This window comes from Streptomyces sp. H27-H1 (assembly GCF_026627445.1).
Taxonomy (GTDB): Bacteria; Actinomycetota; Actinomycetes; order Streptomycetales; family Streptomycetaceae; genus Streptomyces.
The window spans coordinates 1-56,788 of the sequence record NZ_JAPNLJ010000026.1 but is presented as its reverse complement, the minus strand read 5'-3'; the positions used below and the strand labels follow the sequence as shown (position 1 = coordinate 56,788).

At 72.0% G+C, this 56,788-nt stretch carries 47 protein-coding genes and 3 pseudogenes (1 of these 50 cut by a window edge); 24 read left to right on the top strand and 26 right to left on the bottom strand.

The features are described from left to right. Positions 1–269 carry the 3' portion of an excinuclease ABC subunit UvrA gene (locus OTB20_RS25830; protein ID WP_267820939.1) on the top strand. The gene continues 2,122 nt to the left of window position 1, outside the view, so the window shows 269 of its 2,391 coding nt (coding positions 2,123–2,391); its start codon lies beyond the left edge, outside the window; it ends in the stop codon at positions 267–269. Between the two features lie 104 nt (positions 270–373). Here OTB20_RS25830 and OTB20_RS25825 read toward each other — a convergent pair whose 3' ends face one another. The 3 genes from OTB20_RS25825 to OTB20_RS25815 form a co-directional block, all read right to left on the bottom strand. After that, complete coding sequence (locus tag OTB20_RS25825; protein WP_267820938.1) at positions 374–2,347, bottom strand: ABC transporter permease; 1,974 nt, start codon at positions 2,345–2,347, stop codon at positions 374–376. Between the two features lie 131 nt (positions 2,348–2,478). Further along, positions 2,479–3,297, bottom strand: a complete 819-nt coding sequence (gene modA / locus OTB20_RS25820) for a molybdate ABC transporter substrate-binding protein (RefSeq protein ID WP_267820936.1) — start codon at positions 3,295–3,297, stop codon at positions 2,479–2,481. Positions 3,298–3,443: 146 nt separating this feature from the next. Then, entirely contained in the window at positions 3,444–3,839 is a 396-nt protein-coding gene (locus OTB20_RS25815; protein WP_267820934.1) for a TOBE domain-containing protein, read from the bottom strand. Between the two features lie 139 nt (positions 3,840–3,978). Between OTB20_RS25815 and OTB20_RS25810 the strand changes: the two genes are divergently transcribed. The 3 genes from OTB20_RS25810 (at position 3,979) to OTB20_RS25800 (ending at position 8,578) form a co-directional block, all read left to right on the top strand. Beyond that, positions 3,979–4,365 (top strand): RNA-binding S4 domain-containing protein, encoded by a 387-nt coding sequence (locus OTB20_RS25810; RefSeq protein WP_267758346.1) that lies wholly within the window; start codon positions 3,979–3,981, stop codon positions 4,363–4,365. Between the two features lie 439 nt (positions 4,366–4,804). Continuing rightward, the gene (locus tag OTB20_RS25805; RefSeq protein ID WP_267820931.1) at positions 4,805–7,780 is read left to right on the top strand and encodes a carbohydrate binding domain-containing protein; all 2,976 of its coding nucleotides are present in this window, start codon (positions 4,805–4,807) and stop codon (positions 7,778–7,780) included. Between the two features lie 171 nt (positions 7,781–7,951). Beyond that, positions 7,952–8,578 carry an alpha-ketoglutarate-dependent dioxygenase AlkB gene (locus tag OTB20_RS25800; protein ID WP_267820928.1) on the top strand — a complete coding sequence of 209 codons (627 nt, stop codon included), beginning with the start codon at positions 7,952–7,954 and terminating at the stop codon, positions 8,576–8,578. A gap of 81 nt (positions 8,579–8,659) precedes the next feature. Here OTB20_RS25800 and OTB20_RS25795 read toward each other — a convergent pair whose 3' ends face one another. Both OTB20_RS25795 and OTB20_RS25790 read right to left on the bottom strand, forming a co-directional pair. After that, positions 8,660–8,956: a YkvA family protein gene (locus tag OTB20_RS25795; protein ID WP_267820927.1), complete on the bottom strand. Its 297-nt coding sequence runs from the start codon at positions 8,954–8,956 to the stop codon at positions 8,660–8,662. Then, entirely contained in the window at positions 8,956–9,420 is a 465-nt protein-coding gene (locus tag OTB20_RS25790) for a MarR family winged helix-turn-helix transcriptional regulator (protein WP_267820925.1), read from the bottom strand. Before OTB20_RS25790 ends, OTB20_RS25795 begins: the two co-directional genes overlap by 1 nt. 121 nt (positions 9,421–9,541) lie before the next feature. Here OTB20_RS25790 and OTB20_RS25785 point away from each other — a divergent pair, with 121 nt between their 5' ends. Beyond that, the gene (locus OTB20_RS25785) at positions 9,542–10,114 is read left to right on the top strand and encodes a DoxX family protein (RefSeq protein ID WP_267820923.1); all 573 of its coding nucleotides are present in this window, start codon (positions 9,542–9,544) and stop codon (positions 10,112–10,114) included. Positions 10,115–10,190: 76 nt separating this feature from the next. Continuing rightward, positions 10,191–12,008 (top strand): glycoside hydrolase family 15 protein, encoded by a 1,818-nt coding sequence (locus OTB20_RS25780; protein WP_267820921.1) that lies wholly within the window; start codon positions 10,191–10,193, stop codon positions 12,006–12,008. A gap of 100 nt (positions 12,009–12,108) precedes the next feature. On the opposite strand, the gene OTB20_RS25775 is transcribed toward OTB20_RS25780, so the two are convergent. After that, positions 12,109–12,645 (bottom strand): rhodanese-like domain-containing protein, encoded by a 537-nt coding sequence (locus OTB20_RS25775; protein WP_267820919.1) that lies wholly within the window; start codon positions 12,643–12,645, stop codon positions 12,109–12,111. A 315-nt stretch (positions 12,646–12,960) separates the two neighbouring features. Then, positions 12,961–13,863, bottom strand: coding sequence for a helix-turn-helix domain-containing protein (locus tag OTB20_RS25770; RefSeq protein WP_267820916.1), 903 nt, complete (start codon positions 13,861–13,863; stop codon positions 12,961–12,963). Between the two features lie 116 nt (positions 13,864–13,979). Between OTB20_RS25770 and OTB20_RS25765 the strand changes: the two genes are divergently transcribed. Beyond that, on the top strand, positions 13,980–15,011 hold the full coding sequence (locus OTB20_RS25765) for a zinc-dependent alcohol dehydrogenase family protein (RefSeq protein WP_267820914.1): 1,032 nt from the start codon (positions 13,980–13,982) through the stop codon (positions 15,009–15,011). A 79-nt stretch (positions 15,012–15,090) separates the two neighbouring features. Here the strand turns inward: OTB20_RS25765 and OTB20_RS25760 are convergent, their stop codons facing one another. From OTB20_RS25760 to dhaK, 9 genes and pseudogenes are all read right to left on the bottom strand, one after another. Further along, on the bottom strand, positions 15,091–16,521 hold the full coding sequence (locus tag OTB20_RS25760; protein ID WP_267820912.1) for an APC family permease: 1,431 nt from the start codon (positions 16,519–16,521) through the stop codon (positions 15,091–15,093). A 351-nt stretch (positions 16,522–16,872) separates the two neighbouring features. Continuing rightward, positions 16,873–17,766 (bottom strand): STM4011 family radical SAM protein, encoded by an 894-nt coding sequence (locus OTB20_RS25755; RefSeq protein ID WP_267820910.1) that lies wholly within the window; start codon positions 17,764–17,766, stop codon positions 16,873–16,875. Between the two features lie 47 nt (positions 17,767–17,813). Further along, positions 17,814–19,142, bottom strand: coding sequence for an STM4012 family radical SAM protein (locus OTB20_RS25750; RefSeq protein WP_267820908.1), 1,329 nt, complete (start codon positions 19,140–19,142; stop codon positions 17,814–17,816). Further along, the gene (locus OTB20_RS25745; RefSeq protein ID WP_267821025.1) at positions 19,139–19,957 is read right to left on the bottom strand and encodes an STM4013/SEN3800 family hydrolase; all 819 of its coding nucleotides are present in this window, start codon (positions 19,955–19,957) and stop codon (positions 19,139–19,141) included. The genes OTB20_RS25750 and OTB20_RS25745 overlap by 4 nt, the downstream gene beginning before the upstream one ends. Position 19,958: 1 nt before the next feature. Further along, positions 19,959–21,098 (bottom strand): STM4014 family protein, encoded by a 1,140-nt coding sequence (locus tag OTB20_RS25740; protein WP_267820906.1) that lies wholly within the window; start codon positions 21,096–21,098, stop codon positions 19,959–19,961. Then, positions 21,095–22,045 (bottom strand): STM4015 family protein, encoded by a 951-nt coding sequence (locus OTB20_RS25735; RefSeq protein WP_267820905.1) that lies wholly within the window; start codon positions 22,043–22,045, stop codon positions 21,095–21,097. Before OTB20_RS25735 ends, OTB20_RS25740 begins: the two co-directional genes overlap by 4 nt. A 230-nt stretch (positions 22,046–22,275) precedes the next feature. Then, a complete protein-coding gene (locus tag OTB20_RS25730; protein WP_267821023.1) occupies positions 22,276–22,785 on the bottom strand; it encodes a PTS-dependent dihydroxyacetone kinase phosphotransferase subunit DhaM in 510 nt (169 codons plus the stop codon). Further along, positions 22,759–23,499 (bottom strand): annotated as a pseudogene (dhaL, locus tag OTB20_RS25725) (dihydroxyacetone kinase subunit DhaL); the annotation flags it as partial. The pseudogene dhaL and the gene OTB20_RS25730, both read right to left, overlap by 27 nt. Positions 23,500–23,543: 44 nt before the next feature. Next, positions 23,544–24,551 (bottom strand): dihydroxyacetone kinase subunit DhaK, encoded by a 1,008-nt coding sequence (dhaK, locus tag OTB20_RS25720; RefSeq protein WP_267820903.1) that lies wholly within the window; start codon positions 24,549–24,551, stop codon positions 23,544–23,546. 310 nt (positions 24,552–24,861) lie between these two features. Between dhaK and OTB20_RS25715 the strand changes: the two genes are divergently transcribed. Then, entirely contained in the window at positions 24,862–25,974 is a 1,113-nt protein-coding gene (locus OTB20_RS25715; protein ID WP_267820902.1) for a glycerol dehydrogenase, read from the top strand. A 119-nt stretch (positions 25,975–26,093) separates the two neighbouring features. On the opposite strand, the gene OTB20_RS25710 is transcribed toward OTB20_RS25715, so the two are convergent. Beyond that, the gene (locus OTB20_RS25710) at positions 26,094–27,578 is read right to left on the bottom strand and encodes an alpha/beta hydrolase (protein ID WP_267820900.1); all 1,485 of its coding nucleotides are present in this window, start codon (positions 27,576–27,578) and stop codon (positions 26,094–26,096) included. 5 nt (positions 27,579–27,583) lie between these two features. Beyond that, positions 27,584–27,988 carry a DUF4190 domain-containing protein gene (locus tag OTB20_RS25705; protein ID WP_267820898.1) on the bottom strand — a complete coding sequence of 135 codons (405 nt, stop codon included), beginning with the start codon at positions 27,986–27,988 and terminating at the stop codon, positions 27,584–27,586. Between the two features lie 139 nt (positions 27,989–28,127). On the opposite strand from OTB20_RS25705, the gene OTB20_RS25700 reads away from it, so the two are divergent. Together OTB20_RS25700 and OTB20_RS25695 are read left to right on the top strand one after the other, a co-directional pair. Continuing rightward, on the top strand, positions 28,128–29,357 hold the full coding sequence (locus OTB20_RS25700) for a sensor histidine kinase (protein WP_267820896.1): 1,230 nt from the start codon (positions 28,128–28,130) through the stop codon (positions 29,355–29,357). Next, the gene (locus OTB20_RS25695) at positions 29,354–30,070 is read left to right on the top strand and encodes a response regulator transcription factor (RefSeq protein WP_267820894.1); all 717 of its coding nucleotides are present in this window, start codon (positions 29,354–29,356) and stop codon (positions 30,068–30,070) included. The genes OTB20_RS25700 and OTB20_RS25695 overlap by 4 nt, the downstream gene beginning before the upstream one ends. A 596-nt stretch (positions 30,071–30,666) precedes the next feature. On the opposite strand, the gene OTB20_RS25690 is transcribed toward OTB20_RS25695, so the two are convergent. From OTB20_RS25690 to OTB20_RS25680, 3 genes are read right to left on the bottom strand one after another with little or no spacing between them, the layout of a single operon-like run. Beyond that, positions 30,667–32,211: a GMC family oxidoreductase gene (locus OTB20_RS25690; RefSeq protein WP_267820893.1), complete on the bottom strand. Its 1,545-nt coding sequence runs from the start codon at positions 32,209–32,211 to the stop codon at positions 30,667–30,669. Between the two features lie 57 nt (positions 32,212–32,268). Further along, positions 32,269–33,834: an APC family permease gene (locus OTB20_RS25685; protein WP_267820892.1), complete on the bottom strand. Its 1,566-nt coding sequence runs from the start codon at positions 33,832–33,834 to the stop codon at positions 32,269–32,271. Beyond that, positions 33,831–35,300, bottom strand: coding sequence for an aldehyde dehydrogenase family protein (locus tag OTB20_RS25680; protein ID WP_267820891.1), 1,470 nt, complete (start codon positions 35,298–35,300; stop codon positions 33,831–33,833). The genes OTB20_RS25685 and OTB20_RS25680 overlap by 4 nt, the downstream gene beginning before the upstream one ends. A gap of 214 nt (positions 35,301–35,514) precedes the next feature. Between OTB20_RS25680 and OTB20_RS25675 the strand changes: the two are divergent. Further along, positions 35,515–35,751: pseudogene (locus OTB20_RS25675) on the top strand (IS30 family transposase); the annotation flags it as partial. 286 nt (positions 35,752–36,037) lie between these two features. On the opposite strand, the gene OTB20_RS25665 reads toward OTB20_RS25675, so the two are convergent. After that, positions 36,038–38,461 carry a SpoIIE family protein phosphatase gene (locus OTB20_RS25665; protein ID WP_420716486.1) on the bottom strand — a complete coding sequence of 808 codons (2,424 nt, stop codon included), beginning with the start codon at positions 38,459–38,461 and terminating at the stop codon, positions 36,038–36,040. Positions 38,462–38,573: 112 nt separating this feature from the next. On the opposite strand from OTB20_RS25665, the gene OTB20_RS42865 reads away from it, so the two are divergent. The 5 genes from OTB20_RS42865 to OTB20_RS25645 all read left to right on the top strand — a co-directional run bounded on the left by OTB20_RS42865 (position 38,574) and on the right by OTB20_RS25645 (position 42,944). Next, positions 38,574–39,113: a methylglyoxal synthase gene (locus tag OTB20_RS42865; protein WP_420716485.1), complete on the top strand. Its 540-nt coding sequence runs from the start codon at positions 38,574–38,576 to the stop codon at positions 39,111–39,113. A gap of 140 nt (positions 39,114–39,253) precedes the next feature. Further along, positions 39,254–39,481: a FeoA family protein gene (locus tag OTB20_RS25660; protein WP_267820889.1), complete on the top strand. Its 228-nt coding sequence runs from the start codon at positions 39,254–39,256 to the stop codon at positions 39,479–39,481. Continuing rightward, on the top strand, positions 39,478–41,673 hold the full coding sequence (feoB, locus tag OTB20_RS25655) for a ferrous iron transport protein B (RefSeq protein ID WP_267820887.1): 2,196 nt from the start codon (positions 39,478–39,480) through the stop codon (positions 41,671–41,673). Before OTB20_RS25660 ends, feoB begins: the two co-directional genes overlap by 4 nt. Continuing rightward, entirely contained in the window at positions 41,670–42,107 is a 438-nt protein-coding gene (locus OTB20_RS25650; RefSeq protein WP_267820885.1) for a helix-turn-helix domain-containing protein, read from the top strand. The genes feoB and OTB20_RS25650 overlap by 4 nt, the downstream gene beginning before the upstream one ends. A 117-nt stretch (positions 42,108–42,224) precedes the next feature. Then, positions 42,225–42,944, top strand: a complete 720-nt coding sequence (locus OTB20_RS25645) for a class I SAM-dependent methyltransferase (protein ID WP_267820884.1) — start codon at positions 42,225–42,227, stop codon at positions 42,942–42,944. A gap of 136 nt (positions 42,945–43,080) precedes the next feature. Here OTB20_RS25645 and OTB20_RS25640 read toward each other — a convergent pair whose 3' ends face one another. Next, on the bottom strand, positions 43,081–43,992 hold the full coding sequence (locus tag OTB20_RS25640; RefSeq protein ID WP_267820882.1) for an alpha/beta hydrolase fold domain-containing protein: 912 nt from the start codon (positions 43,990–43,992) through the stop codon (positions 43,081–43,083). 208 nt (positions 43,993–44,200) lie between these two features. On the opposite strand from OTB20_RS25640, the gene tdh reads away from it, so the two are divergent. The 3 genes from tdh (at position 44,201) to OTB20_RS25625 (ending at position 47,691) form a co-directional block, all read left to right on the top strand. Then, positions 44,201–45,232 (top strand): L-threonine 3-dehydrogenase, encoded by a 1,032-nt coding sequence (gene tdh / locus OTB20_RS25635; RefSeq protein ID WP_267755534.1) that lies wholly within the window; start codon positions 44,201–44,203, stop codon positions 45,230–45,232. A gap of 157 nt (positions 45,233–45,389) precedes the next feature. Then, positions 45,390–46,610, top strand: coding sequence for a glycine C-acetyltransferase (locus OTB20_RS25630; RefSeq protein WP_267820880.1), 1,221 nt, complete (start codon positions 45,390–45,392; stop codon positions 46,608–46,610). Positions 46,611–46,776: 166 nt separating this feature from the next. Next, on the top strand, positions 46,777–47,691 hold the full coding sequence (locus OTB20_RS25625) for a LysR family transcriptional regulator (RefSeq protein ID WP_267820878.1): 915 nt from the start codon (positions 46,777–46,779) through the stop codon (positions 47,689–47,691). Between the two features lie 24 nt (positions 47,692–47,715). Here OTB20_RS25625 and OTB20_RS25620 read toward each other — a convergent pair whose 3' ends face one another. Together OTB20_RS25620 and OTB20_RS25615 are read right to left on the bottom strand one after the other, a co-directional pair. Next, positions 47,716–48,486 (bottom strand): MBL fold metallo-hydrolase, encoded by a 771-nt coding sequence (locus OTB20_RS25620; RefSeq protein WP_267820876.1) that lies wholly within the window; start codon positions 48,484–48,486, stop codon positions 47,716–47,718. 268 nt (positions 48,487–48,754) lie between these two features. Beyond that, on the bottom strand, positions 48,755–49,534 hold the full coding sequence (locus OTB20_RS25615) for a DeoR/GlpR family DNA-binding transcription regulator (protein ID WP_267820874.1): 780 nt from the start codon (positions 49,532–49,534) through the stop codon (positions 48,755–48,757). A 193-nt stretch (positions 49,535–49,727) separates the two neighbouring features. Between OTB20_RS25615 and OTB20_RS25610 the strand changes: the two genes are divergently transcribed. From OTB20_RS25610 to OTB20_RS25595, 4 genes are all read left to right on the top strand, one after another. Beyond that, positions 49,728–50,630 (top strand): SIS domain-containing protein, encoded by a 903-nt coding sequence (locus OTB20_RS25610; RefSeq protein WP_267820873.1) that lies wholly within the window; start codon positions 49,728–49,730, stop codon positions 50,628–50,630. Continuing rightward, complete coding sequence (locus OTB20_RS25605; protein WP_267820871.1) at positions 50,627–51,463, top strand: class II fructose-bisphosphate aldolase; 837 nt, start codon at positions 50,627–50,629, stop codon at positions 51,461–51,463. Before OTB20_RS25610 ends, OTB20_RS25605 begins: the two co-directional genes overlap by 4 nt. Before the next feature lie 23 nt (positions 51,464–51,486). After that, positions 51,487–52,008, top strand: coding sequence for a hypothetical protein (locus OTB20_RS25600; RefSeq protein ID WP_267820869.1), 522 nt, complete (start codon positions 51,487–51,489; stop codon positions 52,006–52,008). Between the two features lie 332 nt (positions 52,009–52,340). Next, a complete protein-coding gene (locus tag OTB20_RS25595) occupies positions 52,341–53,531 on the top strand; it encodes an acyl-CoA dehydrogenase family protein (RefSeq protein ID WP_267755555.1) in 1,191 nt (396 codons plus the stop codon). Between the two features lie 276 nt (positions 53,532–53,807). Here the strand turns inward: OTB20_RS25595 and OTB20_RS25590 are convergent. After that, positions 53,808–54,589: pseudogene (locus OTB20_RS25590) on the bottom strand (transposase family protein). Positions 54,590–55,064: 475 nt separating this feature from the next. On the opposite strand from OTB20_RS25590, the gene OTB20_RS25585 reads away from it, so the two are divergent. After that, positions 55,065–56,501 (top strand): non-reducing end alpha-L-arabinofuranosidase family hydrolase, encoded by a 1,437-nt coding sequence (locus OTB20_RS25585; protein ID WP_267820867.1) that lies wholly within the window; start codon positions 55,065–55,067, stop codon positions 56,499–56,501. Positions 56,502–56,788 lie beyond the last annotated feature (287 nt).

The window sequence follows — 56,788 nt, the reverse complement described above, 5'->3', positions numbered from 1 at the left end:
ACGTACTCGACGAGCCGACCGCCGGCCTGCACCTCGCCGACGTGGAGCAGTTGCTCGGCCTGCTCGACCGCCTCGTCGACTCCGGCAAATCGGTGATCGTGGTCGAACACCACCAGGCGGTCATGGCGCACGCCGACTGGATCATCGACCTCGGCCCGGGCGCCGGGCACGACGGCGGCCGGATCGTCTTCGAGGGCACCCCGGCCGCTCTCGTCGAAGGCCGCGCCACCCTCACCGGCGAGCACCTGGCGGCCTACGTCGGCGCCTGACCGGCCGGCCCCCTGCGGGGCGGGTTCCCACCCACCCGGGCCGGGAACCCGCCCCGCGCGCCGGCAGCGGGCCCGGCCGGCCCGATCCGGAGACAAGAGACGGTCTACAGCCGTACGAGCGTGACCTCGGTCGCCTTCACGCTGGTCCACACCGCGGCGCCGTCCACGAGACCCAGCTCGGCGGCGGCCTGCGGGGTGATCTCCGCGACCAGGTCGGGTGCCCGGTCCGAGCCGACCAGCACGCGCAGCCTGCTGCCGACCGCGGTGATCTCCCGTACGGTGCCGGGCCATACGTTACGAGGGCTGCCGCCCGGCCGGTCCCGGTGCACGGACACCGCCTCGGGGGCGATGATCGCGAGCGCCCGCGTCCCCTCGGGCAGCGCCTCGGCCACCACCAGGCGGCCCCCGGCGGCGAGTTCCAGCCCGTCGGCCGAGGCCGTACCGGGCCAGGCGTTGCGCCCCAGCATCCGCGCCACCCACGGGGACCGCGGATGCCGGGTCACCTCGGCGGGCGGAGCGTCCTGCAGGGTCCGCCCGTCGGAGAGTACGAGGACCCGGTCGGCCAGGGACACCGCCTCCACGGGATCGTGCGTGACGATGAGGCAGACCCCGCCGAAGCCGGCCAGGTGCGTGCGCAAGGTGTGCCGGACATGGGCGCGGGTCGTCTGGTCCAGGGCGGCGAGCGGCTCGTCGAGCAGCAGCAGCCGGGGCCGTGCGGCCAGCGCCCGGGCCAGCGCCACCCGCTGGGCCTGACCGCCGGAGAGCTGGGCGGGCTTGCGGTGGGCGAGGTGCCCGACCCCGAGCCGGTCCAGCCACGCCTGGGCCTCGGCCCGGGCCGCGGCGCGGGGGACACGGCGGGCGCGCAGCCCGTAGGCGGTGTTGGCGAGCGCGCTCAGGTGCGGGAACAGCGCCCCGTCCTGGGGGACCCAGGCGACCTGCCGCCGGTGCGGGGGCAGCCCGGTCACATCGGTGTCGCCCAGGCGGAGCTCGGCGTGGGCGCGGGGCGTCAGGCCGAGCAGGGCGCGCAGCAGGGTGGTCTTGCCGGCGCCGTTCTCACCGACGACGGCGATCGTGGTGCCCGGTTCCGCGTCGAGGACGAGCTCGTTGAAACCGGAGACAGTGGCGTGCAGCGGCCAGCGCCCGCCGTCGGCCGGGGCCCCGGCCGGGGGTTCCGCCGTGTCCGCGGGCGACAGCGGAGCCCCGGGCGGTACGGGGCCCAGGGGAGCCGGGCCGGTGGAGTCCTCGGAGACCGGCGCCGCACCGGCGTCCTTGCGGGCGGCGGGGGTTCCCGTCCACCTCCCGCGCAGGGCGACGAGTACGGCCATGGCGATCGCGAGCAGCAGCAGGGACACGGAAGTGGCCGCTTCGGGCTGGTCCTGGAGCAGCAGGTAGACCTGGAGCGGCAGGGTCTGGGTGGTGCCCGGGAGGTTGCCCGCGAAGGTGATGGTCGCGCCGAACTCGCCGAGCGCCCGGGCCCAGGTCAGCGCGGCTCCGGCGATCAGGCCCGGTGCCACCATCGGCAGGGTCACGGTGAAGAAGACGCGCAGCGGCGTGGAACCCAGCGAGGCGGCGGTCTCCTCGTAGCTCGGCTTGAGGCCGCCGAGCGCGCCCTCCAGGCTGATCACGAGGAAGGGCATCGCCACGAAGGTGGCCGCGACGACCGCGCCGGAGGTGTGGAAGGGCAGCGTGATGCCGAAAGTGCCCTCCAGCCAGGGACCGAGCAGCCCGCGCCGGCCGAAACCGAGCAGCAGGGCCACCCCGCCCACCGTGGGCGGCAGCACCATGGGGAGCAGGACCAGCGAGCGGACGAGCGCCTTGCCCTTGAACTCGACGCGGGCCAGCAGCCAGGCGAGCGGCACCCCGAGGACGAGCGAGAGGCCGAGCGCCCACAGGGACACCACCAGCGAGAGCCGGAGGGCCTCGAGGACTTCCGGGCTGGTGAGGTGTGAGCCGACGTCGCGCCAGCGGGTGCGGCTGAGGATGCCGACGAGCGGCATCAGCAGGAACGCCACGGCGAGCAGCGCGGGGAGCGCCAGGGCCACGGGGGGCCGGGTGCGGCGGGTACGAAGTCTGCTCATGTGGGTTCCTGGCCGGGGATGTCGGGACGCCTGGGGCGTGTGAAGCGTAATGCGCGAGCGGCGAACGCAGAGGGACCGCCCGTCCCCCCGGACCGGGCGGCCCCTCCGCGTTCGCCGGACCCGGCAGGCGGTTACGCCTTCTGGAAGCCGGCGTCCTGGAGGATCTTCTGCGCCTCAGGGGTGCTCAGCCAGGCGACGAACGCGGCTGCGGCCTCGGCGTTCTTGGAGCCCTTGAGCGAGGCGGCGGGGTAGGAGGCCACGGCGTTCTCGGCGTCCGGGATCTCCACGACGGCGACCTTGTCACCGGACTTGAGGGTGTCCGTCTTGTAGACGAGACCGGCGTCGGCCTCGCCCAGCTCGACCTTGCTCAGTACGGCGCGGACGTTGGGCTCCTGGGAGACCGGCTTCACCTCGATCTTCTGGGCGTCGAGGATCTGTTTGCTGTAGCGGCCCACGGGGACCCCGGGCGCGGCCAGCACGACCTTGATCTTGGTGTCGGCGAGGCCCTTGAGGCCGGCGACCTTGAACGGGTTGCCCTTGCCCGTCGCGATGACCAGGCGGTTCTTGGCGATGATCGCCGGGTCGTTGGTCTCGGCCTTGAGACCGTCCATCGTCTTGGTGTCGGCGGTGACCAGCGCGTCGGCCGGGGCGCCCTGCTTGACCTGGGCCGCGAGCTCCTGCGAACCGGCGAAGGAGAAGGTGATCTCGGTGCCCGGGTGCGTCTTCTCGTACGCGGGGCCGGCGGCCTTGAAGACGTCGGTGAGGGAGGACGCGGCGAGCACCGTCAGGTTCGCGGCCTTGGGCTCGGCGGACGCGGAGGCGCTCGGGGTGGCGGCGGCCGCGTCCTTCGTGTCGTCACCGCTGCCGCAGGCGGCGAGCGCCGGCACGAGTAGGGCGGCGCAGAGGGCGAGCGCGGCCGTACGGCGGTTCAGGGGCGGGATCGGGGACATGAGCTGGTGCTCCTGGGTCGGGTCGGCGGCCGGCCTGGCGCCGGGTCGCGCGGTGGTGACCCGCGCCGGGGACGGGCGGAGCGGGTGGGGCGCGTCGTACTGAGAGCGGTACTGGGGGAGCGGTACTGGCGAGCGGGGGGGCGGGGTCAGGCGCGGTCGATGTGCACGCTGGTGGACTTCACGCGGGCGGTGGCCCGCATGCCGACCTTCAGCCCGAGCTCGTCGACGGCCTCCCGGGTGAGCAGGGAGACCAGGCGGTGGGGACCGGCCTGGATCTCGACCTGCGCGGACACCTCGCCGAGTTTCACGGCGGTGACGATGCCGGGGAAGGCGTTGCGTGCCGAGGTGGAGGTCTCGCCGTCCTCGGTGTGGGCGCCTTGCGCCACTTCGACGGAGAAGGCGGCCAGGGCGCGGCCGTCGATCAGACGGCGACCGCCCTCGTCGCGATGGGTCGCGACACGGCCGGCGTCGGCCCAGCGGCGTGCGGTATCCGGGCTGACGCCCAGAAGGCGCGCTGCCTGACCGATGGTGTAGGTCTGCATGTGCGACAAGGTAGGGGCACGTGCGCCGCATTTGCAATTCCATTGGGTTGATCTACATGGTAGACGCCGCCATGGTTGTCGTAACCGCCAAAAGTCATTCCGCTTCTACTGGCACAGTTCGGCTCGCTAAAGTCGGGGCATGGCTGAAGAGGGAACCGCGGGTACGGGGTCGGCGCGGGTCGACGTGTGGATCTGGTCGGTCCGGCTGACGAAGACGCGGGCGATCGCCGCCACGGCGTGCCGGGCGGGACACGTGCGGGTCAACGGGGAGCGCGCGAAGCCGGCGCAGTCGGTGCGGGCCGGGGACGAGGTGCGCCTCTTCCACGCGGGGCGGGAGCGCATCGTCGTGGTCCGGCGTCCGGTGTCCAAGCGGGTCGGCGCCCCGGCCGCCGCGGAATGCCTGACCGACAACAGCCCGCCGCCGCCGACCGCGGTGGAGGCGGCGGTGGTCGGTACCCGCGACCGTGGCGCGGGCCGCCCGACGAAGCGCGAACGCCGGGAGATCGAAACCCTGCGCGGCCGGTAGCCGCCCCGCCTGGCCCCGTCCGGGCGGGCCCCGGACGCTCCGCCTCCCCCGACGCCTGGTCCTGAATGCCGGGCGTCGGGTTCTTCGCGCCGGATGCCCGCGCGGGCACGCGGTCATCGGTGTCGACTTGTCGATTCGCCCGTGCGCCGCTGTGGTACGGGTCCGCCGTCGTGCCGGGCCGCCCCGCATCCATCGCCAGAAATTTTCAGCAAGCGATTGCGGCAGTTCTGCCCCCAAAGGGTCCTTTCGGGCCACTCGGGCGCGGCCGGTGGCGAGATTTCCGGTTCACGAGGGGTTCACGTACTGGTGACGCGTCGATAACCTCCCCGCAAAACCTTGCGGCAAATTTTCAATGCCGTGGGGCCGGAGGGCTGTTGGGCCCCGCTTCGAGGAGTAGACCTTGAGATCAGGTACGAGATCACGTCGCAGAGGGCGGACCGTGGCCCTGAGTCTGGCCGTCGCAGGATGTCTGTCGGCGGCGCTGCCGGCCGCCGGAGCCTCCCTCGACGGGGCGGCCCCCGCCGCCGCGACGGCGGCCGGGGACAACACGGCGACGGTCTTCTACTACACGAAGACCCGCAACTGGGCTGCGTACAACCTGCATTGGGCGCCCGACGGCGGTAGCTGGACGACCGCGCCCGGCACCGGGATGGAAGCCGCCTGTACCGACTGGGTGAAGAAGACCGTCAGCCTCGGCTCCGCCGCCGGCCTCCAGGCGACCTTCAACACCGGCCAGGGCACCTGGGACAACAACGGGGGCAAGAACTACGCCCTGGGCACCGGGGTCGTCACCGTCAAGGACGGGGTCGTGGCGCACAGCGATCCCTGCGCCACGGACCCGGGCACCGGCACGGGAACCGGTGCGAGCGCCACCGTCTACTACTCGACGACGACGGTCGGCTGGCCGACCGTCAACCTGCACTGGGCCCCGACCGGCGGCGCCTGGACCACCGCCCCCGGCGCCGGCATGGACCCGGCCTGTACGGGCTGGGTGAAGAAGACGGTCGCGCTCGGCTCGGCCGCCGGGCTTGCCGCCACCTTCAACAACGGCAATGGCACCTGGGACAACAACAACGGCAGGAACTACGCGCTGGGCAGCGGCCTGAGCACGGTGAAGGACACCAAGGTCACCGCGAACGCCGCCGACCCGTGCGCCGCCGTCGTCCCCGACACCACCGCCCCCACCGTGCCCGCCGGCCTGCGCGCCTCCGCCACCGACGTGTCCACCGTCGTGACCTGGGACGCCGCCACGGACGACCGGGGAGTGACCGGCTACCAGGTCACCCGCTCGGGCGGCGCCAAGGGCACGGTCGTCACCTCCGTCACCTCCACGGTCCTCACCGAATCCGCGCTGGAGGAGCGCACCGCCTACACCTACACGGTCAAGGCGGTGGACGCCGCAGGGAACCTCTCCGCCGCCTCCGCCGCGGCCCTCGCGACCACGGGCACCCGGCCCCCGGCCCCGGCCGGATCCGCGCCGCTGGGCGGCGACCCGCGCAAGGACCCGATCTACTTCGTCCTCACGGCCCGCTTCAACGACGGGGACAGCGCCAACAACCGGGGCGGCGGCCAGGACGTGAAGTCCGGGAACGCCGCCAACAACGACCCCATGTTCCGGGGGGACTTCAAGGGCCTCGTCGAGAAGCTGGACTACGTCAAAGCCCTCGGCTTCTCCGCGATCTGGATCACCCCGGTCGTACTGAACCGCTCCGACTACGACTACCACGGCTACCACGGCTACGACTTCTACAAGGTCGACCCCCGCCTGGAATCGGCGGGAGCCTCCTACCAGGACCTCATCAACGCCGCCCACGCCAAGGGCGTCAAGATCTATCAGGACGTGGTGTACAACCACAGCTCCCGCTGGGGAGCCAAGGGCCTGTTCACCCCCACCGTCTACGGCGTACGCGACGTGCAGTGGTCCTGGTACTACGACGAGAAGCAGGCCGGATTCGAGTACGACGGCCTCACCGTCGACCCCAAGAGCGGAAAGTCCTACTACAACGGCGACATGTGGTCGACCGCCGAGCCGGCGGGCAACACCTGCGTCAACTGGGGCGCGGCCACCCAGTACAAGAGCGCCGAGGGCTACACGATCTACAACTGCCAATGGCCGAACCCGACCTCGGGCATGTTCCCCAAGGCCCTGTTCCATCAGTGCTGGATCGGCAACTGGGAGGGCGAGGAGGCCCGTTCCTGCTGGATCCACGAGGACCTCGCGGACTTCAACACCGAGAACCCGGCCGTTCAGAACTACCTCATCGGCGCCTACAACAAGTACATCGACATGGGCGTCGACGGCTTCCGCGTCGACACGGCCGTACACATCCCCCGCGTCACCTGGAACCGGCGCTTCCTGCCCGCCATTCAGCAGCGCGTGGCCCAGCAGTTCGGTGCCCAGAAGGCCGACGACTTCTACGTCTTCGGCGAGGTCGGCTCCTTCGTCAACGACAAGTGGAACCGCGGCTCGGCCAACCAGTCCGCCCAGTACTACACCTGGAAGGAGTCCGCGACGTACAGCGCGGACGACGCGACCGCCGCGGTCCAGCAGTACACGACCGACAACGATCCGGCCAAGCAGCCGACCAGCACCAACGCCTTCCTCAACGGCAACCTCTACCACGCCCCGGACCGCAGCAGGTTCTCCGGCATGAACGTGATCGACATGCGCATGCACATGAACTTCGGGGACGCGAACAACGCCTTCCAGAACGGCAAGGACTCCGACGACAGCTACAACGACGCCACCTACAACGTCGTCTACGTCGACAGCCACGACTTCGGCCCCGGCAAGTCCTCCACCCGCTACGCGGGCGGCACCGACGCCTGGGCCGAGAACATGGCCCTGATGTGGACCTTCCGCGGCATTCCGACCCTGTACTACGGCTCCGAGATCGAGTTCCAGGCCGGCAAGCAGATCGACTGCGGCCCGACCTGCCCGCTTGCCGGCACCGGCCGCGCCTACTACGGGGACAAGATCGCGGGATCCGTAACCGCTTCCGACTTCTCCAAGGCCGCCACCGCCACCGGCCCCGTCGCGGCCACCCTCGACTCGCCTCTGGTCAAGCACCTCCAGCGGCTGAACGAGATCCGTCGCGCCGTGCCCGCGCTGCAGATGGGCCAGTACTCCACCGAGGGGGTCTCGGGGGGCATGGCCTTCAAGCGCCGATACACCGACACCGCCACTGGAGTGGACAGCTTCGCCCTGGTGGCCGTCACCGGCGCCGCCACGTACGCGGGCATACCCAACGGCATGTACAAGGACGCGGTCACCGGCGAGGTGAAGACCGTCACCAACGGCCAACTGCCCGTCCCGGCCCCCGGAAAGGGCAACATGCGGGTCTACGTGCTGGACCTGGGCGGCAGCAACGCCGCCCCCGGCAAGGTGGGCGCCGCCGGGCCCTACCTGAAGTAGCGGACCGGCCCGCTCGGAGCGGGAGGCCGATCCCGTCGGGGCCGGGCAGGGCCGCGGTGTCATGCCGCGTCCTGCCAGGCCCCTCGCGCCGTCCGGGGCCGTTTCGTCAGCGGGAGCGAGCGGGACGCGTCGATTCGTGCAGGTGTTCGAATGGCGCGTTACGCTGGACCCATGCACGCACTCCAAGGCTCGCTCTTCGACCAGGGCGACGAGATCCGGTTCGACCCGCCGGCGGGCGCGCGGCGCACGGAACTGGGCGCCGGTGCCTGGGTGGACCACCTGCCCTCCTGGCTGACGGGCGCCGACGGGCTGTTCGAACGGCTCGCGGCGGACGTCCCGTGGCACGCCGAGCGTCGGCGGATGTACGAGCGGGAGGTGGCGGTCCCGCGCCTGCTGGCCTTCTACGGTGAGGCCGACCCGCTGCCGCACCCCGCCCTCGCCGGGGCCCGCGACCTGCTGAGCCGCCACTACGCCCCCGAGCTGGGCGAGCCCTTCACCACGGCCGGCCTCTGCCTCTATCGCGACGGCCGCGACAGCGTCGCCTGGCACGGCGACCGCACCGGCCGCTCCGCCACCGAGGACACGATGGTCGCGATCCTCTCGGTGGGCGACCCCCGCGACCTGGTCCTGCGCCCCCGCGACGGCGGCCCCACCCTGCTCCGCCTCCCCTTGGGCCACGGCGACCTCGTGGTGATGGGCGGCTCCTGCCAGCGCACGATGGAGCACGCCATCCCCAAAACGGCCCGCCCGGTGGGCCCCCGCATCAGCGTCCAGTTCCGCACGCGCGGGGTGCGGTGAGTCGATGGGTGCGGTGAGCCGGCGAGCGTGGTGAGCCGGCAGGTCCGGTGAACGGCGGCCGGCCGCCGAGTTCCGGCCTGTCTATGCCGTGTCGGGTTCCTTGGGCGGGCGGGCCGTCGAGGCCGCCGCGTGGAGCGAGCGCAGGGCCAGGAGCAGGATGCCGATGTCGTCCAGGTAGACCGGGTCCGGGATCAGGTCTACCGGTGACACGGTGTACACCACGGCCGCCCAGAACAGGGCCTTGTCGCGCAGCGGGATGCCCGCGTCGCGCAGGAGCCGGCGGGCCGCGAAGATCCGTACGAGGAGCACGGCCGCGGTGACCGCCAGGCCCGCCGCGATCACCGCCGCCACGACGAGCCAGATGCTCGTCGTGTCCATCAGGCGCCCCGCGCGCGGAGCCGGCGGCCGACCTCGCCGAGCCCGTCCGCGAGCACGTCGAGCTGCTCCGGGGTGAGTACGTCCACCAGGACCTCCCGGACCGTGGTCACGTGCCCCGGCGCGGCCTCCGCCAGCCTGGCGCGGCCGGCCTCGGTGAGGACGGCGTAGATCCCGCGGACGTCGGAAGGGCAGGTGCGGCGGCGGACGAGGCCCGCCTTCTCCATCTGGGTGACCTGGTAGGTCAGGCCGCTCTTGGAGTTGATCAGCCCGTTGGCGAGCTCCGTCATGCGCAGCTCGCCGTCCGGCGCCCGGGCGAGTCGGACGAGGATCTCGTACTGCGGGTGGGAAAGTCCGGAGTCGTCCTTGAGCTGCTGATCGAGGCGGCGGTTGACCAGGGCGGAAGCGGCCAGGAACCCCTGCCAGGCGCGCATTTCGCGGTCGTCCAGCCATTTCGTTTCAGCCATGCGTCCAGGCTACACGCGCCGTTCCAATTTGAATCAGCGGCGGATGCGGGGCTAGAGTCCGGGGAGTGGTTCGAATTTGAACAACCCACTCCTCGGGCCACCCGACCGGAAGGACCCCCCCATGAACAGCCCCTCCGTCACCACGCCGAAGCCGCGCACCGGCGACGCACCGGCCGCGCCCCTCGCGGCGCTCTCCGCCGCACCGTCCACCCCCGCCCACGACGCCGGCCTGCTGCTCCTGCGCGTCGTCCTCGGCCTGACGATGGCCGGCCACGGCACCCAGAAGCTCTTCGGCTGGTTCGGCGGCGGTGGCCTCGACGGCACCGGGCAGTTCTTCACCGCCAGCGGATACCCGGCGGGCGACGCCATGGCCGTCCTCGCGGGCCTGACCGAAACCCTCGGCGGACTCGGCCTCGTCCTCGGACTGCTCACCCCGCTCGCCGGGGCGGCCCTCGTCGGCACGATGATCAACGCGATCGCCGTGCACGGCGCCGGCTCCTTCTTCGCCCCGAAGGGCATCGAGTACGAGCTCCTGCTCACCGCCGGCGCCGCCGCCCTCGCGCTCACCGGCCCCGGCCGGTACGCCGCCGACCGCTTCCTGCCCGTCCTGCGGGGCCACCGCCTCGCCCACGGCGCCCTCGCGGTCGGCCTCGGCGTGGTGAGCGCCGCCGTGCTGCTCCTCGTACGGAACTGAGCCGTCCCGGGGGCGGCTCAGCGCGCGGACCCGTACGGGCCGATTGGGCCCGCGCATTCGAGGGAAAGGGGTCTAAATGACACAACCCATCGAAGACTACGCACTCATCGGCGACCTGATGACCAGCGGACTGGTCGGCCGTGACGGGTCCATCGACTGGCTGTGCCTGCCGCGCTTCGATTCGGCCGCTTGCTTCGCCGCCCTCCTCGGCGACGAGGAGAACGGCCACTGGCGCGTCGCCCCGGCCGGGGCCCCCGATTCGGCCCGCTGCGCCCGCCGTTCCTACGTCGACGGCACGCTCGTCCTGGAATCCGTCTGGGAGACCGAGGACGGCGCCTCGTTCAAGGTCATCGACTTCATGCCGCAGCGCGACACCGCCCCCGACCTGATGCGGATCGTCGAGGGGCTCACCGGCGATTCGACCGTGAACAGCACCCTGCGCCTGCGCTTCGACTACGGGCACGTCGTCCCCTGGGTCCGCCGCTGCGACGGCGACCGAGACAGCGACCGCGTCGCCGTCGCCGGCCCCGACTCCGTGTGGCTGCGCAGCGAACCGCCCGTGCCCACCTGGGGCGAAGACCTGAGCACCCGCTCCGAGTTCACCGTCGGCCCCGGCGAGCGCGTGGCCCTCGTCCTCACCTGGCACCCCTCGCACGAACCGCGCCCCGAGCCCCTGGACCCGTACGCCGCCCTGGAACAGAGCCTCGTGGACTGGCGGCAGTGGAGCGCCCAGTGCCGGTACGAAGGCCCCTACCGGGACGAGGTGATCCGTTCCCTGATCACCCTCAAGGCACTCACCTACGCCCCGACCGGCGGAATCGCCGCCGCCGCGACCACCTCCCTGCCCGAGGAGATCGGCGGCGTCCGCAACTGGGACTACCGTTACTGCTGGCTCCGCGACTCCACCCTCACCCTCGGCTCCCTGGTGGCCACCGGCTACCTCGACGAGGCCCGCGCCTGGCGGGCCTGGCTGCTCCGGGCCGTCGCGGGCGACCCGGCCGACCTGCAGATCATGTACGGAATCGGCGGCGAGCGGCGCATCCCGGAGTGCGAGCTGCCCTGGCTGAAGGGGTACGCGTCCTCCGCGCCGGTGCGGGTCGGCAACGCGGCCGTCGACCAGCTCCAGCTCGACGTGTACGGCGAGGTCCTCGACTCCCTGTACCTGGCCCGCTCCGCCGGGCTCCCCGCCGAGTGGCACTCCTGGAAGATCCAGCTCGCACTCCTCGACTTCCTGGAGCAGAACTGGCACCGCCCCGACGAGGGGCTGTGGGAGGTGCGCGGCCCGCGCCGGCACTTCACGCACTCCAAGGTGATGGCGTGGGTCGCCGCCGACCGGGCCGTGCGCACCATGGAGCTCAACCCCTCGCTGCCGGGCGACGTGGAGCGCTGGCGCACCATGCGGGACGAGGTGCACCGGGACGTCTGCGAGAAGGGCTACGACCCGGAGCGGCGCACCTTCACCCAGTACTACGGCTCCCGCGAGCTGGACGCCGCCACCCTCCTCATCCCGCGCGTCGGCTTCCTGCCGCCCGACGACCCCCGCGTCATCGGCACGGTCGACGCGGTCCGCGAGGAACTGGGCCGCAGCGGTCTGGTCCGCCGCTACAGCACCGAGGGGCTGTCGGTGGACGGCCTGCCCGGCGACGAAGGAGCCTTCCTCGCCTGCTCGTTCTGGCTGACCGACGCCCTGTACCTGACCGGACGGGAGAAGGAAGCGCGGGAGCTCTTCGAGCGGCTGCTGTCCGTCCGCAACGACGTGGGACTGCTCGCCGAGGAGTGCGACCCCGTCTCCGGCCGCCAACTAGGCAACTTCCCGCAGGCGTTCAGCCACGTCGGCCTGGTGAACACGGCACTCACCCTGGGCGGTCGGAGTCCGGTGGTCGTCCTGGGGTGAGGGGCGCCGGACCGGCGGCCGACCGCGCAGAGTCCGAATGTTGGACGAAATCGTCCCAGATCGCGGTCGCGTGGAAGAGGACGCCGGATATCGGGGGAAGTTACCGGCGACGGTTGAACGGCAGCCGGCCGAGGACCACGGCCATTCCACAGGTGTCGGTGAGGGCGGAGAAGACCAGCCCGGCCGCGATGGCGGCACTGAGCAGCTCGAACGCCGGGTGCACCAGCAGCCCGAGGAGCAGGCCGAGGAGGACGAGCGCACCGGCGGTCAGCCGGACCTGCCGCTCCATGGCCCAGACCCGCCGGGGGCCCTGGGCGGGGTAGTCGAGCGGGTGCCCCTGGGCCGACCAGGAGCTGGTGCCGCAGGTCAGGCTGGTGGCCTCGATGTCGTGCCGGGCGAGGGTGCGGGCCGCGTTCTCCGAGCGGGCGCCCGAGGCGCAGACCAGGAGGAGCGGCTTCTCCTCGGCGGCCCGGCGCAGCTCGGTCAGGGAGCGGGCGATCCGGTCGAGCGGAACGTTCAGGGCGCCGGGGAGATGGCCGGAGGCGTACTCGCCCGCCGTGCGGACGTCGATGATCGCGAACTCGGCATGTCGGGAGTGGGCCTGGTGGACGTCGAGGAGGGCGGGGCTGCTGCTCATGACGGACGGGCTCCTTCGAAGGGGTGGGGGGCCGCCGGGGCGGGGTGGGGGGCGGCTGCACGGCGCCAAGCGGGCTACGGGCGGTACGGGAAGGCGGCGCGGCGGCATGCGGGGATACGGGGGCTACGGCGGGGCAGCGGCGTGCACCGGGGCGATGCGGCGCCGGGTGCGGGAGGGTTTCGGCGCAGGCGGGCGTCAGCGGGGACAACAGGAGCGCGACAGGAGGCGCTGGGTGACGGCCATGGCGCGGAGCATAGACGAATGGCGACCGAGGGCAAGACATCCGTTCCACCATTCGGGACGGCGCGGTGGCCCTCAGCGGCGGGGGCCGGTCGCCGTCCGGGCCTCCTCGCGGCGTCGCAGCAGCTCGGCGGTCGCCTCGTCGGCGGGCAGGAACGCCTCGAGGTGCAGCTCGGCGAGGGTCACGTCCACGGCGGTGGCGAAGGAGGTCAGCGTGGTCAGCAGCCGCAGCTCCCCCTCGGGAGTGCGCAGTCGCAGCGGTACCGCGAAGCCCAGGTGCTCGTCGGGAGCGGGAGCGGGAGTGGGAGCGGGGCCAGGGGTCGAGGCGGAGACCGGCGTCGCAGACGAGGCCGCCGCCGGGGTGGGGGCCGGCAGGTAGCCGGTCAGCTCCTCGATCAGCGGGTCGAGTCCGGGGTCGGGGTGGGCCGCGGCCCGTGCCCGCAGGCTCTCGGTGATGTGCCGGCCCCACGCCGCCAGGTTCACCACCCGTGGGCCCATGCCCTCCGGATGCAGGGCGAGCCGCAATACGTTCACGGGCGGCTCCAGCAGGCGCGCGGCCGCGCCCTGCGTGAGCACGCCGAACGCGGCGTTCGCCAGGACGAGTTCACCGCGGGGCCCGGCCACGACCGCCGGGTAGGGGAGGTGGCCGGTCAGGATGGAGCGCAGCGCCTCCATGGCGGGCCCGATGCTCGTCGCGTCCCGCGCCGACTCCGCGTAGACGGGCGCGTAACCAGCGCTGAGCAGCAGGGAGTTGCGTTCCCGGAGGGTCAGCCCCAGGGATTCGGCCAGCCGGACCACCATCGCCCGGCCCGGCATCGACCGGCCGCTCTCGATGAAGCTGAGGTGGCGCTGCGTGGTCCCGGCGAGGTTGGCCAGCTCAAGCTGGCTCATCCGCCGAAGCGACCGCCGCCGGCGCATCTCGCGGGCGAACGGGGGCGGTTCGGCGGAAGAGGGGGATGCGGCAGCGGTGGTGGCCATGCCCCCTTTCTAACGGCCGACCCGGCGGAGTCCGCCATTCCCCGGAGGGAATTGCCGCGCGTGTCCCGGCCCCGGAGCATCGGCGTCATCGGACACGGGACCCACCGGAGGCGAAGATGCGCGCGTACCACCTGGAGACGTTCGGCAAGATCGAGGGCATCGTCCTGCGGGACGGCGGCGGGCCGCGCCCGGCCCCGGCCGGGCCGACCGGGATCGTGGTCCGCGTCCGGGCCGCTTCTCTGAACAGGCGGGACCTGCTGATCCTGCACGAGCGCTACCCGCTGTCCGCCGCGCCCGGCGTGATCCCGCTGAGCGACGGCGCGGGCGAGGTGGTCGCCGTGGGGGAGGCGGTGACCCGGTTCGCGATCGGCGACCGCGTCTCCTGCGCCTACTTCCCGCACTGGCGCGACGGAAGGATCACCCCCGAGCTGGTCGCCCAGCCCGGCTGCACCTTCGACGGCATGCTCGCGGAGTACGCCGTACTCGACGAGCAGTGGGCGGTCCGCGTCCCGGACCACTTGACCTGGGAGGAAGCGGCGACCCTGCCGTGCGCGGCGGTCACCGCCTGGAACGCGCTGACCGGTGGGGAGGGCGGAGCGCCACCGGCGGGCCGGAGCGTGCTCACCCTCGGCACCGGTCCGGTCGCGCTCTTCGCGGTGCAGTTCGCGAAACTACTGGGCTGCCGGGTCGTCTCCACGACATCGGGCGAGGAGAAGGAGGAGCGGCTGAGGGCGCTGGGAGCCGACGCGGTGGTGAACTACGTACGGACACCCCAATGGGGCTCCACCGTAAGGGAGCTGACCGGTGGCGGCGCCGACCTGGTGGTGGAGACGGGCGGGCCCGACACCATCGAGGAGTCGGTGCGGGCCAGTTCGCTGTACGGGCAGATCGCCCTGCTGATCACTGCCAGTGCGGCGAAGTCCGGGATCGAGATCTCGCACGAGGCGTACGCGTCGAGCCTCGCGACCATCCGGCGCGTGTTCGCCGGCAGCCGGACGCAGTTCGAGTCGATGAACACGGCGATCGCGGCGCACGGACTGCGGCCGGTGCTGGACCGGGTGCTCCCCTTCGAGGAAGCCCACGAGGCCTACCGCGGCTACGCCGAGGACGCACCCTTCGGCAAGGTGGTGATCCGCGTGGGGGACTGACCCCGCACGCGGCGGGAGCGCGCGGGAGCGGGGGCCACGGGTTCGAACCCGTGGCCCCCGCTCGCGCTCCCCGGCGGTGCTACAGGGCGGGAGCCGCGGCCGGAGACGCGTCGTCCTCGTCCTCGTCCACCGGGATGGTGACCAGCCAGCGGGTGTCCTTGCGGGGGCGCAGGTACAGCGCCCAGTACAGGGTGGCGACGGCGGTGATCCCGCCGGTCCACAGCAGGTACTGGGTCTCCTGCTGGATCAGGATGTACGCGAACACCAGGATCAGCACGACCGGGACGGCCGGCCACAGCGGCATCCGCCAGGCGGCCGTGTCACGGTGCGCCCCGCGGCGGCTGAACAGCGAGGCCACCGCGACCAGCAGGTACATGCCGGTCACGGAGACCCCGGTGACCCCGTAGAGGGTGTCCAGATTGACGAAGCACATCGCCGCGCCGGGGATGCCGACGAGCAGGGTGGCCACCCACGGGGAGCCGAACCGGCCGAGCCGCGAGAGCGCGGAGTTGACCGGCCCGGGCCAGGCCTTGTCCCGGGCGGAGGCGAACAGCACCCGGGAGTTCTGGATGACCATGACGATGCCCGCGTTGACGATGGCGAGGGCCACGCAGAGGCTGACGAAGGTGCCGACGGCCGAGTTGGACCAGGCGGTCACCATGGCGCCGAGATCGCCGGAGGTCAGGGCCGCCAGGTCGGGGGCACCCATGGTGATGGCGATGACGGGGAGCAGGATGACGGCGGTGGAGATGGCGAGGGTGGCCAGCACGGTCCGCGGGACGTTGCGGCGCGGGTTCTCCAGCTCCTCCGAGAGGTAGACGGCGGTCGAGAACCCCTGGGTGATGAACAGTGCGACGGCGAGCCCGGAGACGACCATCATCGCGGTGACGGTGGACGTACCGCCGGCCTCCGCCGCCACGGAGCCGTGGACGAGGGCGTCCGCGCCCCGCTCGCTGTGGGCGAAGCCGAGTACGGCGACGAGCCCGGCCGCCATGACCTCCAGGACGAGGAAGACGCCGGTGATCCAGGCGTTGGCCCGCAGGTCGAGGAGACCGGCGAGGGTCGCGAGCAGCATCACCCCGGCACCGGCGGCCGGGGCCGGTACATCGATGACGGGGGCGAGGTAGTCGGCGGTGCCCATGGCGATCACGGGCGGCACGATCATCACGACCAGCAGGGACAGGACGAACACCAGCCAGCCCGCGAGCCGGCCGGACATGGTGGACACCATCGCGTACTCGCCGCCGGCGCTGGGGATGAGGGTGCCCAGCTCCGAGTAGCAGAACGCGACACCGATGCAGAGCAGGGAGCCGATCGCGATGGTGAACGCGGTCCAGGTGCCGAGGCTGGAGAACAGGTCGGGGACCACGACGAAGAGGGTCGAGGCCGGTGTCACGCACGAGAGGGTCAGCAGGGTTCCACCGACAACGCCGATGGAACGCTTGAGCTTCTGGGGCACAGGCCCGGTGGCGGGGGACAGGGCCTGAGGGGCGCTGATCGTGTCAGTCATCGGTGCGGTGTTCCGATCGGCAGATGCGGTGAGTGAGCGCGGGAGCGGTATCGCCTCCGAGGCGGTGGTGAGCAAATCTGGTTCGGTGGCTCCCGGGCCGAATGGAATCCCTGCGAGATCCGCAGGTCAAGAGCTGTTCACCTGCGGATTCCATCGTCTGGAGCCGCGCCGACCACCGTTTGCGTCGTTAACTCCGTGTGAACACTGCGCGATCGCCATGTGCGAGAACCGCAGGTGACCGCCGGTAAATTTCCTTACGCTTTGCCCGCCCACAGACCCGGCCGCCCGCCTGTCCGCTCTCCCAGCCGCCCACCCGACCGTCCGCCGTGGTCCCGGCTCACCGCTTTTGGCTCACCTGCGGACCGGCCGTCCCAGGGGGACGGCCGTGGGGAAGCCGCCCGGGACGCTCGCCGGGACGCGCTCGAGGACCCCGCCCGCGAAGACGTCGTAGAGCGGGAGCGTCTCCAGATGGACGTAGCCGATGTGGCAGTCGCAGACCGCCAGGGGGCAGCCGCGCGGGCGTAGTGCGGCCCGGTAGGAGCCGTCGTAGAGGTTGCCCAGCTCCGCCTTGACGAAATGGCAGCGGCGGACCGTGCCGGCCCCGTCCACGGAGATCACCGAAGCGCCCGTGCGGCACGGCAGGCCCGCCGAGCGGTGCGGGTGCCGGCTGAACGGGAAGAGCGGGTCCAGGCCGGTCCAGTCGGCCGCCTCCGGATCGGTGTACGCGTGGCCCTCCGCCGCGTTGACCCACAGGTACACCTCGGGCGGCAGCGCGGCACGCAGCCGGCGGGCCTCCGCGAGGTGTTCGGGCAGGCCGACCACGCCCACGCTGAACCGCACCCCGGCGGCGGCCAGCTCCCGGCACTTGCCCAGGAAGCGGTCGTACGGGGTCTGCCCCGGGTGGTACGTGCACCAGAGCGCGAGCGTGTCCCGGTCGGCCTCGGCGGTCCAGCCGGTACGGCCGCTCAGGTTGGTCTGGATCGCGACCCGGCGCACGTGCGGCAGGTGCGACAGCTCCACCAGCGCGCGCCGGTACCAGGAGCGGACCAGGCCCTCGCCCCACGGGGTGAACAGGACGGACAGCCGGTCGCCGGTGTTCCCGGCCGCCCAGGCGGCGAAGCGTTCCAGGGCGGCCCGGTCGGCCGTCAGCAGCTCCCGGCTGTCCCGCCGCTTGGCGAACGGGCAGTAGGGACAGTCGTAGTCGCACGAGGACAGGGGGCCCCGGTAGAGCACGGTCAGATCCATCGGGGCCTGCGGCTGCGGCCCTGCCCCCGCCCCCGCCCCGGGCCCCGTCACTTGCGCTCGTACGCGGCCATCGTGGCCCGTACGTCCGCCGAGAACAGCGCCGGGCCGGCCGCGTCCGAGTGCGCCAGCCCCTCCGGGGTCAGCCGCAGCAGCTCCGCGTCGTCCACGAGCCAGCCGCGCTCCGCGAAGGCCGCCAGCTCTGCCGGGAAGTCCTCCCGAGGACCGCTCCCGAACCGCTCCCGGTACTCGCTCACGGGCATGCCGCACGCCTGCAGCAGGGACTGCAGCAGGTGCCGGCGCCGGGCCTCCCGCGCGTCGATCCACCGGCCGTGCTCGGCCCGCGCGAAGTCCGCCTCCGGGCGCCGCACGTAGTCGTCGACGATCGTGCGGATCTGCCGCATGTCGACCGCGTAGTCGAAGGAGTAGTGCAGCTCGGCCGTGTAGGAGCGGGCGCCGCAGCCGAGGCCGATCATGCCGTCGGTCTGGCAGGCGTAGTCGTCGGCGCCCTCCTCGGGGGCCCCGGTGCGGCGGAACATCCGCATCGACACCTGCTCGTACCCGGCGGCCAGCAGGTGGTCCCGCCCGGCCCGGTACAGCCGCAGCCGCTGCTCGTCCCACCCGGCGGACGAGGCATCGGCCGGCCGCCGGCCCAGACCGGTCAGGGGGCGCACGTACAGCGGGTACAGGTACAGCTCCTCCGGCCGCCAGGCGAGCGCCGCGTCCAGGGAGTACCGCCAGCTCTCCTCCGTCTGCCCGTCTATGCCGTAGATCAGGTCGATGTTGAGCACCGGTATCGCCGCGTCCCGGATCCGCGACAGGGCCGCCTCCACCTCCGCCCGCTTCTGCGGACGCACGGCGGAGCGGGCCTCGTCGGCCACGAAGCTCTGCACGCCCAGGCTGAGCCGGGTCGTGCCCCGGTCGGCCAGGACGGCGAGCCGGTCCGCGGTGGCCGTGGCCGGCGAGGCCTCCACCGACAGCGGCGCCGCCCGCAGATCGGCGCCCGCGGCCTTCTCCGCGATATCGCAGAGCCGTTCCAGCTCGGACGCCGTCAGGAAGGTCGGCGTCCCGCCGCCGAAGGCCGCCGCCGCGAACCGCACGGGCTCCTCTTCGCCCAGGGCGCCCCGGACCGCCTTCGCCTGCCGTTCCAGCGCGTCGAGGTAGGCCGTGGTCAGCCCCTCCGGCGCGCCGATCCGGGTGAACAGGTTGCAGAACCCGCAGCGCACCTCGCAGAAGGGGATGTGGAGGTAGAGCGAGAGGGCGTCCTTGGGCCGGCCCGCCCACAGCCCGCGCAGCTCCGGCCGCTCGGGCAGCGGCCGGTACGCCGTCTTGTGCGGATAGGCGTACACGTAACTCTCGTACGGGGTGTCGAAGTTCATCGGGGGTGGGGCTCCTTGTGGTTCAACGGGAACTGCGCGTAGGGGACCGTCCAGACCGCCTCGTGGGCGAGGCGGTGCCCGGTGTACCCGTCGTCCCCGTACGTGGTTCCGTGGTCGGAGCAGACGATCGCGAAGCAGCGGCGGCGCGCGCGCATCGCGTCGAAGAGCCGCCCGATGTGCCGGTCGACATACTCCAGCGCCGCCGCGTGCGTCTCCCACGAGTCCCCGTCCCGCGCCGTGGCGCCGGGCGAGTGGAACCAGTTGGGCTGGTGCATCGCCGATACGTTCAGGAAGAGGAACAGCCGCCGGTCGTGCGGCAACCCGGCCACGACCTGCTCGGCGCGGGACACCTGGGCCTCGAAGGAGGTAGCCGACGCCACCCCGAACTCCGTTTCCCAGTGCGACTCCTGGAACATCCCGGGCAGTACGGAGCCCAGCGCGGCCGCCTTGTTGAAGAAGCCGACGCCCCCCACGCACACCGTCCGATAGCCCGCCCCGGCCAGCCCCGACACCAGGTCCGGGGTGTCGAACACCCAGGTGCGCCCGGCGGTGGTCTCACTGCCCGGGAACCGGGCGGCGAACAGCCGCGGATGCGGGCCCGGCCCGTCGGGGGTGGGCAGGAAGCCCGCGAACATGGCCTGGTGGGAGGCGTAGGTGAAACTCCCGGGCGCGTGCCGCCGCTCCCATACCCCGCCGGGCAGCCGCGCCGCCAGGTTGGGGATCCGCCCCTCGGCGGCCAGCCGTGCGGCCACGTCGTAGCGCAGCGTGTCGAGGGTGACGAGCAGCAGGTCGTCGCGGCCGACGACCTCGTTCATGTCAGGGTCGGGCGGGGGCACGGACATGCTGATCCCGTCGTACGGCGGCCACTTGGGCCGCATAGGTGTCCAGGCCCTCGGCGGGCGAGCCGGGCAGTCCTGTCAGCCGGGGCAGCAGGTCACCGAAGGCGTTGACCTCGCCCACGGCGAAACTCCGCCAGCCGAGCGCGGGGAGCAGGTCGACCCCGACGCACAGCGTGCGCGGGAAGGAGGACGCCGCCCGCTCGCAGACGGCGAGCGCGTCCCTCTCCCAGTGGCCCCCCGCCGCGGTCACGGCGGCGACGGTGGCCGCGAGATCGCCGCGGGTACCGCCGAGGTGCAGGTTGGTCAGCGGACCGGCGGCGGTGCGGACCACGGCGTGGGTGGCCCGGCCGCCGACGACCACCACCCGCAGATCGGCCACGCGCCCCTGCTGGGAAGCCTTCGCCAGCCACCGCTCGATGTGCAGGCCGTCGGGGGCCAGGGCGTCGACGATGGCGCCGATCACCCGCTCGTCCTCGTACCGCCGCAGGCGCAGCGAGTTGTGCAGCGCCCCCGAGGAGGTCCGCTCCACGGAGGTGGTGGCGCGGATCCGGCCGCCCGCGCCCGTCTCCACCGCGAGCACCCCGGAAGCCGAGGAGCCGTGCGCGAGCTTCACGAACGCCCGCCGGAAGCCGGGGAGCGTGAGCACCGCCCGGACGTCCTCCCAGCCGCGCACCGGGTCGCGGACCGCGTCCGGGCCCGAGGTCGGGGAGGCCGGTACGGGCGTCCCGGCAGCCGCCAGCACCCCGTGGCAGAGCCGCTTGTCGAACAGCACCCCGAGCTCGTCCGGATCGCTCCACAGCGTGCCGCCGGCCGACCGCACCGCCTGCGCCACTTCGTGCACGGCCGCGGTGAACCGGCGGTACCAGCGTCCGGTGCCCTCGACCCTGGTGGTGTCGGCGGCCCCGCGCAGCAGCCGCTCCACCTCGGGGTCCTCTCCGGGCGAGTCGATCCGTACGCTCTCGCCCGGACGGAAGACGGCCCGGCCGTCCAGCACGTCCAGCCACGGAACCACCCGCGCCCCGGGCAGCCCGGCGGCGCGCACGGCGTCCTGGAAGAGGGCGACCCGGCGGTTGCCGGGATTGCCGACGACGGCGAAGGCGGGAGCCGAAGGGCTCATTCCGCCACCGCGACGTAGCGGTACTCGTCCTCGTTGTGCACGTCCGGGCTCTGCACGTCGCCCAGGTCGACCTCCACGCCGTGCGGGGCGAGCGCCGCGCAGAGCCGCTCCCGGAGCGGCGCACTCACGTAGTGGTGGTGCAGGTCGAGTTTGGTGAGGTGGGTGAGAGGGCGACCGGCCAGCAACGCTTCGACGCCCTTGTCGTCCAGGATCCCCATGGAGAGGTCCAGTACCTCCAGCCGGTCCACGACCGGAGCGGTGGCGAGCGCGGCGGCGACCTCGTTCTGCATCTCGCTGTTGCGCAGCGCGAGGCGGCGCAGCGACGGCAGCCGCTCGCCGCTCAGGAACGGCGCCAGGTCGCCGGCCTCCGCGTCCCCGCCGTACTCGGAGGTGCCCAGCCACAGGTCGAGTTCGGTGAGCGCGGGCAGTTCGCTCACGGCGACCCCGCGCACCACCTCCCTGGGCAGACCGCCGCTCTCCATGCGCAGGACGCGCAGCGCGTCGTGCACCACGGGCGGGAAGACCAGGCCGTCGCCGCCGCGCACCCCGAACTCCTCCAGCGCGGGATAGGCCCGCAGCAGCGGGCTCACGTCCGACTGCTGGATCCAGGAGATCTCGCACTCCTCGAAGGTGATGTCACCGACGAACAGCGCCCGCAGTGCCGGGAGTTGTCCGGCAGCACCGGCGAGCACGTCGACGATCCCGGCGCTGGAGGCCTCGTACGGATCGGGCCAGCCGCCCACGATCAGGGCGCGCACCTGCCGGGTGTCCACGGACTCGGTGAACCGGGCGAAGGCCTGCGGCCACTCCTCCTCGGAGTCGTACGTGTCCACCGAGACCCGCCAGGCCACGGCGTCGGGCTCGGGCAGCGCGCGGGTGTCCCCGGGCCCCGGGAAGTCGAAGGCGGGCAGGCCGCCCAGCTCGCTCAGGTGATTCCCGATGGTCATGTGCGTTGCTCCTGACGGTGCGGCGGGGGCCCTGTGCGGGGTGCGACAACAGTTCTACCAAGCCCCACCGACATCCCCGACGGCCAGGGGCGCGGGACCGCCTTCCGCCAGTCCCGCTCGACACCGACGGGTCGCGCCGGACCGTGCGCCACCGGGGTCGGGACGCGCCACCGCACGCGGCCGGTGGGCGCCCTCCCACCGGAGGGCGCCCACCGGCATCGGGGGTGCGGTCAGCGCTTGCGGTAGCCGCGGGCGTCCTCGGCGGCTGCCAGTACGGCGTCGAGGTCCCCGCCGATCGCCGAGGTGAGCATGATGGCCACGGCGCCCTCCAGGAACGGCGCGTCCACGATCCGGGCGCCGTCGGGCAGTTGTGAGGGCTCCTCGCCGAGCAGGGACTTCACCGTCAGCACCGCGCTGCCCATGTCACACAGCACCGCCACGCCCTGGCCCTCGTCCACCGCCAGGGCAGCCGCCGTGATCAGCTCCGCGCTGGTGCCGATCCCCCCGTCGGGGGTGCCGCCCGCGACCGCCAGCGGAGCCGGGTCGACCGAGCCGAGCAGCGCGCCAGCCAGCGCCGCCACCGACTCCGCGACCGCCTTGCTGTGCGAGACGAGCACCACGCCGACCCGGCCGGTACGGGTCTTCGCCGCCTGCCGCTCCACCGGAGCATCGGCGACGGCCGGCTCCGTGGCGGCGAGTTCGGTCTCGGGGGCGTCCACCGCGGTGCGCAGCGCCTCCATCAGCAGGGCCACGGAGTTGGCCCCGGCGTCCTGGTGGCCGATGCTGCGCTCACCGAGGTAACTGGCCCGGCCCTTGCGGGCTTCGAGCGGTTCGGTGGCGTCGGCGCCCGTCCGGGCCGCCCGTACGGCTTCGTCCAGGGCCTCGCGCAGCGGCCGGCCCGCCCCGGCGGCTTCGGTCAGTGCCTCCACCGCGGGAGCCAGGGCGTCCACCAGCGTGGCGTCGCCGAGTTCGGCGCCGCCCAGCTTCCGCACCGACTTCAGCCCGGCGCCGAGCGCGGCCCCCAGCTCCGCCGCGGTCGGCGCCCCGGTGTCGCCGAGAGCCTTGCCCGTGCGGCGCAGGGCGGTGCCGAACAGCGGTCCGGAGGCGCCGCCCACAGTGTTCGTCAGGGTGGTGCCGGCCAGTGTCAGGAGCGCCCCCGGGGTGGTGGGCCGCTGCTCGGCCACGGCCGCGCCGACGGCGCCGAAGCCCCGTACCAGATTGGCCCCGTGGTCCCCGTCGCCGATGACCGCGTCCAGTTCGGTGAGGCGGGCGCTGTCCCGCCGTACGAGCCGGTTGGTCTCGGCGATCCAGCGGCGGAAGTAGGCGGTGTCCAGCGCGGGCGCCTGCGCCGACGTCTGCGCCGACGTCTGCGCCGACGTCTGGACCGCCGTCTCAACGGGGCTCTGTGCGGCCGGGGTCGTGGGGGTCGTCGGGGTGGCGGGCGTGGCGGTCATGGAGATGGCTCCTGAAGAGTGTCGAGAAGGGAAGCGCGGGCGGGTCAGCAGCCCCAGCGCAGGGACGGGGTGTTCACCGGGGCGTCCCACAGGCGCAGCAGTTCCTCGTCGGCGCGGCACAGGGTGAGGGTGCAGCCGGCCATGTCCAGGCTGGTGACGTAGTTGCCGACCAGGGAGCGGGCCACGGTGATCCCGCGCTCGCCGAGCACCCGCTCGACCTCCGCGCGCATGATGTACAGCTCCACGGGCGGGGTCCCGCCCAGGCCGTTGACGAGGAGGATGACGGGGGCGCCGGCCGCCTCCGGGAGGTCGGCGAGGATGGCGTCGAGCATCGCCTCGGCGGTCTCGGCGGCGCTCATGAGCGTGCGGCGCTCGCGGCCGGGCTCGCCGTGGATACCGATGCCCAGCTCGATCTCGTCCTCGCCGAGCGCGAAGTTGGGGCTGCCCTTGGCAGGGGTGGTGCAGGAAGTCAGGGCGACGCCGTAACTGCGCGCGTTCTCATTGACCTTGCGGGCGACGGCGGCCACCTCGGCGAGCGTGGCGCCCTCTTCGGCGAGGGCGCCCGCGATCTTCTCCACGAACAGGGTGGCGCCGGTGCCGCGGCGGCCCGGTCCGTGCTGCGTCCTGGCGACGGCCACGTCGTCGTCCACGACGACCTGCTCGACCTCGACGCCCTCGTCCTCGCAGTCCTCCGCCGCCATCGTGAAGTTGAGGATGTCGCCCGTGTAGTTCTTCACGATGTGCAGCACGCCCGCACCCGCGTCGACCGCGCAGGTGGCGCGCGCGATGTTGTCCGGCACCGGGGAGGTGAAGACCGGGCCGGCCACGGCCGCCGCCAGCATCCCGCGTCCGACGAACCCGGCGTGCAGCGGCTCGTGCCCGCTGCCGCCGCCCGACAGCAGGGCCACCTTCCCCGCCGGATCCCCGGCCGCCCCGGCGGCCCGCGTGACGATGCCCTTCTCCGCCTCGACGCAGAGCCCCGGGTGAGCGGCGGCCATTCCGCGCAGCGCGTCGGAGACGACACTCTCGGGGGAATTGATGAGCTTCTTCACGGTGGCCTCTTTCCTCAAAATTCCTCAAAAACGGCACGCGGAACGCGGAACTCGTTACGCCGCTCCGGAGCGGAAATAGGAATTGCGGGACGGTATTAACTCGGCACCGTCGCCGATCCGCCGCCGCTTCCGGGGCACTTGGCTGGAACTTTACTCCGGTGAACCCTGCGGGCAGCTGGGGTCCTTGGTCCCGGATCCGGGCGCAGAAGGGCCCGTCCGCAGGGGGACCGTGCATATCTCGGTCGAGGCCGGAATCCGTGATAGGGATGAATGAGCAAGCGGAAATGAATTCACAATGAGGAGGATTCACGTGAAGACCGTCGGTACGCGCATGATGATCAGCCCGCCCAAGTACGTGCAGGGCGCCGGAGCGATGAACGACCTGGGTGAGCACACCGCCCGGCTCGGGACGAACGCCGTGGTGCTCGCCGACAAGGGCGTCTGGGGCTTCGTGGACGCGGCCGTCACCGCTTCCCTCACCGGAGCCGGGGTCAAGCTGACCAAGGAGGTCTTCGGCAGGCTCTGTACCCAGAAGGAGATCGACCGGGTAACCGCCGCGGCCAAGGCCGCCGGAGCGGACGTCATCATCGGTATCGGCGGCGGCACCGCCATCGACACGGCGAAGGCCGTCGGCCACGCGCTCGGGGACATCGCCGTCGTGTCGGCGCCCACGGTGGCCTCCACCGACGCGCCGACCAGCGCGCTCGCCGTGATCTACACCGAGGGGGGCGCCTTCGAGCGCTACTCCTTCTTCCAGCGCAACCCCAACCTGGTCCTCGTCGACACCGCGCTCGTCGCGGCCGCGCCGAGCCGTTTCATCGTCTCCGGAATGGGCGACGCCCTCGCCACCTGGTACGAGGCCCGCGTCTGCGTGGCCGCCAACCGGGTCGCCATGGCCGGCGGTCTCGCCACCGAAGCCTCCCTGGCACTCGCCCGGCTGTGCTGGGAGACCCTCATGGAGTACGGCCCCCAGGCCCGGCTGGCCGCCGAGGCGCACGTGGTCACCCCGGCCCTGGAGAAGATCACGGAGGCCAACACGCTCCTGTCCGGCCTAGGTTTCGAGTCCTGCGGCCTCGCCGCCGCGCACGGCATCCACAACGGCCTGACCGTCTCGCACAAGGTGCACGGCATGATGCACGGCGAGAAGGTCAACATCGGCACCCTCGCCCAGCTGATCCTGGAAGGCGCCCCCACCGACGAGCTGGACACCTACCTGCGCTTCAGCCGCGCCGTGGGCCTGCCCACCACCCTCGCCGAGGTCGGCCTCGGCGACCCGGACCGCGAGGAGCTCCTCGCCATCGGTCGCGCGGCCACCGCGGAGGGCGAGACCACGCACAACATGCCCTTCCCAGTGACCCCGGAGATGGTCGCCGACGCCCTGATCGCGGGCGACGCGTACGCCCGCGCCGGCGCCGGGAAGTAGCGCGAGCGAGGGAGTCGGTCCTCAGGGGCCGCTCTGCCGGGCCGTCCTGCGGGGCTCCGCGCGCGTGGGGGATCTCAATGGTGGCTTCATGACACGACGTTCGTCGCCGCCAACGAGGTTCAGTCGGCCCGGCAGGTCAGATCCTTGCCCGGGAGCCTGCCCGTGGCCAGGTAGGCCATGGCACTCGTGTCCGCGCAGGAATTGCCGCCGTTGACGATGTGCCCCTCCCCGCCGGCGACGGTGACCATCCGGGAGCCGTGCAGTGCCCGGTGCATGGCCCGGCCTCCGGCCAGGGGCGTCAGGGGGTCCCATTCGTTCTGCACGATGAGCGCGGGAACCTTGTTGTTCACCGCCGTTCTGGGCTCGCTGCCCGGCTTCCAGAAGGCACACGGCTTGATGTTGGCGTCGAAATCGCCGGACAGCGGATACCGGGTCCTGTCGCGGATCGCGTCGTGGCGGTACTGCTGCGGATCGCTCGGCCATGACGCCCGGGTGTCGGCGCACAGCACGGCCCAGGCGCTCGCGTCATCGTTGTCCGGGGGAACGTCGCGGGCGGACGCCGGAGGGACGGGGCCCGTTGCCTGCCCGGAGGTCCTGGGGTTCTTGCCGTCGGCCGTCTTCTTCAGCCCGGCGACCCAGGAGGCGGCCTGCTGGACGCGGGCGAACACGGCGCGCTGAGCGCGGATGCCGTCACCGGTCAACAGCGCCCCGCCGTCCTCGAATGGGGTGCGGTCGGCCCTGGTGACGAGGTCCCAGAAGGTCTTGCGGACCGCGGCCGGTGTGCGGCCCAGACCGTACGCCGTGTGCCGCCGGGCCGTCCACCGGGTCCACCGTGTGAAGGCGAGTTCGGCCCTCTTGGCCTTCGCGGTGAACATGCCGCGCCCGTAGCCCGCGGGGTCGGCGGCGCTGTCCAGCACGAACCGGTCGGTCCGCCGGGGGAACAGCTGCGTGTAGACGGCTCCGAGATAGGTGCCGTAGGACATCCCCAGGTACGAGATCTTCTTCTCGCCCAGAGCGGCGCGGATCGCGTCCATGTCGCGCGCGGTGTTGCGGGTGGTGAGGTGGCGCAGTGTGCCGCCCGCCGCGGCCTGGCACTTGGCGGCCACGGTACGGGCCCGCTCCACATCCCTCGCGAAGGTCCCGGCCTTGTACGGGCGTTCGGTGTCCCGGTCGTCGTCGGTCAGCCCGCAGCTGACGGGAGAGCTGTGCCCGACGCCCCTGGGGTCGAACCCGATGAGGTCGTACTGTCTCCTCACCGCCGGCGAGAGGCGCAGTGCCGGCTCCACGGGCAGGTCCAGGCCGGGTCCGCCGGGTCCGCCGGGGTTGAGCAGCAGAACTCCGCGCCGTTCCTTCGCACTGCCCGCCTTGATCCGGGAGATCGCGATGCCGATCGTCCTGCCGCCGGAATCGCCGTAGTCCAGCGGTACTTGGACAGTCGCGCACTGAAAGGAGGCGGGGCTGCCCGCATCGCACCGCTGCCATCGGATCCTGTGGTGCGCTGCGGTCGGCTCGGATGCGCTGAAGGCCGTTTCGGGAATCGACACCGAAAGAAGAACAGCCGCGGCACCGGAAGCCAGGACAGACGCTACTCGTGGATTCCGCATCAGGATCAGTTCCCCGTGAGCTGCTGGCGGACGCACTGCTCGTACTGCTGGAAACTGTCGGGCCGGTAGCACTCCTGCGTCTCGTTCGCGTACCAGGCCATGAAGAAGGCAACCAGGACGGCCACCACGATCGCGACGGCTGACGTCACCACGCCGGTGATGGCCTTGCCCCGGCCGCTCCGTGTCGGACCGCTTCTCACCAGGGCGATGATGCCGAGGACCAGGCCGACGAGGCCGAGCAGGCCGCCGAAGAAGAAGACCGAGGTGCCCAGGCCGGTGACGCCCAGCACCATGGCGGCTCCGGCCGGCCGGTTCTTGGGGCCCTGAGGGTGGGGGCGGTGCGGGACCGTCCCACCGGTCCGGGCCGGTGCCGTGTCGTACGGCGGCATCTGGGTCCCCTGCGTGTTCATCAGCCATCCTCCGGTCGAGTGTTCAGGGGGCTGATTCTGGTTCCGGGAGACGTGAGCGCACATCGCGGGAAAGCGGGAGGATTTCCTCCCCCGATCGGGGGAGGGCCCCGGCCGGCCGGCCGGTCATACTGGTCGGATCATGATCTGGGGAATCAGGCCGCTGCTGCGCGGCTCCACGTACACGGGAATGTTCTTCGCCTATTGCGGCGCTCTGGCGAGCGTTCCGCTGCTGCCTTTCGCCATGCTGCCGACGCTGGTGTGGCCAGACGCTCCCTATGGCATGCAGGCCCTTCTGACCCTCCTGGTCTGGGCGGTGCTGATCGGTACGGTTGGTCTGGCCCGCACCACGCGGCGGGCGCTGATCGCGTGCGCCCGCAGGCTGCTGGGGGTGCCGTTGCCGGACCCTGCGGCGTCGGGCGGCGACCGCTGGCGGACTCCGCTGTGGCTGCTGCTGCACGTGACGCTGGGGTGGACGGGGGCACTGACCAGTGGGGTGCTGCTGCTCATGGGGGTGACCCTTCCGTCCGGCTGGCTCGGTGCTGAGGCGGAGCTGAGCCTGTTCGGCTGGTCACTGCGGGCGGACGGTGGCTGGCAGAGCTGGGCGCTGGGGCTGTGCTGCCTGCTGCTGGCCGCGGTGGCGTGCGTGGTCGTGACGGGAGCCCTGTGCCGACTGGCGCCCAGGCTGCTGGGGCCTTCGTCGGCCGAGCGGCTCGCGCTGGCGGCCGAGCGGGAACGGGCGCTGGCCGAACGCAACCGGCTGGCCCACGAGTTGCACGACTCGATCGGTCACACACTGACGGCGACCACGATCCAGGCGGCGGTGGCGAGCGAGGTGCTCACCGCCGACCCGGCGACGGCGCGGGCCGCCCTGCGCAGCATCGAGGAGTCGTCCCGGGCCGCTCTGGAGGACCTGGACTACGTACTGGGTGTGCTGCGCGATCAGCGGGCGGAGACGGCACCGACCCGCACCCTGGCCGACCTGCCCGAGCTGATCGACCGGCTGCGGCACACGGGCGCGACGGTGGAGCCGGAGCTGTCGGGCGACTGGGCACAGGTACAGGGGACGCTCTCCCGGGCGGCATACCGGATCCTGCAGGAGGGCCTGACGAACGCGCTACGGCACGGGGCGGGCGGTCCGATCGAGCTCCGGGTGGAGGCCACCCCGGACAGTCTTGAGCTGGGGGTGGTCAACAGGACCGGGCCGCCGACGAGCGCGGGCCCGGGCACCTTCCCGACGTCCGGGCACGGCATGCCCGGTCTCGCCGAACGCGTGCGGCTGCTGCATGGCGAGATCGAGGCGGGCCCGCAGGGGACGCGGCACTGGCGCCTGGCGGTCCGCCTGCCGGTACCGGCATCGGCATCGGTATGAGTGGCACCGGCATGGCCGCCCCCGACGCGAGCGCGGCCACCGATCCCGCTGACACCCCCGTCACCCTCCTGATCGCGGACGACGACGAAGTGACCCGCAGCGGTCTGCGGATGCTGCTCGGGGTTCAGCCGGGGATCGCGGTGGTCGGAGAGGCCGCCGACGGGGTCGACGCGGTCGAACAGGCGCGGCGACTGCGCCCCGACGTGGTTCTGATGGACGTACGCATGCCGCGCTGCAACGGCATCGAGGCCACCCGGCAACTCCTCGCCGACCCGGCCACCGCACCGCCGAAGGTCGTGGTGATCACCACCTTCGAGAACGACGACTACGTCACCGCGGCGCTCAGCGCGGGCGCCGCCGGGTTCGTGCTCAAGCGACTGCCGGTCCGCCAGATAGCGGAGACGGTACGGGTGGTGGCGTCGGGAGAAGCGATCCTCTTCCCCTCGGCACTGCGCCGCATGGTCACCGCCCGCCCCCTGGACTCCGCCGAGGCGCTACCCAGAGCGGCACTGACGGACCGGGAGGAAGAAGTGCTGCGGAGCATGGCCACGGGCCTGTCCAACCCGGAGATCGCGAGGGCGCTCACGGTGAGCCTGGAGACGGTGAAGACCCACGTGGGAAACGTGCTGACCAAGCTCGGCGCACAGAACAGGACACACGCGGTGGTCATCGCCTACGAATCCGGCCTGGTGGTCCCCGGCCTCAACGACTGACAGCCCGCAGGCCACAGCTCCGGACCACCGATTGTCACGTCGCGACAGCTACGTGAGCGGAGGGGCCGACCGGGTGCTGGGACAGCAGGTGGATGTCGTGGTCGGTGATGGTGTTCAGAGCAGTCGCGGTGGGCGGCGACGCAGGTCTCCACAGCTCGGCCGAGGCCCTGCTAAGGATGTACATAGCGTCGGGGGCACCGCGTCATCCTTCCCGCGCCGAAGCCCAGCTGGGCGGCCAGCCTGGCGCCGGCCCGCCCGGCCGGCGCCAGGCCCACTCGCTCCAGGGCGTGGTTGAGCCGAGTGGTGAACCGTGCGTGCGGGGCGGGCAGCCGGGAGAACGGCTCGGCGAACGGTCGCCTCCGGCCAGGTCGAAGGACAGGTCACACGGGTGAAATTCCTCAAAAGGCAAGGATTCGGACGAGCCAACCTCGACTTCCTCCGCAAACGCATGCTTCTCACGCCCTGACCCGCCCCCCCGTCACAAGATCAGCGACAGAGCCGACTTCGTGATTGCTTACACCCCCCTGCGTCAGGAGGTCAGCGCCGCGCGGGCCATCGCGTCCCCCGAAGCCTGACGGTGAGCCGGATACGTCGGGTCAGGCCGACTTGATCATGTCGGCGCACTTCTCGCCGATCATCATCGTGGTGATGCACGGGTTGACCGCCGGCAGGAACGGCATCACCGAGGCGTCCGCCACCCGCAGCCCGGTGACGCCCTTGACCCGCAGTTGCGGGTCGAGGGGCGACGCGGGGTCGTCGGCCGCGCCCATCCGGACGGTGCCCGCCGGGTGGTAGACGGTGTTGTGGGTCTTGCGGATGTAGTCCAGCAGCTCGTCGTCGGACCGGGCCGCCGGGCCGGGGGCCAGTTCGGTGCCCGCCCAGCCGGCCATCGGGGACTGGGAGACGATCTCCCGCGCGAGGCGCAGGCCGTGCGTCATCACCCGTACGTCGTGCTCGTCGGTGAAGTACCGCGGGTCCACGCGCGGCTTGTCCCGGAAGTCGCGGGTCCGCAGCCGGACGGTGCCCATCGAGCGGGCCCGGGTGACGTTCGGGGTGAGACAGAAGGCGTTCTCGGAGGTCGGGTAGCCGTGGCGGTAGGTGTTCAGGTCGAACGGCACCGACCCGTAGTGGAACATCAGGTCCGGCCGGTCCAGGCCCGGCCGGGTGTCGGTGAAGATGCCGATCTCCCACCACTGGGTGGAGGAGGAGACCATGGGCTGCTTCGCCTCCCACATGACCAGGCCCTCCGGGTGGTCCTGGAGGTTCGAGCCGACTCCGGGGGAATCGGAGAGGACGTCCACCCCGGAGTCCTTCAGGTGCCCGGCGGGGCCGATGCCCGACAGCATCAGCAGCTTGGGCGAGTCGATGGCCCCACAGGCGACGATCACTTCGCGCCGCGCCCCGACCGCCCCGGTGTGGATGGTGTCGGGCGCCAGGTACTCCACGCCCGTGCAGCGCTTGCCGGCGTCGAACACGAGCCGCTTGGCCTGCAGGCCGGTACGCACTTCGAGGTTGGGCCGACGGCCGAGAACCGGGTGCAGATAGGAGACCGACGCGGAGGACCGGGTGCCGTCCTCGCGGGCGTTGATCTGGAACCAGTGCGCGCCGCGCACCACAGTCGTGCCGGTGTTGAACGGGGTGGTGGGAATGCCGGCCGCCGCGCATGCCTCCAACAGGGCGGTGCCACACGGGTCGTTCGGCGGGACGGTGCGGATGGTGACCGGACCCGAGCGGCCGTGGTGCTCGCCGGGTGCGTCGTTTGTCTCCAACCGCCGGTACAGCGGGAAGCAGTCCGCGGCGCTCCAGCCGGTACAGCCGAGCGCACCCCATTCGTCGAGGTCCTCGGCCGGTGCCCAGAAGGCGATGCAGGAGTTGTGCGAGGAGCAGCCGCCGAGCACCTTGGCGCGGGCGTGGCGCATGAAGCTGTTGCCGTTCTCCTGCGGTTCCACCGGGTAGTCCCAGTCGTAGCCGGATTCCAGCAGTGCCATCCACTTGTCGAGTCGCAGGATGTTGTCGTCGCCGACGTCCGAGGGTCCGGCCTCCAGTACGCAGACGGTGACACTGGGGTCCTCGGTCAGCCGCGCGGCCACCACCGCACCGGCCGTTCCGCCGCCGACCACCACATAGTCGAACTCGTCCATGTCAGAACTTCCTCGTTTCACGGAGCGGGCGTACGGTTCGGGCCTCACGCACGGCTATCAAGCGCCGCCGTGGACCGGTGCGGGCTCCGGCGGTTCCCCGATGGCGTGTTCGGCGAGAACGCCGGTCTTGTTGCGCTGGACGAACCAGTAGTAGACGAAGCCGCCGGCGGCGACGACGCCGACGAACAGGACGCCGCCCCAGCGCAGGTACCAGTGCTGCGGGCCGGTGGCGTTGTAGACCTCGGCGCGCGGCCACAGCAGGTTGATGGTCATCGCGGTGCCCCAGATCACGGCCAGGATGTTGACCGGCAGGCCCCACCGGCCCAGCGAGAAGTGATCGGTCGACGGCGTCCATTTGCCGCGCAGCCGCTGCACCAGCATGGGCATGGTGACCAGCAGATACGCAACGTAGATCATGATGATGGCGATACTGGTGACGACCGAGAAGATCTGCGGCTGATTGATGTTGACGACCAGGATGGCGATCGCCACGATGCCGATCACGCACGTCGCCAGCACCGGCGTCCGGAACCTCGGGTGGAGAGCGGCCAGCTTCGAGCCGGCTGGCAGGTTGTTGTCGCGGGCCATCGCGAAGGCGAGCCGCAGCCCCGCGGTCTGTACGGACAGCGCGCACACGGTGATGGCGATGACCACGCACCACAGCACGCCCTGGCCGATGGTCTCACCGAGCGCGGCCTTCACCACGTACTGCAGGCCGTCCACGGACAGTTCCTTGGCGTGCAGGTCAGGAGTGGCCAGCAGCGCGAACAGCAGGATCAGGCCGCCGAGGAAGAAGGAGGCGATGAGCGCGCGCAGGATGGCCCGCGGAGCGTTGCGGGCCGGGTCGACGGACTCCTCGCCCAGCGAGGAGGCGGTGTCGAAGCCGTACATGACATACGCCGAGGCGAGTGAGGCGGTCAGGAACGCGCCGAAGTAGCCGAGCGTCTGTCCCTGGCCGAGGCCCTGGGTCTGCATGATGGCGCTCGGGCCGCGGGTGATGTGCGCGGCGAGCAGCACCACCAGCACGACCGCGGCGATCAGCTCGATGATCACCCCGGTGGAGTTGATGGTGGCCATCAGCTTCACCCCGAAGGCGTTGATCACGGTGGTGAAGACGATCAGGATCGTGCCGAGCAGTACGGCGTTGGAGGCCGCGTCGTACTGGCCGGTGCCGTCACCGATGATCTGGAAGAAGCTGGAGATCTGGGGGAGCGTCAACTGGTAGGCCAGGGCCACGGCGGCAAGCGACACCATGGTCGCGACCGTCATCATCCAGCCCGCCAGCCAGCCGATGTGCGGGCCGCCGGTGTGCTTGGCCCAGTTGTAGACCGATCCCGCCACGGGGAAGCGCGCGGCGAGTTCGCAGAAGCACAGCGCCACCATCAGCTGGCCGATGAAGACCATCGGCCAGGACCACCAGTAGGCGGGCCCGCCGATGCTGACGCCGAAGTAGAAGAGCTGGAACGTGCCGGTCAGGATGGAGATGTAGCTGATTCCGGCGGCGAAGGTGTGGAAGTTGCCGAGTGTGCGCTTGAGTCCGGGCTTGTAGCCCAGTTCGGTGAGCGCCGCGTCGCTGTCGACCTCGCCGCGCGCGGACCCGGGGTCCGGGGTGGGGTTGCTCATTCGAACCACCTCTGCGGGCGGGGGGCGGTGTTGCGCCAGATGTGCTTGGCCTCCTGGTACTCGGCCAGTCCCGCCGGGCCCAGTTCGCGGCCGACGCCGGACTGCTTCATGCCGCCCCACTCGGCCTGTGGCACATAGGGATGGAAGTCGTTGATCCATACGGTTCCGGCGCGCAGCCGGGCGGCGACCCGGTGCGCACGCTCGCTGTCCTGCGTCCAGACCGCTCCGGCCAGGCCGTAGACGGTGTCGTTGGCGAGCGCGACCGCCTCGGCCTCGTCATGGAACCGCTCGACGGTGAGCACCGGGCCGAACGATTCGTCACGCACCACGGACATGCCCGGGGTGCACTCGTCGAGCACCGTCGGCGGGTAGTAGAAGCCGTTGGCCAGCGCGGGGTCGTCGGGCCGGGCGCCGCCGCAGCGCAGCACCGCCCCCTCCGCCAGGCCGGCCGCGACGTACGCCTCGACCTTCTCGCGGTGCGCGGCGGAGATCAGCGGGCCGGCGCGGGCATTCTCGTCGAACGGGCCGCCGAGCCGGATCTGCTGTGCCCGCCGCACCACCTCGTCCACGAACGCGTCGTGCAGTTCGTCCTGGACCAGCAGCCGGGCACCGGCCGAGCAGACCTGCCCGGAGTGCAGGAACACCGCCATCAGGGCGTAGTCGACGGCGGTGTCGAACTCGGCGTCGGCGAAGATGATGTTGGGGTTCTTGCCGCCCAGTTCCAGGGCGATCTTCTTGACGGTGGGCGCGGCGGCGGCCATGATGCGCCGTCCGGTGAGCAGCCCGCCGGTGAAGGACACCAGGTCCACCCGCTCGTCGGTACTGAGCGGCGCTCCGGCGACAGCGCCCGCGCCGAGCACCAGGTTGGCGGCGCCGTCGGGCAGCCCGGCCTCCTTGAGCAGCCCCATCAGGAGGATGGCGGTGTGCGGGGTCAGCTCGCTGGGCTTGAGCACGAAGGTGTTGCCCGCGGCGAGCGCGGGGGCCACCTTCCAGGCGGTCTGCAGCAGCGGGTAGTTCCACGGGGTGATCAGGGAGCAGACGCCGACCGGTTCGTGCACCACCCTGCTGTCCGTTTCCGGATTGCCGGCGTCGATGATCCGGTCGGTGCCACCGGAGGCCGCCAGGTTGCCGAAGTACCGGAAGCAGTTGGCGATGTCGTCCATGTCGTATTCGCTCTCGACCAGCCGCTTCCCGGTGTCCAGGGATTCGGCGCGGGCGAACGCAGCCTTGTCGCGCTCCAGCAGACCGGCGACGCGCAGCAGCAGCCGACCGCGCTCGGCGGCCGGGGTGCCGGGCCATGGCCCGCTGTCGAATGCCTCGCGGGCGGCGGCCACGGCGGCGGCGGCGTCCTTGGGACCCGCCTCGTCCACGGTCGCTACCAGCGTGCCGTCCGCTGGGCAACGGATCTCGCGCACCTGCCCGTCCGAGGCGGTGGTCCATTGGCCGCCGATGAACAGCTCCGGCATGAAGGCTCCTGCGGTCGGGTCGGTCTACGCGGTCCTGTGACGGTCTGTAACCGACACTAAGGGGACCGTCCGGGCTCCGCAGCACACGAGGGGCCAACCGGACGGCATCCTGCTGCGCATCTGTCCGCAGAACCGGGAGCCATGCCTGACGCCCGCTGTTTCAGTTGAGGCTGGTAGCCGAGCGAGAATGCCCATCGCCACGCAGACCGCTCACCTGCCCGAACGGATGAGGAAGACTCTCACCTGGGACTGAGGACGCGAGCTGACACTCCACGAGGAGACAGAGGCCTTCACCGGCTTCCGCATCTACTTCTGTGACCCGCACACCCCTGGCAACGCGGCACGAACGAGAACACGAACGGCCGCCTGCGACAGTACTTTCCGAGACCTCCACGCAGTCGCCCGCGAGCTCAACAACCGGCCCCGCCTCGTCCTCGGAGACAACACCCCGTGCCCTCGCCGGTCTCGGTGGCCTGCATCCAGGCGACTTCCCGGGCTGAAGCACGGGCTGCTCTGCAGCGAAGCGACTGCACCTCGTCGGTGTCGGCGAGCAACCGCCAAGCCGTGGACGTAGAGGCGACCGGGCGAACACCTCGCCCTGGTCCCGCCGCACGGCCAGATCCGCGATCGCCTGACCGCCGTCGGTGAGCATCACCGCGAGATCAGTGGCGACCCGGCCCGGATCATGCCCGGTCCCGGTCCCCCAAAGCCAGCCGCATCCAAGTGAAACGGCGAGGCTAGTGCGCGTCCGCCCCGTCCGGGTCCGCCCGGCCCGGGCGCCCCTGGTCCGGGTCCGCCCGGCCCGAGACCACCGGGCCTGAATCCGCCCGGCCCGAATCCACCCGGTCGGAGTCGGTCCGGGCCGGCTCCACCCGGTCCGGGGTGGTCGCTTCCGGGGCGGACGTGCGGGACGCGAGCAGCAGGGCGATGTCGTCCGGCCGGTCGGTGGAGTGCCCTGCTTCGGCGACCAGCCGGTCCGCCGTCTCGGTCAGCGGAGCGGGACCGGCGGCCGCCAGCGCGGCCCGCAGCCGCTCCACTCCCGCGTCGATGTCAGTACCCGGGATCTCCACCAGCCCGTCCGTGTAGAGGGCGAGCACCGCCCCCGGCTCGATCCGCAGCCGGGTGACCGGATACCTGGCCTCGGCATCGATGCCGAGCACCATTCCGCCCGGCAGGTCCAGCACCTCCGTACGGCCGCCCGGATGCCGCAGCAGCGGCTGGGGATGGCCGGCCCGGACGGCCAGGGCGAGACCGGAACCCGGGTCGAGCAGGACGTAGCAGCAGCTGGCGAACTGGCCCGGATCGAGGTCGATGAGCAACTGGTTCGTGCCGCGCAGCACCTGCTCCGGCTCGCTGCCGCTCATTGCGAAGGCTCTTACCGCGCTTCGTAGTTGGCCCATGGTGGCCGCAGCCGCCACCCCGTGGCCCTGGACGTCGCCGATGACCAGCGCGAGCCGTCCGCCGCCCGCCTCGATGACGTCGTACCAGTCGCCGCCGACGTCCATCCCGACGGTGCCGGGCAGGTACCGGCCCACGGTGACCACGCTCTCGTGCACCGGTAGCCGGTGCGGCAGCAGCGCCGCCTGCAGACCGCGGGCCAGCGTCGCCTCGCTGTCGTAGCGCCGGGCCCGCTCCAGCGCCTGCGCGATCAGCCCGGCCAGCGCCGTGAGCACCGTACGCTCCTCCGGGCTGAACCCCCGTGGGGCGTCGAAGCCGAGGATGCAGGAGCCGACCGGCCGGCCGGAGGCGATCAGGGGGAGGAAGGCACGGGCGCCGACGTCGGCGTCCAGCTCGATCCCCGGGTAGGCGGCGGCCAGGTGCTGCATCGACTCGAAGAACAGCGGGCGGCCCGAGGTGAGGGTCTCGACCCCGGGCAACCGCACGTCCAGCGCGACCCCGTCGAACCGGTCGAGGAACCCCTGGGGGAAACCGGTCTCCCACGCCAGGTGCAGATGCCCCTCGCCCAGCAGGTAGATCGCCAACTGGCGCCCGCCGAAGGCCGGGAGCAGCTCGTCGGTGACCACCATCGACACCTGGCGGGCCGTCACCGCCTCGGTCAGCGCGATCGCCAGGGCCACCGGCCGGTACAGGGCCGAGGCCCGGTCGGCGGGCGAACCCATGGCGGGCGAACCGAGCCCCGTGCCGGGCTGTACCACCGACTCGGGTGCGTACGCGGGTGGTTCGGACGCGGCGATGGTGACGGTGATCCCGTCGATCCCGGGATGCAGGCCCACCGACAGCCAGTGCGGGGGCGCCTGGCGTCCGCGCCGGGCGGCTTGGAAGTGCACCGGAGTGGGGGAGAGGTACACGGCCCGGAAGTGGTCCTCGTAGGCGGGGTGTCCGAGCCAGGGCAGCGCCTCCCACAGCATCCGCCCGCAGAGTTCCGCCCCGTCGGCGCCGAGCAGGGTCGTGGCGGCGGAGCGGGCGAGGGAGTTCGCGAAGCCGATCAGGCCCTGCCGGTCCACGGACAGGACGGCCATGTCCAGCCGGTCCACGGCCGCGCGGGCGCCGGCCGCGGAGCTGCCCGGGAGGCTGCCCGGGGGTTCGCCTGCCGTGCCGGCCGGCGGACCGCCCTTGGCGCCCGTCGCCGGGCGGCCCGGCGAACTGAGTGCCGGGCCGCCCGCCGCGCCCGGTCCGGGCAGGTACACCGGGTCGCCCTCCCAGGTCACCGAGGCGCCGCCCGCGGCCAGGGCGGCCAGCTCCCCGGCCAGCCGGGCCGCCACCGCCCGCAGCCGTTTGCGGTCGCCGGGCCCGACCGGGACCCCGGGGGTCGCGGGGCGCAGTACCAGGAGGACGCCGTAGCGCTCGCGGCCGCGGGTCACGGGCTCGTAGAGCGAGCCGAAGGGGAACGGCAGCCCGGCCATCAGCTGGGGGAAGCGCCGCATCGCCGATTCGGCGTCGGGCAGGTGCACGGACTGGCCGGACCGGTAGGCCTCGGCGACGGGGTACGGGCGGTTCACTTGCATCCGCCACCAGGGGCGGAACAGCGGTCCCGGGAGCCCGGTCACGGTCGCCATCAGCAGCAGACCCTCGGTGCCGGAGCGCAGGTATACCCCGCTCGCGTACCCGCCGGCGGCCCCCATGGCGTCGAGAGCGGCCCGCGCGAGCACCCGGGCCGTGGCGTCCGTGACGGGGCCGCTGGTGTCCGATCTCGCCGTCACCCCTTCAGAATGCCCTCGGGACGGTGCTTTCGCACACCCCCAGGACCCTCCCCGTCGAATCCCGTCCGATTATCGGACGCGCGACTGCGTCATTCGGAATTTCATTCCCTGAATGGCGCAAGGAAATCCGTGGGGTCGGCGTCGGCTGACGGTCGCTCTCGTGGCGCATGACCGGAGGAAGGTCGACCTGCTGAATTGGGTACGGCGCAATCACCGTGCCGTGACCCGGCCCGGACTGGTGGGGAGCAGCTCCACCGCCCGGCTGCTCAGATCGGAACAGGGCTTGCAGCTCAGGGCGGTTGGGTCCGGGCCGCACGGCGGTGGCCGGCAGATCGGCTCGATGGTCATTCCGGCGACGTCACCTCGCTCGTTCGTCTGGGACCCTTTGTGGGCCGCCCCGCATGTTCACGACGTACTCGCCCTCGTTCGTATTGCCGTGCTCCGCAACATTCCCGTAGCGCTGAATCCGGCGAGCGCGGAGGCCGTGTCCGAGGATGGATTCCCCCTCGAAGGGCAGGTCGCCGACCCGGCGGCGTCCGGCGTCCGATCCCGTAGTCCGCCACCTCGTGGACCTGCGACCCGCGTCCGGCGGCCTGCCACCTGCGACCGGCGGCGGGGCGGCACCCCGGTCGCCGGGCCGAACCCCGGGTGATCCCGGGCCCCCGGCCGATCGGCCGATGTCCGGCCGGGAGCAGAGGGCTGAAAGTCCCGGTCGATCAGGGTCTTTGCCCGGCTGTGGGCACTCCCTCGACTGCTTAGGTTTACCTAAGTGGAGCCGAAGAAGGAGGTCCGGTGCCGTCGCTCATCGACAGCCGTCCCGGGACGACCGTACGCATCACGGGGATCGGCCCCGGTCAGGCAGGCGGGAGCCGGCGCAGGCTCCTCGAGTTCGGCTTCGTGCCGGGCGCGGACGTCACCGTGATCGCCCGGGGCGCCACCGGAGGCCTGCTCGTAGGGCTCGGTGACACCCGGGTCGCGCTGGATTCCCGTACCGCCGGCCGGCTGAGGTGTGCGCGATGAGCTGTCACGCCGCCGGGGGCGGTGCGACCGCCACGGCGGAGCGGCGGACGGGCGCGCCGTTCGTCGCCATCGTCGGCAATCCCAATGTCGGCAAGTCGACCCTCTTCAACGCCCTCACCGGCGCCCACCAGCGCGTCGGCAACTGGCCGGGCAAGACCGTCTCCGTCGCCCAGGGCGACTGGCGCACCGCGAGCGGTCGCCGGCTGCGCCTCGCCGACCTGCCCGGCTCCTACAGCCTGCTGCCCGACTCCCCGGACGAGGCGCTGGTGCGCGACGTGCTGACCGCGCCGGCGGGGGAGCGACCCGACGCGGTGGTCTTCGCCCTCGACGCGGCCAACCCGGCCCGCAACCTGTACCTGCTCTCGCAGATCCTCGACACGGACATCCCCCTCGTGGTCGCGCTCACCATGACCGACGTCGCCGCCCGGCGCGGCGCGCCCCCCGGCCCGGAGGCGTTGGCCCGCGAGCTCGCGCTGCCCGTCGTAGCGGTGGGGGGACGCTCCGGGACCGGGCTGGAGCTACTCGCCGAAGCTGTCGGTGACGCCCTGGCCCCCGCAGCGCCCCCGCACGGGCGGACTTCCGCCTGGGTGGCGGGTTCGCCCGTGGCCGCCGAACTGGCGGCCCTCGCCGCGGAGGCCGGCGGGCGGACCCCGCACCCCGCGCGGTGGCTGGCCGTCAGCCTCCTCTGCGGGGAGGAGCCGCCGGAGGTTCCGGCGGAGCTGGCCGAGCGGGCCCGTGCCGCGGCGGACCGCCTCGCCGCGACGGCCGACGGCAGCGGGACGGAGGGCGGCGGGACGGAGGGCGCCGGGGCGGAAGGCGCCGGGGCGGAAGGCGGCGGGACCGAGGGTGCAGGCTCCGACACCGACGCCGAACTGCTCGTGGCCGAAGCCCGCTACGCCTGGGCACACGCCGTCATCGAACGCGCGGCGCCCCGCCCGGCCGGGGCCCGGCCCACCCTCACCGACCGGGTGGACCGGCTGCTGCTGTCCCGCGGATTCGGCATACCGTTCTTCCTCGCTGTCATGTGGGGTGTCTTCCAGGCCACCACCGTCCTGGCCAAGCCCCTCCAGGACGGCCTCGGGGCCTTCGTCTCCGGGCCCGTGAGCGGGGGCGCCGACCGGCTCCTGGAAGCCGTCCACGCGCCCGGCTGGCTGACCGGGCTGCTGGTGGACGGCCTGATCAACGGGGTGGGCCAGCTGCTCACCTTCGTCCCGCTGATGATCATCATGTTCCTGCTGCTGGCCCTGCTGGAGGACTCCGGCTACTTCGCCCGCGCCGCGTTCGTCGCCGACCGCCTGATGCGGACCCTGAGGCTGCCCGGCCGGGCCTTCCTGCCGCTCGTCGTCGGCTTCGGCTGCAACGTCCCCGCCCTCGCCGGGACCCGGATCCTCAACCGCCGCTCGCACCGGCTGCTCGTCGGCCTGCTCATCCCGTACATGAGCTGCACCGCCCGCCTCGCCGTCTACGTGATGATCGCGGACGTCTTCTTCGGCTCGAACTCCGGCACCGTCGTCTTCTTCCTCTACGTCGCCTCCGTGCTGCTGGTGATCGTCATGGGCCTGATCCTGCGACCCCTGCTGTTCAAGGACATGAAGGAGGAACCGCTCGTCCTGGAACTGCCCCCGTACCGGCTGCCCACCGTGCGCGTCACCGGCGCCCAGGTCTGGCAGAAGCTCACGGCGTTCCTGCGCACGGCCGGCGGCATCATCGTGGCCACCGCCGCGGCCGTCTGGCTGCTGATGGCCGTCCCGGCGGGCGCCGGCCACGGCGGCTTCGGCAAGGTGGACGTCGAACAGAGCGTCTTCGGCGCGGTGACCCGCGGGACGGCGTCCCTCGTCGCCCCGGCCGGCTTCGGCGACTGGCACGCCACGGCCGCGCTCGGCACCGGGCTGATCGCCAAGGAGGGCGTGATCTCCACCCTCGCCCAGACCTACTCGGCCGAGGAGGGCGGCGACCCCAGGCTCACCGCGCGCCTGCACGCCACCTTCGAGGAATCCTCCGGCGGACACCAGCGGGCGGCCGCGCTCGCCTTCCTCGTCTTCATCCTCGCCTACACCCCGTGCATGGCCACCCTGGCCGCGCAGCGGGCAGAGATCGGCACCCGGCTGACCGTCATCGGCTTCGGCATCCAACTCGCGGCGGCCTGGCTGCTGGCCGTCGGCGTCTTCCAGATCGCGAGGCTGATGTGGTGAGCGGAACCGGATGGGCCGGCGGAGCCGGATGGACCGGCGGAATCGGATGGACCGGCGGAATCGGATGGACGGGTGTGACCGGACGGACCGGCGGGACCGGCGCAGGCACCGGGTCCGGCGCAGGCACCGGGTCCGGCATGCTGCGCCGGCTGCTGCGCGCCTTCGAGGAGGCCGCCCCCGGCGAGGGTCTCGCGCAGATCGCCGACCGGCTGGGCATCGACCGGGCCGAGGCGGCCGACCTGGCCGCGTACTGGGTCCGCAAGGGCCGGCTCCGCCGCGAGGAGATCGGGGCCCCGGACTGCTCGGGCTGCTTCTTCGCCTCACGCGGATGCGGGACGACCTGCCCCGACGGGTCCGCCGGATCCTCGAGGACGGCCCTGGTCGCTCTGACCCCGGTACCGCGCGGTGAGGGTTCGGGCCGCCCCGCCCCGTAGCTCCCTGGTCCCGTAGCCCCGTACGCCGTACGGACTCACCCGATCGCCCTCACCCTTGCGGGGGAGGTCCGACGCGTGGACCGCCCCCGGGGCCACCGTCAGGGAAGGCTTGCGGACATGCGACAGCAGTACGACACGTCAACGCCCCCGCCGGCCTTCTCGGTCGCCGACGCCTTCACCCTGAGCACGGCCCTGGACGCACTCGGGGGTGTCCGCGGCCTCGACACCCTCGACCTGGCCTGCGGCCACGGCAGCATCACCCGGTTGCTGGCGAGCGGCGGGGCCCGCAGGACGGTGGGCGTCGACAGCTGCCCCGAGCGCATTCGCCGGGCGCGGGAGAGCGGCGCCGATCTCGCGCACGCCGTCGAGTACGTCGTCGCGGACGCGGCGGCCGGCATGCCGGCGCTCGGGCCGTTCGACCTGGCCACCGCCGTGTACCTGTTCAACCAGGCCCACGACCGGATCGCCCTGCACGCCATGTTCCGCGCCGTACGCGCCAACCTGCGCCCCGGCGGCCGGCTCCTCGCCATCGTGCCGAACCCGGGGGCTTTCCCCTACGCGGACTGGAAGCCGTACGGCATCAGCGTCGTCGAGCGCTCGCCCGGCGGCGACGCCCCGCTGCTGCGGGCCCGGCTGGAAACCGACCCGCCGGTCCCCTTCGAATGCCGGGAATGGGCCCACGCCGACTTCGCCGAGGCCGCCGCCGACGCCGGCTTCGCCACCGTGGCCTGGCAGCCGACCCGGACCCCGCCCGCGTGCGCGACCCGGGACGAGACGTACTGGGCCCGCTACCGCACGGCCCCCGTCGGCTCCCTGATGAACTGCGTCGCAGCCTGAACCCAGCCCGTGGGCACGGGCATCGGATCCGCCCCGTCGGCCGAGCCCGAGCAAGCGGGCGTCCGGCCGGCCGCGGCGGGGACCAGCCGACCCTGCGGCCGGTCCGAGCCGCCGCGAGGCCCCGTCCCGCGGCGCCTCAGACCTCGGCCGCCGCCGCGCGGACCAGTTCCACGATCCGGTCGCGGGCCGCCCTGCCCTCGGGGACCGGCATCAGCGGGTAGCCGTGCGGCAGCCCCGGCTCCTCGATGAACTCCACTTCGGCGCCGGCCGCCCGCGCCCGGGTCAGCAGTTCGCGGCTGTCGGTCGTCAGGACGTCCCGGGTGCCCGTGAACACCGTCATCGGGGCCAGCCCCGCGAACGAGCCGTGCAGGGGGCTCACCCGGGGGTCGTCGGCCGCCAGGTTGCCCGCGTACAGCCGCCCGGCCTCCCGCAGTCCGGGGCGGGCCAGCATCGGGTCGCCCGCCTCGATGGCGGCCTGGTCGGGGTGGCTCATGGACAGGTCCAGCCAGGGCGAGATCAACACGATCCGGGACGGCTGCGCTCCGCTGCGGTCGCGCAGCCGCTGCGCGGCGGCCAGCGCCAGCCCGCCGCCCGCCGAATCCCCGAGGAGCACGGTGCCGCCGGCGCCCCCGCTCGCGATGAGGCCGCTGAGGAGGTCGGCGGCGACCGGGACGGTCCGGTCGGCGGTGCCGCGCGGGGCCAGGATGTACGCCGGTACGACGACCCGGGCGTGCGCCCGCGTGACCAGGGTCCGGATCATCGACCAGTGCGGCCGGACCAGTTCGTTGATGTACCCGCCGCCGTGCACGTACAGCACCCGGGCGACCGGCTCCACTCCGAGCGGCGATACCTCGTAGACCGGCCAGGCCCCCACGTAGGTCCGCGAGACCTCCGCGACCCGGCCCAGCGAACGCGGGGGAACGTGCGACGCCGGGCGCCGCGCCGATTCGGCCACCCGGGTGTGGACCGCCTCGGCGCTTGCGAACCGTCTTCGCCGTCCCGCCGCGATCAGCGCGACCGAAAGTGCCTTGCTGCGCAGACTCGGCACGCCCCCCCACCTCCCCATTTCCGGCTCGGAGCGCTCCCCGGCCCCTGCCCGACACCCGAGGAGCATAGGCGTGAAGCTGGGCTGTCGACCCGCTTAAGAAAGTCTCGATGGACTGATCACCCCGCGGGTCGGCAGATTGGTGCTGTCCGAACGCTGCCCGGCCCGCACGCCCCGTAGCGCTTCCTTCCGCATGCCTGGAGCCACGCCCATGAAGGCACTCGTCAAGCACAAGGCCGAGCCCGGGCTGTGGCTCATGGACGTTCCCGAGCCCGAGTACGGCTCCGGCGACGTGCTGATCAGGGTGCTGCGCACCGGCATCTGCGGGACCGACCTGCACATCCGCTCCTGGGACGGCTGGGCACAGGGCGCCGTCAAGACCCCCCTCGTGCTCGGCCACGAGTTCGTCGGCGAGGTGGCCGCGTTCGGCTCCGAGGTGTCGGACATCGAGATCGGCGCGCTGGTCAGCGGCGAGGGCCACCTGGTGTGCGGGAAGTGCCGCAACTGCCTGGCCGGGCGCCGCCACCTGTGCCGCAGCACGATCGGTCTCGGGGTGGGCCGCGACGGGGCCTTCGCCGAGTACGTGGTGCTGCCCGCGCAGAACGTGTGGGTGCACCGCACGAAGGTGGACCTCGATGTCGCGGCGATCTTCGACCCGTTCGGCAACGCCGTGCACACCGCGCTCTCCTTTCCGCTGGTCGGCGAGGACGTACTGATCACCGGCGCGGGCCCGATCGGGATCATGGCGGCGGCCGTGGCCCGGCACGCGGGAGCGCGCAACGTGGTCATCACCGACGTCAGCCCCGAGCGCCTGGAGATCGCCCGCAAGGCCGGCGCCACGCTCGCGCTCGACGTCTCGAAGGCGACGATCGCCGACGCGCAGGCCCAACTCGGCCTGCGCGAGGGCTTCGACATCGGCCTGGAGATGTCCGGCCGCGGCGAGGCCATGCGGGACATGATCGACAACATGACGCACGGTGGCCGGATCGCCATGCTCGGCCTGCCGGCGCAGGACTTCGCCGTCGACTGGGCCAAGGTCGTCACCTCGATGATCACGATCAAGGGCATCTACGGCCGCGAGATGTTCGAGACCTGGTACGCGATGACCGTGCTGCTGGAGGGCGGGCTCGACCTCAGCCCCGTCATCACCGGCCGGTACGCCTACGGGGACTTCGAGGCCGCGTTCGACGAGGCGGCCACCGCCCGCAGCGGCAAGATCATCCTGGACTGGACCCAGGCGTAGCAGTCCGGGCGCAGCCGCTCGGGCGCAACAGCTCGGGCACGGGCGCCCTGGCGTTCAGCCCCACAGACCATTTCCCTCCGGCCGGGCCCCGCACCACCCCCCTCCGCGGGGCCCGGCCCCCTCCCTCCGCCGCACCAGGAGAAAGAGAGCACCGCACATGTTCGAGACCGTCCGCGCGGACATCCGTACGACCCTCGACGAGATCCGCGCCGCGGGTCTGCACAAGCCCGAGCGCGTCATCGGCACCCCGCAGAACGCCGCCGTCGCGGTGACCTCGGGCGGCGCCGGCAGCGCGGTTGGCGAGGTGCTCAACTTCTGCGCCAACAACTACCTCGGCCTCGCCGACCACCCCGAGGTCGTCACCGCCGCGAAGGAGGCCCTGGACCGCTGGGGCTACGGCATGGCCTCCGTGCGTTTCATCTGCGGTACGCAGGAGGTGCACAAGGAGCTGGAGGCGCGGCTCTCCGCCTTCCTCGGCCAGGAGGACACGATCCTCTACTCCTCCTGCTTCGACGCCAACGGCGGAGTCTTCGAGACCATCCTCGGCCCCGAGGACGCGGTGATCTCCGACGCCCTCAACCACGCCTCGATCATCGACGGCATCCGCCTCTCCAAGGCCCGCCGCCTGCGGTACGCCAACCGCGACCTCGCCGAGCTGGAGACCCGGCTCAAGGAGTCGCAGGACGCCCGGCGCCGCCTCATCGTCACCGACGGCGTGTTCTCCATGGACGGCTACGTCGCCCCGCTCGCCGAGATCTGCGACCTCGCGGACCGCTACGACGCCATGGTCATGGTCGACGACTCGCACGCCGTCGGCTTCGTCGGCCCCGGCGGCCGCGGCACCCCGGAACTGCACGGGGTCATGGACCGCGTGGACATCATCACCGGCACCCTCGGCAAGGCGCTGGGCGGGGCCTCCGGCGGCTACGTCGCGGCGCGCACCGAGATCGTCGAGCTGCTGCGCCAGCGCTCGCGCCCGTACCTCTTCTCCAACTCCCTCGCCCCGGTCATCGCGGCGGCCTCCCTCAAGGTGCTCGACCTGCTGGAGTCGGCCGACGACCTGCGCGAGCGGCTGGCCGCCAACACCGCGCTCTTCCGTACGAAGATGACCGAGGCCGGCTTCGAGATCCTGCCCGGCGACCACGCCATCGCCCCCGTGATGATCGGCGACGCGGCGGAGGCGGCCAAGATGGCGGATCTGCTGCTGGAGCGCGGGGTCTACGTGATCGGCTTCTCCTACCCGGTGGTGCCGATGGGCGCGGCGCGGATCCGCGTCCAGCTCTCGGCCGCCCATTCGACGGCCGACGTGGAACGCGCGATCGCGGCCTTCGTCGACGCCCGCTCGGCGCTGGCGGCCCAGGCGGGCTCCGCGGCCTGACCCACCCGGCCACCGGGCCCGGCGCGGGTCCTGGGATCCCGGACACCGGCGCCCGCCTCCGGGACCGCGCCGGCCGGTGCGGGCCTGCGGAGGCCACCGGCCGGGCCCCGCGGCCGGCCCCGCGGCCGCTGGCGGGCACCCCCGCCCGGCCTGCGAGAATGGCGGGGTGATCGACCCCCGCCGGCTGCGCATTCTGCGGGCCGTGGCGGACCACCGTACGGTGACCGCCGCGGCCGCAGCGCTGTACCTCACCCCCTCCGCCGTGTCCCAGCAGCTCGCGGCGCTGGAGCAGGAGACGGGGCACACCCTGCTGACCCGCAGCGGCCGCGGCGTACGGCTGACCGCGGCCGGGGAGATCCTGCTCGGGCACGCCCACGAGGTGCTCGCACAGCTGGAGCGGGCGGAAGCGGAACTCGCCGCCTACGCGGGCGGCTCGGCGGGCGAGGTCACCGTGGCCGCCTTCGCCACCGGCATCGCCGAGGTGCTCGCCCCGGCCATCACCCGGCTCGCCGCGGACCACCCCGGGATCCGGCTGCGCGTACGGGACGCGGAGGGCGACCAGAGCCTGCTGCTCCTGCTCGACGGGGAGGCGGACCTGGCGCTGGCCGTCGAGTACCGCGGCGCCCCGGGCGCCGCCGACGGCCGGCTGTCCGTGCTCCCGCTCTACGCCGAACCCTTCGACGCGGTCCTCCCGTCCGGGCACCCGCTCGGCGACCTGCCCGAGGTGTCCCTGGCCGATCTCTCCGATGCGGACTGGGTGGGCCAGTACCCTGGCAACCCCTGCCACGACGTGATGCTCCTCGCCTGCGAACTAGCGGGCTTCCAGCCCCGGTTGGTGCACTCCTCCGACGACTTCCGGGCCGTGGTGGCCCTGGTCGGCGCCGGCGCCGGAGTAGCCCTGGTACCGCGTTCGGCGCTGCGCGGCATGGACCTCAAGGAGGTCCGGGTCCGCCCGGTGTCCGGTCCGGCGCCCACCCGCCGCGTCTTCGCCGCCACCCGGCGCGGCGCCGGGGCTCACCCGCTGATCGCTCCGGTCCTGGCGGCCCTGACCCGCGAGGCGGACCGTCTCCCGGAGCACTGACCGGTCCGGCGCCGCGCCCGGGACCTACCCGATCGTGAAGACGGCGCCGGGCGCGGCGTAGCCGACCGGTCCCGGGTAGCGGGCGGCGGCGCGCGCGACGGCCTCGGCCGGGGCCAGCTCCCGGCCCACGTGCGTGACGACGAGCTGTCCGGCGCGGGCGGCGCGCGCGGTGTCGCCGGCCTCCTCGGGGGTGTGGTGCACGGGCTCGGCACCGGCCGGGTGGGCCGGGCTGTCGGCTTCGCACAGCAGGAGCGAGCAGTCCTCGGCGAGGCGGGTCAAGGCCGGACACGGCGCCGTATCACCGGAGTACACCAGCGACGCGCCCCCGGCCGAGGCACGCAGGGCGAAGGCCGGCATGCCGTGGGAAACCGCCCGGCTGGTCAGGTGGAGCCCGCCGACCCGCGCGTGGTGGCCGTCGTGGAGCTCGTGGACCGCGAAGGCGGCCTCGACGGGGCTGGGGCCCGGGCCGTTGGTGAGGAAAGCGGCCAGCCGGTCCGCGATGCCGGGCGGCCCGTAGAGGGGGAGAGGCGAGGGTCGTCGTACGTCCGCGTACAGCAGGCCGTAGTACGCGGTGAGCAGGTCGGCCGTGTGGTCGGCGTGCAGGTGTGAGATCCATATCGCATCCAACTCGCCGAGCCCGACGTGTTGTTGCAGTGGCCCCAGGGTCCCGGTGCCGGCGTCCGCCCAGATCCGCGCACCGCCGCCTTCGAGCAGGTAGCCGGAGCAGGGGTTGTCGGCGGCGGGGTAGGGCGTGGCGCTGCCCAGCACGGTGAGTCGCAGAAGATCGTCGGCCATCCGGCGGACTTTACCGGCGACCCCCGCAACCACACCGCCGGTGCTGTGGCCGCAGGGCCCGCCGGACACGTCCTCGCGCCCTAGTGCTGTGACCGGAAAGGTTCACCGTGTCGCGGCGCCCGGCACGGCACTTCTCCCCCAGCTACCGCTGGGAGGTGCCCCCTGCGTTGTCGGACCACGCCGGTACGTCCAGTACGGGTCGTGGTCCTCCGCCTTGCGATGCACCGCGCCGGACACCGCGACCCGGCAAACCTTCCCGGCCACAGCACTAGACGCGGATGACCTCCACGCCCGCGGCTTCGAACTCCGCGGCGACCGCCGGGTCCAGTCCGGTGTCCGTCACCAGGATGTCCACGGCGTCGGTGGCGACGATGCGGGCGAAGGCGCGGACGCCCAGCTTGCTGGAGTCGGCCGCGATCACCACGCGGCGGGCGCGTTGGCAGAGCAGCCGGTTCATGGCCGCCTCGTCCTCGTGGCGGGTGGCGGCCCCGTCGGCCGGGTCGAAGGCGTCCACGCCGACGACGGCGGTGTCCACGGAGAGCTGGCCGAGCACTTCCATCGCCAGGGGGCCGGTGAGCTCGTAGGACTGGGGCCGGGCCACACCGCCCGTCAGCACGATCTTGAACTGCGGTCTGATGACCAGCTCTCCCGCGATGTTCAGCGCGTTGGTGACCACGGTGAGGGCGGGGGATCCGGTGGCGAGGTCGGCGCGGCCGGCCAAGGCGCGCGCCACCTCGGTGGTCGTGGTGCCGCCGGTCAGGCCGATGACCTCGCCCGGCACGATGAGCGCCGCGACGGTCTCGCTGATGCGTCCCTTCTCGGCGGCCCGGCGCGAGGTGCGGTAGCGCAGGGGGAGTTCGTACGAGACCCCGTGCATGACCGCTCCGCCGCGGGTGCGGACCAGCAGCTGCTGTTCGGCGAGCTGGTCGAGGTCGCGCCGGATGGTGGCGGCGGACACGCCCAGGGCCTCGGCGGCGGGCTCCACTTCCAGTTCGCCCCGCTCCACCAGCAGGTCCAGCAGTGTCTGCCAGCGTTCCTTGCGGGTCATCGGCCGCCCTTCGGTCTTCGCTTCGCCGTTCGGTCCGCCGCCGGGTCGGTACCCCGTTCGATGCGCCCTCTTGGCCTACGTATCGACATTAACGCAGGAGATCACCCCTGAGATGCTTGAAGTTGCGCGAAAGAGCCCCGTATCTTGCAGGAACACGCATTCAGAGGTACACGCACCGCGCTAGGGAGCCGCCATGAGCCATGTCGCGTACGAGTTGGGCACGCAACCCGCATGCTGGGAACGGGCCGCCGAACTGGCCCCGGAACACCGGGCGGCGCTGCCACGGCCGGGGGAGCGTACCGCTATCGTCGGATGCGGGACCTCGTACTACATGGCCCAGGCCGCGGCCGTGTTGCGGGAGGAGGCCGGGCAGGGCGAGACCGACGCCTTCCCCGCGTCCGAGTTCCCCCGCCACCGGCGCTACGACCGGGTCGTCGCGCTGACCCGGTCCGGAACCACCACCGAGGTCCTCGACCTGCTGGCCGGACTCCGGGACGCGGGCGTGCCCACCACCGCCGTCATCGGGGACCCCGCCACCCCCGTCATCACCCTCGCCGACGCACTCGTCGTACTGGACTTCGCCGACGAGCGCTCCGTCGTCCAGACCCGGTTCGCCACCACGGCCCTCACCCTGCTGCGCGCCCACGTCGGCCTGCACAGCCCGTCCGTCGTCGCCGACGGGCGCGCCGCACTCGCCGAGCCGCTCCCCTCGGAGCTGGAGACCCGGGAACAGTTCACCTTCCTCGGGCGGGGCTGGAGCGTCGGACTCGCCAACGAGGCCGCGCTGAAGATGCGCGAAGCCGCCCTGGCCTGGGCCGAGTCCTACCCGGCCATGGAGTACCGGCACGGCCCCATCAGCGTCTCGGCGCCCGGCACCGCCACCTGGTCGCTCGGCGACGCACCCGAAGGGCTCGCCGAACAGGTCCGCGGGACCGGAGCCCAGTGGGTGGCGGGCCACCTCGACCCGCTCGCCGAGCTGGTCCGCGTACACCGTCTCGCCGTCGCCGTCGCCGCCCACCAGGGCCTCGACCCGGACGCGCCGCGCAATCTGACCCGGTCGGTCATCCTCACCACGGGCGAGGAGGCGGTCCGATGAGCCTCGTCCCCGCCGGCCGGCTCGTCCTGGAGGCCGCCGCCCAGGGCCGCGCCGTAGCCGCCTTCAACATCATCACGCTGGAGCACGCCGAAGCGGTCGTCGCCGGCGCCGAATCGGCCGGGCTGCCCGTCGTCCTCCAGCTCAGCGAGAACGCCGTCAAGTTCCGGGGCGGAGCGCTGCTGCCGATCAGCCGCGCGGCCGTGGCCATCGCCGAGGCCGCCGGGGTGCCCGTCGGGCTGCACCTGGACCACGTCAAGAGCTCCGAACTGCTGCGGCAGGCCGTGGACGCCGGATTCGGCTCGGTCATGTACGACGCCGCGCACCTGTCCTACGCGGACAACCTGGAGGCCACCCGCTCCGCCGCCGACTGGGCCCACGTCAACGGGCTCTGGATCGAAGCAGAGCTGGGCGAGGTCGGCGGGAAGAACGGGGCCGAGCCGCTGGATCCGCACGCTCCCGGCGCCCGTACCGACCCCGACGAGGCGCGGCGGTTCGTCGCAGACTCCGGAGTGGACGCGCTGGCCGTGGCCATCGGCAGCAGCCACGCCATGACCAGCCGCACCGCCGCCCTGGACCACGCGCTGCTCGGCCGCCTCGCCAAGTCGGTGGACGTACCGCTGGTGCTGCACGGTTCCTCCGGGCTGCCGGACGCGGAACTCGCCGCAGCCGTCGCCGGCGGCATCCGCAAGGTCAACATCGGTACCGCGCTCAACGTGGCGATGACGGAAGCCATCCGCACCCACCTGACCTCGGCGGATCCCCGCCCGTATTTGACCGCTGCACGGAAGGCCATGACGGCGACCGCCGCCGCTATGATCAGCGCCCTGAACTGAGAGAACGGTTACCGGGGGACTTGATGGGCACACAGCGGGGCCTTACCAGCAGACGGCGGCTTCTCCTGGGACTGGGGGCCCCGCTGCTCCTCGGCGCGGCCGGGCTCGGCTACGCGGTGTGGCCCGAGGAGGAGAGCGCGGAGAAGGTCCGCACCGACGTGGGACCGCTGAACAGGCGCTTCTGGACCGCGCTGGGCGACGTGTCCGACGCCCACTGGCTGGGCTACAACATCGACGAGTCCGACAGCGAGCGGACGGTACCGGGCCCGGACGTCCGCATGCGCCTGGTCGGGACCGCCCACCTCAAGCGGGGCTCCGCGAACCGCATCACGCGGGATCCCGCCCACCACTTCGAGGTCAAGCCGCTGTCCGCCGTGCCCGGCCCGCTGCAACCGTACATACCCGCCAGCGCGGGCTGGCGGCAGAGCGACACCTACGACAAGCGCGCGTTGGAGGAAGGCCTCAACGTGGTCCCCTCGGGCACCTTCTCCTTCGACGGCATACGCGACCTCGTCTACTTCGACTTCGTCTTCTACTACGCCTGAGCCGCGGCCCCGCGGCCCCGCGTCGCTGGTCCCGCGCCGGAGCCGGGGCGTACGCCCCGGAGGAGACGTCCCACCCAGGGGGAGGGCGGCGGCGCCGGCATTGAAGGCGGGGCCCTGGTCACGGGAGAAGCGGGCTTCGGCGGGCTCGACGCGGCCTTCGCCTCCCTGCGCCGGCCCGAGGACCACATCAAGGTTCTGATCCGGCCAGGCCGGGGCGGAATCGGGGTGGTGGCCCGCTGACCCTTCCGGATTCTTGGAACAGGTTCTAGTCTGCCCCCGCGGCGGCGGCGGACGGCCGCGCGACCTTGAGCCACAAGAGACCCGGAGGGGCCGTGCACCTCGAATACACGCCTGAGCAGCAGCAGTTGCGCACCGAGCTGCGCGCCTACTTCGCCGAGCTGGTCCCCGCGGACGTCTACGCCCGGTACGAGGACCCGGCCGCGCAGAAGCGCTTCTACCGGGAGACCATCCGCCGGCTCGGAGCCGACGGATGGCTCGGAGTCGGCTGGCCCAAGGAGTACGGCGGGCGCGGGATGTCGCCCATGGACCAGTTCATCTTCTTCGACGAGGCCGCGCAGGCCGTCGTACCGCTGCCCTTGATGGCGCTCAACACCGTCGGGCCGACCATCATGCAGTTCGGCACCGACGAGCAGAAGGCGTACTTCCTGCCCAAGATCCTCGCGGGCGAGATCGACTTCGCCATCGGCTACAGCGAGCCCGACGCGGGTACCGACCTCGCCGCCCTCAAGTGCAAGGCGGTCCGCGAGGGCGACGAGGAGACCGGCACCTACGTGGTCGACGGGCAGAAGATCTGGACCACCAACGGCGACACCGCCGACTGGGTCTGGCTCGCCGTCCGCACCGACCCGGACGCCTCCGCGCACAAGGGCATCACCATGCTCCTGGTGCCGACCTCCGACCCCGGATACTCCTGCACCCTCATCAACACGCTGGCCTCGCACGACACCACCGCCAGCTATTACGAGAACATCCGCGTTCCCGCGAGCCGCCGCGTCGGCCAGGAGAACAAGGGCTGGCGGCTGATCACCAACCAGCTCAACCACGAACGCGTCACCCTCGCCGCCCACGGGACCATGGCCATCCGCGCCCTGCACGACGTCCAGCGCTGGGCCGCCGAGACCAAGCTCGCCGACGGCCGCCGGGTCATCGACCTCTCCTGGGTCCGCGGCCGCCTCGCGCGCACGCACGCCCGTCTCGACGCGATGAAGCTGCTGAACTGGCAGATGGTCAACGCCGTACAGGACGGCAACCTCACCCCGCAGGACGCCTCCGCGGTGAAGGTCTACGGCTCCGAGGCGCGCAGGGACGCGTACGCCTGGCTGATGGAGGTGGTCGGCGCGGCCGGCTTCCTCAAGGACGGCTCCGCGGGCGCGGTCCTGCACGGGGAGCTGGAGCGCGGCTACCGCAGCGCGGTCATCTTCACCTTCGGCGGCGGCAACAACGAGATCCAGCGCGAGATCATCTCGTGGATCGGCCTCGGCATGCCGCGCGTACGCCGCTGACGGGTTGTGACGAGGATTTTTAGTTGGCACAAAAGAGGGATGGTTGGCACCAGGCGCGGTCCCTGGCACCCTGGGGCCGCCCAGCTGAGACTCCGTCGGCTATGGCGTTGGGCGGTCCGGCGGAAGGGCACCTGCGGAGGCCAAGGGGCCCTAACACCGGCGGAGCTGACGATCTGGAGCGGTGCATCCGCTCCAGGCTTCCCGTCGACGTGGGATCTGGTGCGACAGGGTGAACTCATCAAGGTCGGCGACGTGGAGCGGGTTATGGTCGCCGCACTACGTGTCACGGAGCCTTTTCCAACCTCGGGTTGAGGCGTGGTGGAGGACTACGACGGCCTTGACGATGTCGGTGATCCGGTTGGTGCTGCAGCGGAGCTTGCGTAGCAGGCGCCAGCCCTTCAGGGTCGCCATGGCCTGTCGCCGAGGCAGCGGATCTTGGCGTGGGTGCTGTTGTACCGCCGCTTCCACCGCTTGAGCCGACGGCCTCTGAACGGTACGCGGATGTGGCGGCCGGCGCCCTGGTACGCCTTGCCCGCCCAGCACTTCACACCGGCATCGGCGAGCGCGTCGATGATTCCGTGCTGTCGTGCGGCGGTCAGATCGTGGGTGGAACCGGGCGATGCGGGTGAAGCCCACAGCAGGCGGCCGAACGGATCCGTGAGGACTTGGACGTTCATGCCGTGGCGCTTGTGTTTCCCGGAGCAGTACGGGGTGTCGTCGGCGATCCGGTCGATCGGCGGCAGCGTGCCGTCCAGGATCACGAACGCCTTGGTCCGGATGGTCTTCATCGCCTCGGCCAGGGCCGGGGCGAGGGCGGCCAGGACGTCGACGGCCTCGCGTATGTAGCGGTAGACGGTCGCAATGCCGACACCGAACCCGGCAGCAAGCCGGGCGTAGTTGTCGCCGCACCGCAGGTGGGCCAGGGCGAGCAGGGCTTGACGGCCGGTGGGAAGGCGCCGCCACCGTGTCCCGATCTCCCTCTGCCGGGAGCGGAGCTGCCCCGCCAGGTACCGCAGGGTCTGGGTGGACAGATCGACTGCGGATGGGTAAACAAGCACACGAAGCTCCTGGCGGACACGGGTGATCTTGGTCGAGAACCCGTCTACCAGGAGCTTCGCTACGTCGTACAGTCCTGCAACATCGCAACCACGCTGCCCCACCAGCAGGTTGGAAAGGGCTCAGTGCGGTGCCATTCCGGGTTGAGGTCGGTTCGCCGGGCCTCGGCTCCATCGACTCCCGGTGCGGTTGGCCGTCCTGATGTTGCTTAAGTGATCCGGCGGATTCTTGCAGAAGATCTTGACAGTCGACCAGGCCCCTGTTTCTCTTCCTCCAACGCCGGTGCGCGAACTGCAAATTGTTAGCGCTAACAAACCTCCGGCGTCCCCCACTACCGCAGGGACACCAACCCCAGGGGCCACACCTGGTAGCCGCTCCGACGCGTCGTGACCGGTCCAGCCGGATCCGCAGGCGCCGAGGACAGGTTGCGCCTGCCTGAACCGTGTGACAGCTCATCCGGTCACAAAGGAGATCTCGATGCGCAGACAAAATTCCAGCCGCGGACGCCTGTCCGCGGTGCTCGCCGCCGTGGTCGCGGCCCTGGCCGCGTTGGCGGCGCTGCTCGTCGTCGGCCCGCCGGCTCAGGCGGCCGCCACCAGCGACGTGCGGGGTGTTGCTTCCGGCCGCTGTCTGGATGTGGCGGGCTTCAGCCAGACCGACGGCGCGAACGTGCACATCTGGGACTGCCACGGCGGCGCTAACCAGCAGTGGACGCTGACGGACAGCAGCCAGCTGACCGTGTATGGCAACAAGTGCCTGGATGCCCGGGGTGGCGCCACCACGTCGGGTACCCCGGTGCAGATCTGGACGTGCACCGGCGGTGAGAACCAGCAGTGGCGGGTGAACCCCGACGGCACGGTCATCGGCGTGCGGTCCGGGCTGTGCCTGGAGGTCTCGGGCTGGGGTACGGCCAACGGCACGGGGGCGCAGCTCTGGTCGTGCCACGGCGGCACCAACCAGAAGTGGACCGGCCTGTCCGGGGCGAGCAACGCGTGTGCCCTCCCGTCGACCTACCGGTGGACCTCAACGGCTCCGCTGGCGCAGCCGAAGCCGGGGTGGGCCTCGCTCAAGGACTTCACCACCGTGAAGTACAACGGCCAGCACCTCGTCTATGCCACGACGCACAACACCCTCGCCGGTGACCAGGGGCGCTGGGGGTTGACGACCTTCAGCCCCTTCACGAACTGGTCCGACATGGCCACCGCCACCCAGAACACGATTTCCTTCGACGGCATCGCGCCGACGCTGTTCTACTTCGCCCCGAAGAACCTCTGGGTGCTCGCCTACAACGGGGGTTGGCCATACAGCTTCTCCTACCGCACCTCGAGCGACCCCACCAACCCCAACGGCTGGGGCCCGCAGCAGGAACTCTTCACAGGCACCCTCCCGAAGGGGGGTCCCCTCGACGTGACCCTCATCGGCGACGACGCGAACATGTACATGTTCTTCGCCGACGATGAGGGCGGCATCTACCGCGCCAGCATGCCCATCGGTAACTTCCCGGGCACCTTCGGTTCGTTCACGAAGATCATGAGCGACACGCCGCTCAACCTGTTCGAGGCAGTTGAGGTCTACAAGGTCCAGGGTCAGAACCAGTACCTCATGCTCGTCGAGGCCCAGAATTACACAGGGTACGGTCGCTACTTCCGCTCATTCACGGCCACCAGCCTCGGCGGCACCTGGACACCGCAGGCCGACACCGTGACCAACCCCTTCGCCGGCAAGGCCAACAGCGGCGCCACCTGGACCAAGGACATCAGCCACGGCGATCTGGTCCGCACCAACCCCGACCAGACCAAGACCATCGACCCTTGCAACCTCCAGCTCCTCTACCAGGGGCGCGACCCCAGCACCGACGGCATGGACTACGGCCTCCTGCCGTACCGGCCGGGCGTGCTGACACTGCAGCGCTAGAGGTCCGGCTTCTGGCGGTCCCCGCCGACGCCACCCCTTCATCTCCCAACCGAATAGGGGACTCAAGCAGTGACATTCACACTTCAGCGGTCGTCGAAACGCGTCCTCGCCTTGGCGATAATCCTTCTGTGCATGACGGTATTTCTTCCGGCCGCGGCTAAGAGGTCGCGCAGATAGGCGCGGTGGGGAGCCTTGGGCGAAACAGGCACAGGCCCTGGGCGATCACGTAGTTGTCACGTTCTGTGATTTCTCGGGGTCTGCCGCGAACGGAGTGGCTGTACGCCTGG

What these genes read in the sequence shown, in the direction of transcription:
- OTB20_RS25825 (WP_267820938.1), bottom strand. Translation starts at nt 2,347, where the DNA reads ATGAGCAGACTTCGTACCCGCCGCACCCGGCCCCCCGTGGCCCTGGCG.
- modA (WP_267820936.1), bottom strand. Translation starts at nt 3,297, where the DNA reads ATGTCCCCGATCCCGCCCCTGAACCGCCGTACGGCCGCGCTCGCCCTC.
- OTB20_RS25815 (WP_267820934.1), bottom strand. Translation starts at nt 3,839, where the DNA reads ATGCAGACCTACACCATCGGTCAGGCAGCGCGCCTTCTGGGCGTCAGC.
- OTB20_RS25810 (WP_267758346.1), top strand. Translation starts at nt 3,979, where the DNA reads ATGGCTGAAGAGGGAACCGCGGGTACGGGGTCGGCGCGGGTCGACGTG.
- OTB20_RS25800 (WP_267820928.1), top strand. Translation starts at nt 7,952, where the DNA reads ATGCACGCACTCCAAGGCTCGCTCTTCGACCAGGGCGACGAGATCCGG.
- OTB20_RS25795 (WP_267820927.1), bottom strand. Translation starts at nt 8,956, where the DNA reads ATGGACACGACGAGCATCTGGCTCGTCGTGGCGGCGGTGATCGCGGCG.
- OTB20_RS25790 (WP_267820925.1), bottom strand. Translation starts at nt 9,420, where the DNA reads ATGGCTGAAACGAAATGGCTGGACGACCGCGAAATGCGCGCCTGGCAG.
- OTB20_RS25785 (WP_267820923.1), top strand. Translation starts at nt 9,542, where the DNA reads ATGAACAGCCCCTCCGTCACCACGCCGAAGCCGCGCACCGGCGACGCA.
- OTB20_RS25780 (WP_267820921.1), top strand. Translation starts at nt 10,191, where the DNA reads ATGACACAACCCATCGAAGACTACGCACTCATCGGCGACCTGATGACC.
- OTB20_RS25775 (WP_267820919.1), bottom strand. Translation starts at nt 12,645, where the DNA reads ATGAGCAGCAGCCCCGCCCTCCTCGACGTCCACCAGGCCCACTCCCGA.
- OTB20_RS25770 (WP_267820916.1), bottom strand. Translation starts at nt 13,863, where the DNA reads ATGGCCACCACCGCTGCCGCATCCCCCTCTTCCGCCGAACCGCCCCCG.
- OTB20_RS25765 (WP_267820914.1), top strand. Translation starts at nt 13,980, where the DNA reads ATGCGCGCGTACCACCTGGAGACGTTCGGCAAGATCGAGGGCATCGTC.
- OTB20_RS25760 (WP_267820912.1), bottom strand. Translation starts at nt 16,521, where the DNA reads ATGACTGACACGATCAGCGCCCCTCAGGCCCTGTCCCCCGCCACCGGG.
- OTB20_RS25755 (WP_267820910.1), bottom strand. Translation starts at nt 17,766, where the DNA reads ATGGATCTGACCGTGCTCTACCGGGGCCCCCTGTCCTCGTGCGACTAC.
- OTB20_RS25750 (WP_267820908.1), bottom strand. Translation starts at nt 19,142, where the DNA reads ATGAACTTCGACACCCCGTACGAGAGTTACGTGTACGCCTATCCGCAC.
- OTB20_RS25745 (WP_267821025.1), bottom strand. Translation starts at nt 19,957, where the DNA reads ATGAACGAGGTCGTCGGCCGCGACGACCTGCTGCTCGTCACCCTCGAC.
- OTB20_RS25740 (WP_267820906.1), bottom strand. Translation starts at nt 21,098, where the DNA reads ATGAGCCCTTCGGCTCCCGCCTTCGCCGTCGTCGGCAATCCCGGCAAC.
- OTB20_RS25735 (WP_267820905.1), bottom strand. Translation starts at nt 22,045, where the DNA reads ATGACCATCGGGAATCACCTGAGCGAGCTGGGCGGCCTGCCCGCCTTC.
- OTB20_RS25730 (WP_267821023.1), bottom strand. Translation starts at nt 22,785, where the DNA reads ATGGAGGCGCTGCGCACCGCGGTGGACGCCCCCGAGACCGAACTCGCC.
- OTB20_RS25710 (WP_267820900.1), bottom strand. Translation starts at nt 27,578, where the DNA reads ATGCGGAATCCACGAGTAGCGTCTGTCCTGGCTTCCGGTGCCGCGGCT.
- OTB20_RS25705 (WP_267820898.1), bottom strand. Translation starts at nt 27,988, where the DNA reads ATGAACACGCAGGGGACCCAGATGCCGCCGTACGACACGGCACCGGCC.
- OTB20_RS25700 (WP_267820896.1), top strand. Translation starts at nt 28,128, where the DNA reads ATGATCTGGGGAATCAGGCCGCTGCTGCGCGGCTCCACGTACACGGGA.
- OTB20_RS25695 (WP_267820894.1), top strand. Translation starts at nt 29,354, where the DNA reads ATGAGTGGCACCGGCATGGCCGCCCCCGACGCGAGCGCGGCCACCGAT.
- OTB20_RS25690 (WP_267820893.1), bottom strand. Translation starts at nt 32,211, where the DNA reads ATGGACGAGTTCGACTATGTGGTGGTCGGCGGCGGAACGGCCGGTGCG.
- OTB20_RS25685 (WP_267820892.1), bottom strand. Translation starts at nt 33,834, where the DNA reads ATGAGCAACCCCACCCCGGACCCCGGGTCCGCGCGCGGCGAGGTCGAC.
- OTB20_RS25680 (WP_267820891.1), bottom strand. Translation starts at nt 35,300, where the DNA reads ATGCCGGAGCTGTTCATCGGCGGCCAATGGACCACCGCCTCGGACGGG.
- OTB20_RS42865 (WP_420716485.1), top strand. Translation starts at nt 38,574, where the DNA reads ATGGCGCAAGGAAATCCGTGGGGTCGGCGTCGGCTGACGGTCGCTCTC.
- feoB (WP_267820887.1), top strand. Translation starts at nt 39,478, where the DNA reads ATGAGCTGTCACGCCGCCGGGGGCGGTGCGACCGCCACGGCGGAGCGG.
- OTB20_RS25645 (WP_267820884.1), top strand. Translation starts at nt 42,225, where the DNA reads ATGCGACAGCAGTACGACACGTCAACGCCCCCGCCGGCCTTCTCGGTC.
- tdh (WP_267755534.1), top strand. Translation starts at nt 44,201, where the DNA reads ATGAAGGCACTCGTCAAGCACAAGGCCGAGCCCGGGCTGTGGCTCATG.
- OTB20_RS25630 (WP_267820880.1), top strand. Translation starts at nt 45,390, where the DNA reads ATGTTCGAGACCGTCCGCGCGGACATCCGTACGACCCTCGACGAGATC.
- OTB20_RS25620 (WP_267820876.1), bottom strand. Translation starts at nt 48,486, where the DNA reads ATGGCCGACGATCTTCTGCGACTCACCGTGCTGGGCAGCGCCACGCCC.
- OTB20_RS25615 (WP_267820874.1), bottom strand. Translation starts at nt 49,534, where the DNA reads ATGACCCGCAAGGAACGCTGGCAGACACTGCTGGACCTGCTGGTGGAG.
- OTB20_RS25610 (WP_267820873.1), top strand. Translation starts at nt 49,728, where the DNA reads ATGAGCCATGTCGCGTACGAGTTGGGCACGCAACCCGCATGCTGGGAA.
- OTB20_RS25605 (WP_267820871.1), top strand. Translation starts at nt 50,627, where the DNA reads ATGAGCCTCGTCCCCGCCGGCCGGCTCGTCCTGGAGGCCGCCGCCCAG.
- OTB20_RS25600 (WP_267820869.1), top strand. Translation starts at nt 51,487, where the DNA reads ATGGGCACACAGCGGGGCCTTACCAGCAGACGGCGGCTTCTCCTGGGA.
- OTB20_RS25585 (WP_267820867.1), top strand. Translation starts at nt 55,065, where the DNA reads ATGCGCAGACAAAATTCCAGCCGCGGACGCCTGTCCGCGGTGCTCGCC.